Origin of the sequence: Burkholderia sp. BCC1640 (genome assembly GCF_902833125.1) — a bacterium.
Lineage (GTDB): Bacteria > Pseudomonadota > Gammaproteobacteria > Burkholderiales > Burkholderiaceae > Burkholderia > Burkholderia diffusa.
This window is the reverse complement of record NZ_CADFEF010000016.1, coordinates 112,757-170,427: the sequence shown is the minus strand read 5'-3', so window position 1 is coordinate 170,427 and position 57,671 is coordinate 112,757. Positions and strand designations below refer to the sequence as shown.

Annotated in this window: 46 protein-coding genes (1 of these 46 cut by a window edge); 27 read left to right on the top strand and 19 right to left on the bottom strand. The window is 67.6% G+C overall.

Annotated elements, in window-relative coordinates:
- The first annotated feature begins 264 nt into the window (after window positions 1–264).
- The 3 genes from HWX25_RS19035 (at window position 265) to HWX25_RS19025 (ending at window position 2,868) form a co-directional block, all read left to right on the top strand.
- Window positions 265–1,329 (top strand): glycosyltransferase family 4 protein, encoded by a 1,065-nt coding sequence (locus HWX25_RS19035; protein WP_175909692.1) that lies wholly within the window; start codon window positions 265–267, stop codon window positions 1,327–1,329.
- Window positions 1,330–1,565: 236 nt separating this feature from the next.
- A complete protein-coding gene (locus HWX25_RS19030; RefSeq protein WP_175909691.1) occupies window positions 1,566–2,366 on the top strand; it encodes a hypothetical protein in 801 nt (266 codons plus the stop codon).
- A 37-nt stretch (window positions 2,367–2,403) separates the two neighbouring features.
- The gene (locus tag HWX25_RS19025; protein ID WP_175909689.1) at window positions 2,404–2,868 is read left to right on the top strand and encodes a DUF2214 family protein; all 465 of its coding nucleotides are present in this window, start codon (window positions 2,404–2,406) and stop codon (window positions 2,866–2,868) included.
- Between the two features lie 69 nt (window positions 2,869–2,937).
- Here HWX25_RS19025 and gudD read toward each other — a convergent pair whose 3' ends face one another.
- A complete protein-coding gene (gene gudD, locus HWX25_RS19020) occupies window positions 2,938–4,290 on the bottom strand; it encodes a glucarate dehydratase (RefSeq protein ID WP_175909687.1) in 1,353 nt (450 codons plus the stop codon).
- Between the two features lie 425 nt (window positions 4,291–4,715).
- Here gudD and HWX25_RS19015 point away from each other — a divergent pair, with 425 nt between their 5' ends.
- On the top strand, window positions 4,716–5,477 hold the full coding sequence (locus tag HWX25_RS19015) for a FadR/GntR family transcriptional regulator (protein WP_059815973.1): 762 nt from the start codon (window positions 4,716–4,718) through the stop codon (window positions 5,475–5,477).
- 208 nt (window positions 5,478–5,685) lie between these two features.
- Here HWX25_RS19015 and HWX25_RS19010 read toward each other — a convergent pair whose 3' ends face one another.
- The 3 genes from HWX25_RS19010 to pdxY form a co-directional block, all read right to left on the bottom strand.
- The gene (locus tag HWX25_RS19010) at window positions 5,686–6,834 is read right to left on the bottom strand and encodes a branched-chain amino acid ABC transporter substrate-binding protein (RefSeq protein ID WP_175909685.1); all 1,149 of its coding nucleotides are present in this window, start codon (window positions 6,832–6,834) and stop codon (window positions 5,686–5,688) included.
- Between the two features lie 373 nt (window positions 6,835–7,207).
- Window positions 7,208–9,352: a phospholipase C, phosphocholine-specific gene (locus HWX25_RS19005; RefSeq protein WP_175909683.1), complete on the bottom strand. Its 2,145-nt coding sequence runs from the start codon at window positions 9,350–9,352 to the stop codon at window positions 7,208–7,210.
- A 372-nt stretch (window positions 9,353–9,724) separates the two neighbouring features.
- A complete protein-coding gene (gene pdxY, locus HWX25_RS19000; RefSeq protein WP_059523664.1) occupies window positions 9,725–10,585 on the bottom strand; it encodes a pyridoxal kinase PdxY in 861 nt (286 codons plus the stop codon).
- Between the two features lie 174 nt (window positions 10,586–10,759).
- Between pdxY and HWX25_RS18995 the strand changes: the two genes are divergently transcribed.
- Window positions 10,760–11,821, top strand: coding sequence for an alpha/beta hydrolase (locus HWX25_RS18995; protein ID WP_175909681.1), 1,062 nt, complete (start codon window positions 10,760–10,762; stop codon window positions 11,819–11,821).
- Between the two features lie 25 nt (window positions 11,822–11,846).
- On the opposite strand, the gene HWX25_RS18990 is transcribed toward HWX25_RS18995, so the two are convergent.
- The gene (locus HWX25_RS18990; RefSeq protein WP_175909679.1) at window positions 11,847–12,845 is read right to left on the bottom strand and encodes an LLM class flavin-dependent oxidoreductase; all 999 of its coding nucleotides are present in this window, start codon (window positions 12,843–12,845) and stop codon (window positions 11,847–11,849) included.
- Window positions 12,846–13,488: 643 nt separating this feature from the next.
- Here HWX25_RS18990 and hpnI point away from each other — a divergent pair.
- The 16 genes from hpnI (at window position 13,489) to HWX25_RS18910 (ending at window position 31,743) form a co-directional block, all read left to right on the top strand.
- Window positions 13,489–14,664: a bacteriohopanetetrol glucosamine biosynthesis glycosyltransferase HpnI gene (hpnI, locus tag HWX25_RS18985; RefSeq protein ID WP_175909676.1), complete on the top strand. Its 1,176-nt coding sequence runs from the start codon at window positions 13,489–13,491 to the stop codon at window positions 14,662–14,664.
- Window positions 14,665–14,830: 166 nt separating this feature from the next.
- Window positions 14,831–16,273, top strand: coding sequence for a hopanoid biosynthesis associated radical SAM protein HpnJ (gene hpnJ, locus HWX25_RS18980; RefSeq protein ID WP_306426965.1), 1,443 nt, complete (start codon window positions 14,831–14,833; stop codon window positions 16,271–16,273).
- Between the two features lie 3 nt (window positions 16,274–16,276).
- Window positions 16,277–17,161: a hopanoid biosynthesis-associated protein HpnK gene (gene hpnK / locus HWX25_RS18975; protein ID WP_175909674.1), complete on the top strand. Its 885-nt coding sequence runs from the start codon at window positions 16,277–16,279 to the stop codon at window positions 17,159–17,161.
- Window positions 17,158–18,198 carry a lysylphosphatidylglycerol synthase domain-containing protein gene (locus HWX25_RS18970; RefSeq protein ID WP_175909672.1) on the top strand — a complete coding sequence of 347 codons (1,041 nt, stop codon included), beginning with the start codon at window positions 17,158–17,160 and terminating at the stop codon, window positions 18,196–18,198. Before hpnK ends, HWX25_RS18970 begins: the two co-directional genes overlap by 4 nt.
- 87 nt (window positions 18,199–18,285) lie before the next feature.
- Window positions 18,286–18,843: a hypothetical protein gene (locus HWX25_RS18965; protein ID WP_059815955.1), complete on the top strand. Its 558-nt coding sequence runs from the start codon at window positions 18,286–18,288 to the stop codon at window positions 18,841–18,843.
- Window positions 18,844–19,108: 265 nt separating this feature from the next.
- Window positions 19,109–19,798, top strand: coding sequence for a histidine ABC transporter permease HisQ (gene hisQ, locus HWX25_RS18960; protein WP_059523652.1), 690 nt, complete (start codon window positions 19,109–19,111; stop codon window positions 19,796–19,798).
- Complete coding sequence (locus HWX25_RS18955; RefSeq protein WP_059447650.1) at window positions 19,795–20,508, top strand: ABC transporter permease; 714 nt, start codon at window positions 19,795–19,797, stop codon at window positions 20,506–20,508. The genes hisQ and HWX25_RS18955 overlap by 4 nt, the downstream gene beginning before the upstream one ends.
- A 21-nt stretch (window positions 20,509–20,529) precedes the next feature.
- Window positions 20,530–21,330: an ATP-binding cassette domain-containing protein gene (locus tag HWX25_RS18950; RefSeq protein WP_175909670.1), complete on the top strand. Its 801-nt coding sequence runs from the start codon at window positions 20,530–20,532 to the stop codon at window positions 21,328–21,330.
- A gap of 21 nt (window positions 21,331–21,351) precedes the next feature.
- Window positions 21,352–22,395, top strand: a complete 1,044-nt coding sequence (locus HWX25_RS18945) for a GlxA family transcriptional regulator (RefSeq protein ID WP_059815947.1) — start codon at window positions 21,352–21,354, stop codon at window positions 22,393–22,395.
- A 941-nt stretch (window positions 22,396–23,336) separates the two neighbouring features.
- On the top strand, window positions 23,337–24,569 hold the full coding sequence (locus HWX25_RS18940) for an aspartate aminotransferase family protein (protein WP_175909668.1): 1,233 nt from the start codon (window positions 23,337–23,339) through the stop codon (window positions 24,567–24,569).
- Between the two features lie 30 nt (window positions 24,570–24,599).
- Window positions 24,600–25,667: an arginine/ornithine succinyltransferase subunit alpha gene (aruF, locus tag HWX25_RS18935; RefSeq protein ID WP_175909666.1), complete on the top strand. Its 1,068-nt coding sequence runs from the start codon at window positions 24,600–24,602 to the stop codon at window positions 25,665–25,667.
- A complete protein-coding gene (gene astA, locus HWX25_RS18930; protein WP_175909664.1) occupies window positions 25,664–26,710 on the top strand; it encodes an arginine N-succinyltransferase in 1,047 nt (348 codons plus the stop codon). The genes aruF and astA overlap by 4 nt, the downstream gene beginning before the upstream one ends.
- A 7-nt stretch (window positions 26,711–26,717) precedes the next feature.
- Window positions 26,718–28,181 carry a succinylglutamate-semialdehyde dehydrogenase gene (astD, locus tag HWX25_RS18925; protein WP_175909662.1) on the top strand — a complete coding sequence of 488 codons (1,464 nt, stop codon included), beginning with the start codon at window positions 26,718–26,720 and terminating at the stop codon, window positions 28,179–28,181.
- A 14-nt stretch (window positions 28,182–28,195) separates the two neighbouring features.
- The gene (astB, locus tag HWX25_RS18920; protein ID WP_059815932.1) at window positions 28,196–29,536 is read left to right on the top strand and encodes an N-succinylarginine dihydrolase; all 1,341 of its coding nucleotides are present in this window, start codon (window positions 28,196–28,198) and stop codon (window positions 29,534–29,536) included.
- A 7-nt stretch (window positions 29,537–29,543) separates the two neighbouring features.
- Window positions 29,544–30,593: a succinylglutamate desuccinylase gene (astE, locus tag HWX25_RS18915; RefSeq protein WP_175909718.1), complete on the top strand. Its 1,050-nt coding sequence runs from the start codon at window positions 29,544–29,546 to the stop codon at window positions 30,591–30,593.
- Window positions 30,594–30,948: 355 nt separating this feature from the next.
- The gene (locus tag HWX25_RS18910; protein WP_059467138.1) at window positions 30,949–31,743 is read left to right on the top strand and encodes an ABC transporter substrate-binding protein; all 795 of its coding nucleotides are present in this window, start codon (window positions 30,949–30,951) and stop codon (window positions 31,741–31,743) included.
- Window positions 31,744–31,813: 70 nt separating this feature from the next.
- Here the strand turns inward: HWX25_RS18910 and HWX25_RS18905 are convergent, their stop codons facing one another.
- Both HWX25_RS18905 and cdpA read right to left on the bottom strand, forming a co-directional pair.
- Entirely contained in the window at window positions 31,814–33,325 is a 1,512-nt protein-coding gene (locus HWX25_RS18905; RefSeq protein WP_175909660.1) for an HDOD domain-containing protein, read from the bottom strand.
- A gap of 27 nt (window positions 33,326–33,352) precedes the next feature.
- A complete protein-coding gene (gene cdpA, locus HWX25_RS18900) occupies window positions 33,353–35,092 on the bottom strand; it encodes a sensor domain-containing phosphodiesterase (RefSeq protein WP_208456631.1) in 1,740 nt (579 codons plus the stop codon).
- A gap of 279 nt (window positions 35,093–35,371) precedes the next feature.
- Here cdpA and HWX25_RS18895 point away from each other — a divergent pair, with 279 nt between their 5' ends.
- Window positions 35,372–35,923: a peroxiredoxin gene (locus HWX25_RS18895; protein WP_059523629.1), complete on the top strand. Its 552-nt coding sequence runs from the start codon at window positions 35,372–35,374 to the stop codon at window positions 35,921–35,923.
- Between the two features lie 93 nt (window positions 35,924–36,016).
- Here the strand turns inward: HWX25_RS18895 and HWX25_RS18890 are convergent, their stop codons facing one another.
- Entirely contained in the window at window positions 36,017–36,646 is a 630-nt protein-coding gene (locus HWX25_RS18890; protein ID WP_059815920.1) for an SDR family oxidoreductase, read from the bottom strand.
- A gap of 254 nt (window positions 36,647–36,900) precedes the next feature.
- Here HWX25_RS18890 and HWX25_RS18885 point away from each other — a divergent pair, with 254 nt between their 5' ends.
- The gene (locus tag HWX25_RS18885; RefSeq protein WP_175909656.1) at window positions 36,901–38,373 is read left to right on the top strand and encodes an NYN domain-containing protein; all 1,473 of its coding nucleotides are present in this window, start codon (window positions 36,901–36,903) and stop codon (window positions 38,371–38,373) included.
- 84 nt (window positions 38,374–38,457) lie between these two features.
- Here the strand turns inward: HWX25_RS18885 and HWX25_RS18880 are convergent, their stop codons facing one another.
- The 8 genes from HWX25_RS18880 to HWX25_RS18845 form a co-directional block, all read right to left on the bottom strand.
- Window positions 38,458–38,841, bottom strand: a complete 384-nt coding sequence (locus HWX25_RS18880; RefSeq protein ID WP_347879256.1) for a VOC family protein — start codon at window positions 38,839–38,841, stop codon at window positions 38,458–38,460.
- Between the two features lie 114 nt (window positions 38,842–38,955).
- Window positions 38,956–42,264 carry an efflux RND transporter permease subunit gene (locus HWX25_RS18875; RefSeq protein ID WP_175909653.1) on the bottom strand — a complete coding sequence of 1,103 codons (3,309 nt, stop codon included), beginning with the start codon at window positions 42,262–42,264 and terminating at the stop codon, window positions 38,956–38,958.
- 3 nt (window positions 42,265–42,267) lie between these two features.
- Window positions 42,268–45,387, bottom strand: a complete 3,120-nt coding sequence (locus tag HWX25_RS18870; protein WP_175909651.1) for an MdtB/MuxB family multidrug efflux RND transporter permease subunit — start codon at window positions 45,385–45,387, stop codon at window positions 42,268–42,270.
- A gap of 15 nt (window positions 45,388–45,402) precedes the next feature.
- A complete protein-coding gene (locus HWX25_RS18865) occupies window positions 45,403–46,776 on the bottom strand; it encodes an MdtA/MuxA family multidrug efflux RND transporter periplasmic adaptor subunit (RefSeq protein WP_175909649.1) in 1,374 nt (457 codons plus the stop codon).
- A 250-nt stretch (window positions 46,777–47,026) separates the two neighbouring features.
- A complete protein-coding gene (locus tag HWX25_RS18860; protein ID WP_059691123.1) occupies window positions 47,027–47,851 on the bottom strand; it encodes an IclR family transcriptional regulator in 825 nt (274 codons plus the stop codon).
- 563 nt (window positions 47,852–48,414) lie between these two features.
- Entirely contained in the window at window positions 48,415–50,373 is a 1,959-nt protein-coding gene (locus HWX25_RS18855) for an alkaline phosphatase PhoX (RefSeq protein ID WP_175909647.1), read from the bottom strand.
- 193 nt (window positions 50,374–50,566) lie between these two features.
- Window positions 50,567–51,760: an ammonium transporter gene (locus HWX25_RS18850; RefSeq protein ID WP_059815895.1), complete on the bottom strand. Its 1,194-nt coding sequence runs from the start codon at window positions 51,758–51,760 to the stop codon at window positions 50,567–50,569.
- A 243-nt stretch (window positions 51,761–52,003) separates the two neighbouring features.
- Window positions 52,004–52,339 (bottom strand): hypothetical protein, encoded by a 336-nt coding sequence (locus HWX25_RS18845; RefSeq protein ID WP_059815892.1) that lies wholly within the window; start codon window positions 52,337–52,339, stop codon window positions 52,004–52,006.
- A gap of 193 nt (window positions 52,340–52,532) precedes the next feature.
- On the opposite strand from HWX25_RS18845, the gene HWX25_RS18840 reads away from it, so the two are divergent.
- The 4 genes from HWX25_RS18840 to HWX25_RS18825 all read left to right on the top strand — a co-directional run bounded on the left by HWX25_RS18840 (window position 52,533) and on the right by HWX25_RS18825 (window position 55,045).
- On the top strand, window positions 52,533–52,961 hold the full coding sequence (locus HWX25_RS18840) for a hypothetical protein (protein ID WP_059523609.1): 429 nt from the start codon (window positions 52,533–52,535) through the stop codon (window positions 52,959–52,961).
- Between the two features lie 91 nt (window positions 52,962–53,052).
- Window positions 53,053–53,508 (top strand): Rrf2 family transcriptional regulator, encoded by a 456-nt coding sequence (locus HWX25_RS18835; RefSeq protein WP_175909645.1) that lies wholly within the window; start codon window positions 53,053–53,055, stop codon window positions 53,506–53,508.
- 139 nt (window positions 53,509–53,647) lie between these two features.
- The gene (locus HWX25_RS18830; RefSeq protein ID WP_175909643.1) at window positions 53,648–54,289 is read left to right on the top strand and encodes an NAD(P)H-binding protein; all 642 of its coding nucleotides are present in this window, start codon (window positions 53,648–53,650) and stop codon (window positions 54,287–54,289) included.
- A gap of 285 nt (window positions 54,290–54,574) precedes the next feature.
- Window positions 54,575–55,045 (top strand): Lrp/AsnC family transcriptional regulator, encoded by a 471-nt coding sequence (locus tag HWX25_RS18825; protein WP_006754321.1) that lies wholly within the window; start codon window positions 54,575–54,577, stop codon window positions 55,043–55,045.
- 80 nt (window positions 55,046–55,125) lie between these two features.
- On the opposite strand, the gene HWX25_RS18820 is transcribed toward HWX25_RS18825, so the two are convergent.
- The 3 genes in view from HWX25_RS18820 to HWX25_RS18810 are tightly spaced (at most 4 nt apart) and all read right to left on the bottom strand, a layout consistent with a single transcriptional unit that may run on beyond the window.
- On the bottom strand, window positions 55,126–55,899 hold the full coding sequence (locus HWX25_RS18820) for an ABC transporter ATP-binding protein (RefSeq protein ID WP_059691128.1): 774 nt from the start codon (window positions 55,897–55,899) through the stop codon (window positions 55,126–55,128).
- 4 nt (window positions 55,900–55,903) lie between these two features.
- Window positions 55,904–57,580, bottom strand: coding sequence for an iron ABC transporter permease (locus tag HWX25_RS18815; protein WP_175909641.1), 1,677 nt, complete (start codon window positions 57,578–57,580; stop codon window positions 55,904–55,906).
- Window positions 57,570–57,671: the 3' end of a Fe(3+) ABC transporter substrate-binding protein gene (locus HWX25_RS18810; protein WP_175909639.1), read on the bottom strand. 942 nt of this gene lie beyond the right edge of the window; the window shows 102 of its 1,044 coding nt (coding positions 943–1,044); the start codon falls outside the window, past its right edge; the stop codon is at window positions 57,570–57,572. Before HWX25_RS18810 ends, HWX25_RS18815 begins: the two co-directional genes overlap by 11 nt.

The window sequence follows — 57,671 nt, the reverse complement described above, 5'->3', positions numbered from 1 at the left end:
TGTTTGAAATGTTGTGCGCCGTATCGGGATTAACCCTAGATAATCGGCTCCGGGTTCGATTCCAGGTTTTTACGAACCCCTGTCAACGGGTCTTCGTTTCAAACGTTCTATGCCTGTCGCGTCGCCGACGCTCCTTGAGCAGCGCGGGTTCGACGCCCCCGGCAGGCTGATTCGTCCGACTTTCGGACGACATGCATCCAGCCCGGACCGCCGGCAGGTTGCCGACCCATACCTGGTTTTTAGCCGATTTTTTAGGAGTTACGCATGCGAATCGCCCAAATCGCTCCGTTGCACGAAGCGGTGCCCCCGAAACTGTACGGTGGTACCGAGCGAGTGGTGTCCTACCTCACCGAAGCTCTCGTCGAGATGGGGCATGACGTCACGCTCTTCGCGAGCGGCGATTCGCAAACGTCGGCGAAGCTCGAAGCGTGCTGGCCGCAGGCGCTGCGCCTCGACCCGACGATCCGCGACGTGATGGCTCCGCACATGCTGCTCCTCGAGCAGGTGCGCCGCCGTGCGGAAGAGTTCGACGTCCTGCACTGCCACATCGACTACTACCCGTTCTCGCTGTTCTCGCGCCAGCCGGTCCCGCATCTGACGACGATGCACGGCCGTCTCGACCTGCCGGAACTGCAGCCGATCTTCAACGCGTTCAGCGACGTGCCGGTCGTGTCGATCTCCGACAACCAGCGCATCCCGCTGCCGCAGGCGAACTGGCTGTCGACCGTGTACCACGGCCTGCCGGAAAACCTGCTGACGCCGATCCCGAACGTGAAGCCGAGCTACCTCGCGTTCCTCGGCCGCATCTCGCCGGAGAAGCGCGTCGACACCGCGATTCGCATCGCCGAGCAGGCCGGCCTGCCGATCAAGATCGCCGCGAAGCTCGACAAGGCCGACCGCGCGTACTACGAAGAGAAGATCAAGCCGCTGTTCGCGCTGCCGCACGTCGAATACATCGGCGAAATCAGCGAGTCGGAAAAGACCGAATTCCTGGGCAACGCGCACGCGCTGCTGTTCCCGATCGACTGGCCGGAGCCGTTCGGCCTGGTGATGATCGAGGCGATGGCCTGCGGCACCCCGGTGATCGCGTTCAAGCGCGGTTCGGTGCCGGAAGTGATCGAAAACGGCGTGTCGGGCTTCGTCGTCGAAGACGAGCTGTCGGCCGTCGCGGCGCTCAAGCGCCTCGATACGCTGCCGCGCGAGAAGGTGCGCGCCGCGTTCGAAGCACGTTTCTCCTCGAAGGTGATGGCGCAGAACTATGTGAAGGGCTACGAGGAACTGCTGCGCCAGAAGCACCGCACGGTGCTGCGCGAAGTCAACGCAAGCTGATGCCGGAGCGCCGGCCGCACTGCGGCTGAGGCCGTCATCGACGCCCCGTCCGGGTCACCGGCGGGGCGTTGTCACATCTGCGGCGCCGATCTGTTGTATTCTCGCCGCGCCCGGCGCCGCGAACGGCCCCGGAAGCGGTCCGGCACGCCATCCGGCCGTCTGTCCAGACGGTAATGTCCCTATAATGGCCGTGCCGCGAAATCCGGCCCCGCACGAACATCGAGAGGAGAGCAGTCTTGGCGAGATCGAAAACCACGCGCGCAGCGCCGGCCCCCGGCGCCGGCGTGATCTTCGCGTTGCGCGCGATCGGTCTCGTGCTGCTCGCGCGCTGGCTGTTCTCGATGTCCCAGATGGGCTATCGCGCGTCGCTGTCGGCGATGGTGTCGTCGCCATGGGCGTTCGTCTATCTCGTGCTGATCTTCCTGCTGCTCGCGCTGCCGGGCGCCGTCGCGCGCGCCGAGCGGCCGTTCCATCCGCTGCCGCAGTGGCTGCGACAGGCGCTGCGGGTCTTCGCGCTGATCGGTTTCCTGTTTGCCGTGTGGTCGATCGGCGCGTTCGCGTGGGCGGCCGGCTGGCGCCGTGCGCTGCACGCGGTGACGGCGACCAACGGCTGGCTCATCGCCGCGCCGGCGCTGTATGCGGCGATCGTGTGGATGTGCCGCCCGCGGCCGCTGTGGCGCACCAACGTGGCCGCGCGCCGCTTCGCGGTCGGCCGCTACGCGATCTCGCTCGACACGCTCACGCGTACCGCGATCGTCTGGATGGAGAGCCGCAAGGTCGGCCAGTACGACGCGCGCGAACTGTCGGTCCGCTGGCCCGGCCGGAGCGCGGCCGCCGAAGCCGAGCAGGGTGCGCAGGCGGCCGCCGTGCCGCCGCGTCGCGGCAGCCTGTTTCGGCGGCCGAAGGTGGAGCTGCTGTGGGATTCGCCGGCGGCCGTCGGTCATAACCGGCAGATCGTGATGCGCGCGCCGCTCGCGACCGAGGGCGACCGCGTCGCGGTGCTCGCGCTCGACGCCGCGCTCAAGCAGATCGTCTGACAAGGCCTGCGCGGCGCGCGGGCGACAAGGAGGCGCAATGATCGTTCGCTGGTTGCTGGCAGCCGTTCACCTGATGGCGTTCGGCGTCGCGTTCGCCGCGATCGCGGGGCGCAACCGCGCGCTGCGCCGGCTCATCGCGTCGGCGCAGGCCGCCGACCTGCCCGGCGTGTTCAAGGCCGACGCGGCCTGGGGATTGTCCGCGCTGGTGCTGATCGCGACGGGACTCACGCGCGCGTTCGGCGGCTTCGAGAAGGGCGCCGCGTATTACCTTCACGAGCCGCTCTTTCACCTCAAGATGACCGCGCTCGTGCTGATCCTGCTGCTCGAGATCGTGCCGATGCTCGGGCTGATCCGCTGGCGCATCGCCGCGCGGCAGCAGCAGATGCCCGATCTGGGTCGCGCACGCACCTACGTGCGGATCGGCCACTGGCAGGCCGTGCTCGTCATGGTCATCGTGCTCGCCGCGTCGGGAATGGCGCGGGGGATCGGGGCGGCCGGCTAGGCCTGGCCGGGCAGGTGCGGCCGGCTAGTCTTTCGACCGGGCGGACCCGCCGCCCGGCTCGTCCCGTGCTCAGCGCACGAGGCAGGGGCGCTTGTTGTTGAACGTCCAACCCGGAATCAGATACTGCATCGCGGCTGCATCGTCGCGCGCGCCGAGCCCGTGCTGCTTGTACAGCTCGTGCGCGACCGCGACCGCATCCATGTCGACGTCGATGCCGAGACCCGGACGCTTCGGCACTTCCACGAGCCCGTTCTCGATCTTCAGCGGCTCGCGCGTCAGCCGTTCCCCGTCCTGCCAGATCCAGTGCGTGTCGATCGCGGTGACCTGACCGGGCGCGGCTGCCGCGACGTGCGTGAACATCGCGAGCGATACGTCGAAGTGGTTGTTCGAATGCGAGCCCCACGTGAGGCCCCAGTCGCGGCACATCTGCGCGACGCGCACCGAGCCCTGCATCGTCCAGAAGTGCGGGTCGGCGAGCGGGATGTCGACCGCCTGCAACTGCACCGCATGGCCCATCTGCCGCCAGTCGGTCGCGATCATGTTGGTCGCCGTCGGCAGCCCGGTCGAGCGGCGGAATTCGGCCATTACCTCGCGGCCGGAGTAGCCGTTTTCCGCACCGCACGGATCTTCCGCATACGCGAGCACGTGATGCAGGTCGCGGCACAGCCGCACGGCCTCGTCGAGCGACCACGCGCCGTTCGGATCGAGCGTCACGCGCGCTTCGGGGAAGCGCTCGGCGAGCGCCGTCACGGCTTCGACCTCGCGTGCGCCTTCGAACACGCCGCCCTTCAGCTTGAAGTCGTTGAACCCGTAGCGCGCATGCGCGGCTTCGGCGAGGCGCACAACCGCCTCGGGCGTCAGCGCGGCCTCGTCGCGTACGCGCGTCCAGTCGTCGGTCGCGCCGCGGCCATCGCGGTAGGGCAGCGCGGTTTGCGTGCGGTCGCCGACGTAGAACAGGTAGCCGAGCATCTCGACGCGCTCGCGCTGCTGTCCCTCGCCGAGCAGGGCGGCCACGGGCACGCCGAGGTGCTGGCCGAGCAGGTCGAGCAGCGCGGCCTCGAGCGCGGTGACCGCGTGGATCGTGGTGCGCAGGTCGAAAGTCTGCAGGCCGCGGCCGCTCGCGTCGCGGTCGGCAAAGGTGCGCCGCACGTCGTTGAGCACCGCATGGTAGTTGCCGACCGGCTGACCGACGACGAGCGCGCGCGCATCCTCGAGCGTGCGGCGGATGCTTTCACCGCCCGGCACCTCGCCGACGCCGGTGCGGCCCGCGCTGTCCTTCAGGATTACGAGATTGCGGGTGAAGAACGGGCCGTGCGCACCGCTCAGGTTGAGCAGCATGCTGTCGTGGCCGGCGACCGGAATGGCTTGCAGGTCGACGATGCGCGGCGTGTCGTGGGAAGGCGAGGCAGTGACGGCGTTCATGGCGGCGATGGCGAAAGAGTGGGCAATGCCGTGCGGCAAAAGCTTTGCCGCGCGCGGCGGGAGGTGCGATCATTCGACAACCGACGTGCGCGGCGCGCAAGCCCCGCATGTCGACAGCAACCCGAAAGGGTGGGGGCGACCCGCTCGATGCCGGTGTCGCGGCAGACCGGAACAAACGCGGATGCGCGCTTCGGTCGACCGTGAAACCGGGCGCCGGCAGCCGCGCAGAAGCGCGAATGTCGGCCGATCGCGAACCACGGGACCTGGCAGGTGCTTGTACGCCGGCCTCGGTCGACAGGAGATCCGTGGCTCGATCATCAGTCGTCGGATGACTTGTGACGCAGTATAATGAATCATCGGCGTTCGCTCAAACCCCGCGTAAACCCTCGGCTCACATTACGATCATTCAAAAAGGAACCGGCCTCATGTCCGTGCCCACGCTTCCCGCAGCGCCGCGCCGTCGCGCACGCAGCCTCGCACAAGATGTCGTCGACGCGCTGACCGCGCAGATCGAAAACGGCACGCTGCGTCCCGGCGACAAGCTGCCGACCGAAACTGAAGTCATGGCGGCGCAGGGCGTCAGCCGCACGGTCGTGCGCGAAGCGATCTCGCGGATGCAGGCGAGCGGCCTCGTCGAGACGCGCCACGGCATCGGCAGCTTCGTGCTCGAACCGACGCGCCGCCAGACGCTCGGCATCGATCCCGCGACGATCACGACGCTGCGCGACGTGCTTGCCGTGCTCGAGCTGCGCATCAGTCTCGAAAGCGAATGCGCGAGCCTCGCGGCGCAGCGCGCGAACGATACCGACCTCGCCGCGCTGCGGCGTGCGCTCGACGCGATCGCGTCGGGGGCGGGCGGCGGCCGCGACACGGCCCAGCTCGATTTCCAGTTCCACCTGCAGATCGCGCAGTCCACCGGCAACCGCTACTTCGTCGACATCATGACGCAGCTCGGCGCGTCGATCATTCCGCGCACGCGCGTGAATTCGGCGCGCTTCGCCGGTGACGACCTCGAGCGCTATGTCGGCCGGCTCAATCACGAGCATGAAGACATTTACGAGGCAATCGCGCGTCACGACCCGGAAGCCGCGCGTGCCGCGATGCGCACGCACCTGACCAACAGCCGCGAGCGGCTGCGCCGTGCGCACGAGGCGGCCGAGGCGGAACGCGATACGCAGGCCAGCTGACGAGACGGCCCGCGCATTGCCGCGGGCGACGGCGAATATCACCACATTAACATCAGTCATCGTATAAGATCGGCGCGATTGCGCCGATCGTTTTATTGCCGGCTACCCATCCGTCGGTATCCGCATCGCGCGTGTGAAGGCGGGGCGGCGTTCCCGCCACCGCCCGCGCCCCGGCTACCTGGCTGTCCAGGCCGCCCATCCCGCTCGATCAGCCTCCCTTCGTCACGATGGTCTTCCACGCACCGCTCTTCACCTGATACAGCGTCGACATCCCGCTCTTCAGCGAGCCGTCGCTCGCGAACGAGATGCGGCCGGTGACACCTTCGAAGTCGACTTTCTTCAACGCCGGGCGATAGACCTTCGGATCGGTCGAGTTGACCGCCTGCATCGCCTTGATCGCCGCCCACGCCGCGTCGTAGCCGAACTGCGCATACGACAGCACGTCGACACCGAAGCGCTTCTTGAACCGCTGCTCGAAATCCTTGCCTTGCGGCAGCTCGTCGAGCGGCCGACCGTATTCCCACGCCATCGCGCCTTCGGCGGCCGGGCCGGCGATCTTGATGAACTCGTTGTCCTTCACGCCGCCGCCGCCGACGAACTGCGCGTTCAGCCCGAGCTGGCGCATCTGCTTGATGAAGTTCGCGGCGAGCGAGTCGAGACCGCCGAAGAAGATCAGGTCGGGATTCTTGCCCTTCAGGCTCGTGATCTGCGCGCGGAAGTCGACCGCCTGGTTGCTGGTGAACTCGCGGCCGATGATGTTGCCGCCGGCCGCCTTCACGGCCTTCTCGAACTCGTCGGCCTCGCCCTGGCCGAACGCGGTGCGGTCGTCGATGATCGCGATGCGCTTCGCCTTGGTCACGTCCACGGCGTACTTGCCCGCGTTGCCGGCGTTCTGGCCGTCGGTCGCGATCACCATGAACATGTTCGCGAGCCCGCGCGACGTGAGCGTCGGATTGGTCGCGGCCGGGTCGATCACCGGGATGCCGGCCTTGTCGTAGACCACCGACGCCGGAATCGTCGTGCCCGAGTTGAAGTGGCCGACCACCACCGACACGTTCTGGTCGACGAGCGCCTGGGCCGCCTGCACGCCGATGCGCGGGTCGGCCTGATCGTCCTGCACGACGAGATTGAAGTGCGCGGGCTTGCCGGCAATCTGGATCTTCTGCGCGGCCGCATCGTCGAGCGCGAGCTGCACGCCGTTCTGGAGATCCTTGCCGTAACCGGCGTTCACGCCGGTGAGCGGCGCGGCGAAGCCGACCTTCACGTCGGTCGAGTCGGCCGCCTGAGCGGCCTGTTGCGAGAGGATAGCTACCGCGGATACGACCGATACCGACAACAGGGAATGACGCAATTTCATGTTCGTTCCTCTTGTTCTTACACCAGCGGGTGGATACCGCACGCAGCCGGCGGGCCGGGCGCGTGCGACGGGCGGGCGGTTCGACCGCTTCTCGGAATCGGGCGGGGAGGTCGGCATGCTGATGCTTCCCGGAAGAATCTCCCGTCAGGCTCTGCGAGGAGCCCCGATCGCCTCGATATATAGGTCGCCGATATGTGCGGGTCTTGGCAATTTGCCGCGCATTCGGTGCGGATTTGCGCATAGCTTCCACGCGAGCGCGGACGGCCGGTATCGGGAGTTTCCCGTCGCGAGCACGACGGGCGGGGAGGCGGGCGGCGGAGCGGAGTTCGAACGCGGCGCGGCCCGCCGGGGCCGCGCCGCGTCATGAGAGCCGTCAGTCGGACAGCGCGTCCGATGCGGCTTCGGCGTCGTCGTGCGCCGCGGTCGTGCGGATGGCCGGGTCGCTGGTGCTCGGGCGGCCGGTCTCGACGTGACCCGCGAAGCGGCGCTGGAAGCCGAGCGGCTTGCCGTCGCTGACGGTCAGGTCGTACCAGCCGTTGCTGCCGCGCAGGTCCCAGTAGTCGTCGACGTGCGTGCCCGGCTTGAGGTCGAACTCACGCGCATGGCCGTGGCCGTATGCGTTCGTCACCTTGAGTCGCACGGTTTTGTGGCCGCGGTTCATCAGGCGCAGCGTGATGTTGCCGTTCGCGACGTCGTAGCCGTAGATGACCTCGGGGTTGACGCTCGCGGGGCCGACCGCCAACGCGGCGGGGCTGCGGAAATGGCAATAGAAGCCGTTCGGGCCGTACACGTCGAGGTCGTACAGGCCGAGCGACGGCGCCGGGCTCCACGTGTCGGAAAGCCGCTTGCCGGCGTCGACCGTGTAGGTCCACGGGCCGTCGACGCGATTGCGCGCCTGGACCTGGAACGCCGCGCCCGCGGTACCGGTGTTCGCGAAGGTCAGCCGGAACTGGCCGCTCGCGTTGTCGATCCGGCCGTGCACGAACAGCTCGTACGGCAGCGCGCGCGCCGGACGCAGTCCGGCCTCCTGCTTCGGCAGATGCTGGACGACCGGCGGCACCGGGATGTAGTCGGGGTGACGGTTGCGGTCGGGCGGCGCGTAGCCGCTCGTGTCCGGGAGCTGCGGCCAGCTTGCGTCAGGCGTCGCGAAGTCGAACGCGGACGTCAGGTTGCCGCACACCGTGCGGCGCCACGGCGACACGTTCGCCGCGGTGACCGCGTACTGCGCGCCGAAGCGTGCTTCGATGAATTGCAGCAGCGACGTGTGATCGAAGGTCTGCGAACAGACCCAGCCACCCTTGGTCCACGGCGACACCACCAGCATCGGCACGCGCGGCCCGAGCCCGTACGGGCCGGCCATGTGCGACGCGTCGCCGGCGAACACCTCGTTGGTCGTCGCGACCGTCGACAGCCCGTTGTCGCGCGACTGCGGCGCGAACGGCGGCTGCACATGGTCGAAGAAGCCGTCGTTTTCGTCATACGTGATGAAGAGCGCGGTCTTGCTCCACACGTCCGGATTCGACACGAGCGCCTTCAGCACCTGCTCGATGTACCACGCGCCGTAGTTGGCCGGCCAGTTCGGGTGCTCCGAGTAGGCTTCCGGCGCGCAGATCCACGACACCTGCGGCAGCGTGCCGTTCTTCACGTCCTGCTGCAGCACGTCGAACAGCGTGCCGCCGGCGCTGATGTTGGTGCCGGTGCGCGCCTTGTCGTACAGCGGCGTGCCGGGCAGCGCGCTGCGGTACTGGTTGAAGTAGAGCAGCGCGTTGTCGCCGTAGTTGCCGATGTACGGGTTCTGCGTCCAGCCCCACGAGCCGTTCGCGTCGAGCCCCGTGCCGACGTCCTGGTAGATCTTCCACGACACGCCGGCCTGTTCGAGCACTTCCGGATAAGTCGTCCAGCCGTAGCCCTTTTCCTCGTTGCCGAGCACCGGGCCGCCGCCCGTGCCGTCGTTGCCGACGTAGCCGGTCCACATGTAATAGCGGTTCGGGTCGGTCGAGCTCGGGATCGCGCAGTGGTACGCGTCGCAGATCGTGAACGCATCGGCGAGCTGATAGTGGAACGGGATGTCGTCGCGCTTCAGGTACGCCATCGTCGTGGTGCCCTTGTTCGGCACCCACTGGTCGTAGCGGCCCTTGTTCCACGCGGCGTGCATGTCCTGCCAGCCGTGCGGCAGGTCCTGCAGGAACTGCAGGCCGAGCTTGTCGGCGCCCGGGTGGAACGGCAGCAGCTCGGCCGGACCGACCGGCTGGTGGAACACCGACTTGCCGTTCGCGAGGCGCAGCGGGCGCGGGTCGCCGAAGCCGCGGACACCGCGCATCGTGCCGAAGTAATGGTCGAACGAGCGATTCTCCTGCATCAGGATCACGATGTGTTCGATGTCTCGGATCGTGCCGGTACGGCGGTTCGCGGGAATGGCGAGCGCATCGCGGATCACGGGCGGGAACAGGTTCAGCGCGGCGGCGCCGGCAGTGCCGGCGGCGACGCGCAGGAAATCACGACGGTTCGATCGGGTCATGGTCGTTATCGTGCGTTAAAGGGGGGAGCCGGTTGGCGGGACATGCGGGAAATAACGGGCGCGTCCGCGGCGCAGGATGCGGCTGCGCCAGTCGTGCCGCCGGGAGCATAGCGAGTATTCGGTGTCATTCATGTGAAGTCCGGAAACGTTTGCACGCGCGGCATTGAACGGACAACGGCCGACGGTCGTGATGCAAGGGAAGCGGGGATGCGGACAGCGGGAAAGCGGATAGCAGAACAGCAGAACAGCAGAACAGCAGAACAGCAGAACAGCAGAACAGCAGAACAGCAGAACAGCAGAACAGCAGAACAGCAGGGCAACAGGACAACAGAAAAGCAGATGGCGCGCGCCGGCGACGCGGATGCGGCGGCGTCAGGCGTCCGTCACCCACGCGCCGAACCATTCGCTCGGGCGCGCGATTTCATCCTGCGCGGCGACGAGTTCGAGCTCGTAGCGGCGCGCGTCGTAGGTCGCCTTCACGACCGCGTGCACGGCCGCGAGCGTGTGCTCGAACGCGGCGCGCACCGAGTCGCCGCGCAGCCGGCGAGCGACGAAGATGGCGCTGGTGAGGTCGCCGACGCCGACCGGATGGCGCGGAAACGCATACAGCGGGCGCTGGCCGATCCACGCTTCGGTCTCGGTGACGGCGAGCATGTTGAAGCGGTCGGCCGGGCTGTTGCGGTCGTGCAGGTGCTTGACGAGGATGATCTTCGGGCCGCGGCGGATCAGCGCGCGGCAGGCGTCGACGGCTTCGGCGACGGTCTCGATGCGTCGCCCGGCGAGCTTCTGCAGCTCGGTGTGGTTCGGCGACATGCCGTCCGCGAGCGCCGGCATCTCCTGGACGATGAATTCCTCGACGCCGGGTTCGGGCCGGATGCCGCCCGTCTGGCCCAGCGCCGGATCGCAGAAGTACCACGCGTTCGGGTTCATCGCCTTAACCGTGCGCACGATCTCGACCGTCGCGCGCGCCTGCGCCGGCGAGCCGACGAAGCCGGACAGCACCGCGTCGCAGCGCTTGAGCGCGCCGATCGCGGCAACGCCGTCGACGAGCTGCTCCATCTTCGCGGCGTCGATCGCGCTGCCGGCCCAGTGGCCGTACTGCATGTGATTCGACAGCTGGACGGTGTTGAGCGGCCAGACGTTGACGCCGAGGCGCTGCATCGGGAACACGGCCGCGCTGTTGCCGGCGTGTCCGTAGATGACGTGCGACTGAATGCTGAGGACGTTTTTCATGAGCGTTCGCCTGCAGGCGTTTCAGGGTCACGTCACACGATACCCGAGATCGTCGCGTGCGCGGAAGTCGCGCGGTCATCGAGTGTTGCGCGCCGTCGTCAGCCCGACCGCGTAGAATCGCGGGGCGCGCAGCCGCCTGGCTGCCCGCCAGCATTTCCCATTACCGTGATCGCCATGCCTTCGATTTGCAAGATGTTGTCCCTCGCGCGCGCCGCCGTGCTCGGCGCGGGTGTCGCTGCCGCATGCGCGACGCCAGCCGCGGCCGCCGTCCCGGCGCCGGCCGGTAACGACGGGCCCGTGTACGGCCCCCGCCTGGAAGGCTTCGCCTATCCGGAGCCGGTGCACCGCTACGCGTTCGTGTCCCAGCGCGAAACCCTCGAGATGATGTACATGGACGTGCAGCCGGCGCACCCGAACGGCCGCACCGTCGTGCTGCTGCACGGGAAGAACTTCTGCGCGGCGACGTGGGAGGACACGATCGGCGTGCTGAGCCGCGCCGGCTATCGCGTGATCGCGCCGGACCAGATCGGCTTCTGCAAATCGTCGAAGCCCGAGCGCTACCAGTTCAGCTTCCAGCAGCTCGCGCGCAACACGCATGCGCTGCTCGAGTCGATCGGCGTGAAGTCGGCGACGATCGTCGGCCATTCGACGGGCGGGATGCTCGCGATGCGCTACGCGCTGATGTACCCGAAGGCGACCGAGCAGCTCGTGCTGGTGAACCCGATCGGCCTCGAGGACTGGAAGGCGCTCGGCGTGCCGTCGCTGTCGGTCGACTACTGGTATGCGCGCGAGCAGAAGACGACGGCGGACGGCATTCGCCGCTACGAGCAGGCGACCTACTACGCGGGCAAGTGGGCGCCGTCCTACGAGCGCTGGGTGCAGATGCTCGCCGGCATGTATCGCGGCCCGGGCCGCGACGCGGTCGCGTGGAACTCCGCGCTGATCTACGACATGATCCTCACGCAGCCGGTGGTCTACGAACTCGGCGCGATCCGCGTGCCGACGCTGCTGCTGATCGGCGACAAGGACACGACCGCGATCGGCAAGGACGTGGCGCCGCCCGACGTGCACGCGAAGCTCGGTCGTTACCCGGAGCTCGCAAAACGCACGCAGGCGGCGATTCCCGGCGCGCAGCTCGTCGAATTCCCGGCGCTCGGGCACGCGCCGCAGATCCAGGACCCGGACGCGTTCCACAAGGCGCTGCTCGAAGGCATGGAGGCGGTGCACCCGCAGTGACGCCTGCACGGGCGCACCCGCCCGGTCAGCGGGTTTCGTTCGCGAGTTCGTCGCGGATCTGTGTCGCCAGTTCGAACGAGCGCACCCGCGCGGCGTGATCGTAGATCTGCGCGGTGATGATGACCTCGTCCGCGCCCGTTTGCGCGATCCGGTCGCGCAGCTTGTCGCGCACTGTGTCGCGCGAGCCGACGGCCGCGAACGACAGCGCGTGTGCGACGTTCGCGAGTTCGAACTCGCTCGCCTCGAGCGTGTCGACGGGCGGCGGCAGCTTGCCCGGCGTGCCGCGGCGCAGGTTGATGAACTGCTGCTGCAGCGATGTGAAGAGGCGCCGCGCCTCGTCGTCGGTATCGGCCGCGAACACGTTGACCCCGACCATCGCATGCGGTTTCGGCCACGCGGCCGACGGCCGGTACTGCGCGCGATAAAGCTCGAGCGCGCGCATCAGATAGTCCGGCGCGAAGTGCGACGCGAATGCGAACGGCAGCCCGAGCATCGCGGCGAGCTGCGCGCTGAAGAGGCTCGAACCCAGCAGCCACACGGGCACGTCCAGCCCCGCGCCGGGCACCGCGCGCACGCGCTGGCCGGGCACCGGTTCCGCGAAGTAGCGCTGCAGCTCGGCGACGTCGTCCGGAAACGCGTCGGCGCTGCCGATCAGGTCGCGGCGCAGCGCGCGCGACGTGGTCTGGTCGGTGCCAGGCGCGCGGCCGAGCCCGAGGTCGATGCGCCCCGGATACAGCGACGCGAGCGTGCCGAACTGCTCGGCGATCACGAGCGGCGCGTGGTTCGGCAGCATGATCCCGCCCGAGCCGACGCGGATCGTCTTCGTCGCGCCCGCCACGTGACCGATCACGACGGCGGTCGCCGCGCTCGCGATGCCCGGCATGTTGTGATGTTCGGCGAGCCAGTAGCGCCGGTAACCGAGACGCTCCGCGTGCTGCGCGAGATCGACGGTGTTGCGGAACGCCTGGGCGGCGTCGGCGCCGGCGGGAATGGGGGCGAGATCGAGTACGGAAAACGGAATCATGGGGTGGCCTTCGAAGGGGGAGGGGCGCGGTGATGCGCATGCGCAACAGATGCCGACGATTTTGCCAAAGGGTTCCGGAACGCGCTGGCGACGCGCGGATACCCATGAGCCTTTCAGGGGTGCAAGGTACGGTCTGGGGATTGTTGCAGAAATCAACCCAATCTCAGAATAATTACCAATCTTTACGGCGATTGGGCATGTCTTCGCATCGACGCACAAATTTCCACGAAACGTTTGATTTTCAAGACTGCAATATGCCTGCAAAGCGCTTACGCTAACGTGAACGAGGTGGTATCAGAATGGTTCGTCGGCCGCACAGCTTTGCCGAAATTGCACCAGTCCGTTTCGCGAGGCGTCCGAGCGCGGGGCGGCGCGGGCTGATAAAATCCGGCGCCTGCCCATGTTGTGCCGATGGCAGCCATTCGAATCTTCCCGCATCCCGTCCCGGGCATCGCGCGAGGATATGCCACGCGAAGCCGGGCATGGCCGCCTTCGGGGACCGGGCCGTGCCTCCCCATTACACAGACGCTGCTGGAACAAGGAGTCGGGTCGTGCCCGCGTTCGTTGCTGTCGGAATATCCAATCACGTTCAACCCGGTTCGATCGATCGGCAGGGCGCGCGCGTTGCCGGAGAGCGTCGCGCATGACGCCGGCCGTCACGTTGCTGGACTGGCTCCTGACGGTGTTTACGCTGGCCGCGGCCGGCTATGCGCTCGTCGCCGCGTTCGCGCCGCGTCCGCGCACGCCGCGCACTGCCGCGCGCGACGGCTTCGAGCCCGTCAGCGTGCTCAAGCCGCTGTGCGGCGCGGAGCCGCACCTGTACGAGAACCTCGCGACGTTCTGCGAGCAGCGCCACCCGCGCCATGAAGTGCTGTTCGGGGTCGCGTCGGCGGCCGATCCGGCCATCGCCGTGGTCGAGCGGCTGCGCGCCGATTATCCGGAATGCGACATCACGCTCGTGGTCGACGCGCGCGTGCACGGCAAGAACCTGAAGGTCAGCAACCTGATCAATCTGGCGGAGCGCGCGAAGTACGGACGCATCGTGATCGCGGACAGCGACATCGCGGTGCAGCCGGATTATCTGGAGCGCGTGACGGCGCCGCTCGCCGACGCGTCGGTCGGGGTCGTCACGTGCCTGTATCATGCGCGCAGCGTCGGCGGGTTCTGGACGCGGATCGGCGCGCAGTTCGTCGATGCCTGGTTCGCGCCGTCGGTACGGATCACGCACCTCGGCCGCTCGAGCCGCTTCGGCTTCGGCGCGACGCTCGCGCTGACGCGGGACACGCTCGACCGGATCGGCGGCTTCATCGCGCTGAAGGACGAACTGGCCGACGATTTCTGGCTCGCCGAGCTGCCGCGCCGCCTCGGGCGGCGCACCGTGCTGTCCGAGGTCGAGGTCGCGACCGACGTGATCGAGCCGTCGTTCGGGCCGCTCTGGCACCGCGAGACGCGCTGGCTGCGCACGATCCGTTCGCTGAATCCGGCCGGCTTCGCGTTCCTGTTCATCACGTTTACCGTACCGTGGCTCGCGATCGGCGCTGCACTGGCACTGCGTCTCGACGGCACCGTCGCCGGCACGCTGGCGGGTGGCGCGGCCGTCGTGGGCGCGTTCGGGCGGCTCGTGCTGCACGCGCGCGGCGAGGACGGCTGGCGCGCGTTCTGGCGCGATCTGCCGCTCGTCGCGGTGCGCGACACGCTGCTCGCGCTCGAATGGCTCGCGGCCGCGTTCGGCACGCACGTCGTGTGGCGTGGCGCGAGGATGACGGTCGTCGGCGGCGAACGCGCGACGGCGGCAGTGGAAGGCGGGGACGGCCGCTGAGGTGTGTTCCCCGAGGGAGCCGGCCATGCGCCCGGCCCCGATCGAATCCGGCCCGAAGGCCGAGACGCGCCGCGCGGCAACGCCGCGCGACGCGACATGACAGAGAGGCGGGCGCCGGCAGGGCGGCCCGCGGTTGATTGACTGAATCGTTGAAACGAATCGAACTATGCAGGCTACCGGAGCATTCATGAAAACGCTGTTCTTGCAGGCCCCTTCGTATGACGGCTTCGACGGCGGAGCCGGCTCGCGCTACCAGGCGAAGCGCGAAATCCGTTCCTTCTGGTACCCGACGTGGCTCGCGCAGCCGGCCGCGCTCGTGCCGGGCAGCCGCGTCGTCGACGCGCCGGCCGACGGCCTGTCGGTCGAAGAGACGCTGAAGATCGCCAATGACTACGACCTCGTGATCATCCACACGAGCACGCCGTCGTTCCCGACCGACGCGATGTTCGCGCAGGATCTCAAGAAGATGAAGCCGTCGATGCTGGTCGGCATGGTGGGCGCGAAGGTGATGGTCGATCCGCACAACTCGCTCACGGCGAGCGAGGCGATCGACTTCGTGTGCCGCGAGGAATTCGACTACACCTGCAAGGAAATCGCCGAAGGCAAGCCGTTCCCCGAGATCAAGGGCTTGAGCTGGCGCGCGAAGGACGGCTCGATCGAGCACAACGAAGCGCGTCCGATCCTCGAGAACATGGACGAACTGCCGTTCGTCGCGCCCGTCTACAAGCGCGACCTGAAGATCGACAACTACTTCATCGGCTATCTGAATTACCCGTACGTCTCGATCTATACGGGCCGCGGCTGCAAGTCGCGCTGCACGTTCTGCCTGTGGCCGCAGACGGTCAGCGGCCATCGCTACCGCACGCGCTCGGTCGAGAACGTGCTCGCCGAAGCGAAGTGGATCCGCGACAACATGCCGGAAGTGAAGGAACTGATGTTCGATGACGACACCTTCACCGACGACCTGCCGCGCGCCGAAGCCATCGCCATCGGTCTGGGCAAGCTCGGCATGACGTGGTCGTGCAACGCGAAGGCGAACGTGCCGTACAAGACGCTGAAGGTCATGAAGGAAAACGGCCTGCGCCTGCTGCTGGTCGGCTTCGAATCCGGCGACGACCAGATCCTCGTGAACATCAAGAAGGGCGTGCGCACCGATTTCGCGCGCCGCTTCAGCGCGGACTGCAAGAAGCTCGGCATCAAGATCCATGGCACCTTCATTCTCGGCCTGCCGGGCGAGACGCAGGAAACCATCAAGAAGACGATCGAGTACGCGAAGGAAATCAATCCGCATACGATCCAGGTGTCGCTCGCCGCGCCGTATCCGGGCACGACGCTCTACAAGCAGGCCGTGGAAAACGGCTGGATGGAAGAGAACAAGACCATCAACCTGGTGAGCAAGGAAGGCGTGCAGCTGGCGGCGATCGGCTATGCGCACCTGTCGCGCGACGAGATCTATCACCACCTCGAGCAGTTCTATCGCCAGTTCTACTTCCGTCCGTCGAAGATCTGGGAGATCGTCCGCGAGATGCTGACGAGCTGGGACATGATGAAGCGCCGTCTGCGCGAAGGCGTCGAGTTCTTCCGCTTCCTGCGCGCGCACGAGGCCTGATTCGTGACGACGCAGCGGGCGGCGCGGGCGCTGATCTTCACCGCGGACGACTTCGGGCTGCACCCGCGCGTCAACGCGGCGGTCGAGCGCGCGCATCGCGACGGCGTGCTGAACGCCGCGAGCCTGATGGTCGGTGCGCCCGCGGCGCAGGATGCGATCGAACGCGCGCGGCGGCTGCCGTCGCTCGCGGTTGGCCTGCACCTCGTTCTCGCGGACGGGCCGGCCACGCTGCCCGCGCATGAAATTCCCTCGCTCGTCGGCCCCGACGGGCGGTTCGGCGATGCGATGGCGAAGGACGGCTGCCGCTTCTTCTTCCTGCCGCACGTGCGTGCGCAGCTGCGCCGCGAGATCCGCGCGCAGTTCGATGCGTTCGCGGCGAGCGGCCTGCCGCTCGACCACGTGAACGCGCACAAGCATTTCCACCTGCATCCGACCGTGCTGTCGATGATCATCGAGATCGGCCGCGACTACGGGCTGCGCGCGGTGCGGCTGCCGTACGAAACGCGCGCGCCCGCGCTGCTCAAGCCGTGGATCGCGCTGGTGCGCGCGCGGCTCGACCGCGCGGGGCTCGCGCATAACGACTATGTGGTCGGGATCGAGCATACGGGCGCGATGGACGAGGCCGTGCTGCTCGACGCGCTCGCGGCGCTGCCGCCCGGCGTCGGCGAGATCTACTGTCATCCGGCGGAAGCGGGCGACGGCCCGATCACGCCGACGATGGCCGATTACCGCCCGGTCGACGAACTGGACGCGCTGCTGTCGCCGCGCGTGGCGGCCGCGCTGAAGGCCGCGGGCGTCGCGACCGGCGGTTTTGCCGACGTGTTCGGCCAGCCGGCGGCGCGGTGCGGCACGCGAGCGTCGCGCGAAGCGGGGGCGCAGCCGTCATGACCAGGTGGATCAAATGGCTCGGCTGGCCGATCGGCATCGGGATCCTGCTCGCGCTCGGTTTGCACGAAGGTATCGGCGACGTGACGCAGATGCTCGAGCGTGCCGGTTTCGCGCTGCTGTGGCTCGTGCCGTTCCACGCGCTGCCGTTGCTGCTCGACGCGTACGCGTGGCACCAGCTGCTCGACCGGCGCGCGTCGCTGTCGTTCCTGTGGTGGGTCGCGACCGTGCGCGAAGCCGTGAACCGGCTGCTGCCGGTGGTCGGGATCGGCGGCGAGCTGGTCGGGATCCGGATGGCCCGCTGGCAGGTGCCCGACGCGAGCCGCGTGACCGCGTCGGTGATCGTCGAGGTGCTGGTGACGATCGTCGTCCAGTATGCATTCGCCGCGCTCGGCCTCGTGCTGCTGCTCGCGACGACGCACGACATGGGCGGCGGCACGATCGGCCTCGCGCTGCTGCTGACGCTGCCGCTGCCGGTGCTCGGCGTCGTGCTGATGCGTCGCGGTGGGATCTTCCATGCGATCGAGCGGTTCGCGGGGCGTCTGCTCGGCGATTCGCACCGGTTGCTGCAGGGCGTCGACGGCCGCCGTCTCGATGGCGACATCGACGCGCTGATGTCGCGCACGGCGCTGCTGTTCAGCGCGTTCTTCTGGCAGTTGTCCGGCTACGTGCTCGGCGCGCTCGAAATCTACTGGGCGCTCGCACTGCTCGGCCATCCGGTATCGATCGGCGGCGCGATCGCGATCGAGGCGATGACGCAGGCCGTGCGGCATGCGGCGTTCATGGTGCCGGGCGGCCTCGGCGTGCAGGAGGCGACCGTCGTGCTGCTCGCGCAGATGTTCGGCGTCGATCGCGAGACGGCGCTGTCGCTCGCGCTGGTCAAGCGCGGCCGCGAGGTGCTGTTCGGCTGCCTGGCGCTCGGTTCGTGGCAGCTGGCCGAACTGGTGCGCACGCGCCGCCGGATCAAGGCGACGCCAGCCGGGGCGCGCACCCCGCAGGCACGCCGCGAGGCCGAGGTGCAAACCGAAACGATGCAGTGAACACGAGACGGGCCGCGCGCCCGTCTCGCGCTTTTGGCGTTGCACGGGTATCCTTGCCGCGTGTTTTCTCGACGCGCATTCCTTCCGATGATTTTCCGTTTCCGGCTGCTTCCCGTGACGATGCTGGCCGCCGCGCTGGCGTTGACCGGCTGCGACGACAAGCAAGGCAATCTCGACGTGCAACGTATCAGGGACTTTTTCAACGCGATCAAGCCGGCGCCGCTGCTGCTCAAGGGGTTGAAGGCCGGCGTATCGACCGAAGCCGACGTGCGCGCCACGATGGGCAAGCCCGAGACCGAGCGCGCGTTCACCGACGGCTCGAAGCGTCTCGAATATCCGCGCGGCCCGATGGGCAACCAGACCTGGTTCGTCGACCTCGACGCGAGCGGGCACTACACGGGCGCGACGCAGGTGCTGACCGCCGAGAACTTCGCGAAGGTGCGTCCGGGGATGACCGAGGACGAGGTGCGGCGCCTGCTCGGCAAGCCGGGCGACATCGCGCAGTACCCGCTGAAGCCCGAGATCGTGTGGAGCTGGCGGTGGCTCGAGGACGGCGTAAACACCGACGCATTCTTCAACGTTCATTTCGGCCCGGACGGGCTTGTCTATACGACTTCGCGCTCCGACATCCTGAAGGGGCGGTGAGACCACCCGCGGCGCTATATCGAAAAAGCGACCGGAAAATTGCAAAAAGTCCGCTTCCCTGCATGTCATCCGACTGTCAGGAAGCGGCTTTTTTCCTTTTGAAACAGTGGCGTAGGCCTTGCCTGCAAATGGTGCGACGAATTGCTGCGACGCAGCAATCGCATGCACGGTGATTTGAGGCAATCAATTTCGCTTGCGACTATCCGCGTCAGCCCGGCGCGGGAAGGTATGCGTGCCGGTGTTCATATCAACACTGGAGACGCGCGTGTTCCTTTACGGCTTTGGTCCTGTCCTCTGGGCCGGCACCGTGCAGACCATCGAGCTGTCGGTGCTGTCGCTCGCCGCTGCGGTGGCGCTGGGGCTGATCGGCGCGGTGGCGAAGCTGTCGCACAACCGGGTGCTTCGAGCGATCGCGACCGGTTATACGACGCTGATCCGCTCGGTGCCCGATCTCGTCCTGATGCTGCTGCTGTTCTACAGCATCCAGATCTGGCTGAACCAGTTCACCGACCTCGTCGGCTGGGACCAGATCGACATCGACCCGTTCGTCGCCGGCGTGCTGACGCTCGGCTTCATCTACGGCGCGTACTTCACCGAGACGTTCCGCGGGGCGTTCCTGTCGGTGCCGCGCGGCCAGCTCGAGGCCGGCGCGGCGTACGGGATGAGCGGGATGCGCGTGTTCGTGCGGATCATGTTTCCGCAGATGATGCGTTTCGCGCTGCCCGGCATCGGCAACAACTGGCAGGTGCTCGTGAAGGCGACCGCGCTGGTGTCGATCATCGGTCTCGCGGACGTCGTGAAGGCCGCGCAGGACGCCGGCAAGAGCACGTTCAACATGTTCTTCTTCATCCTCGTCGCGGCGCTGATCTACCTCGCGATCACGACCGTTTCCAACCTCGTGCTGATCCAGCTCGAGAAGCGTTATTCCATGGGCGTGCGGCACGCAGAACTATGATCGAGATCCTCCAGGAATTCGGCCAGGCGTTCCTTTACTGGGACGGCCAGCGCCTCTCCGGCCTTGCGGTGACGCTGTGGCTGCTCGTCGCGTCGATTTCGCTCGGCTTCGTGTGCGCGGTGCCGCTCGCGGTCGCGCGCGTGTCGAAGAAGAAATGGCTGTCGATGCCGGTGCGGTTCTACACGTACGTGTTCCGCGGCACGCCGCTCTACGTGCAGCTGCTGCTGATGTACACGGGCATGTACAGCCTCGAGTTCGTGCGGTCGCACTCGCTGCTCGACGCGTTTTTCCGCAGCGGCTTCAATTGCGCGATTCTCGCGTTCGCGCTGAACACCTGCGCGTACACGACCGAGATCTTCGCCGGCGCGATTCGCGCGATTCCGCACGGCGAGGTCGAGGCGGCACGTGCGTACGGAATGTCGCCGTTCACGATGTACCGCCGGGTGATCCTGCCGTCGGCGCTGCGCCGCGCGCTGCCGCTGTACAGCAACGAGGTGATCCTGATGCTGCATGCGACCACCGTCGCGTTCACGGCGACCGTGCCCGACATCCTGAAGGTCGCGCGCGACGCCAATTCCGCGACCTACATGGCGTTCCAGTCGTTCGGAATCGCCGCGCTGATCTATCTTGCGGTATCGTTCGCACTCGTCGCGGCATTTCGCCGGGCGGAGCGCCACTGGCTCGCGTATCTCGCGGCCGGCCGTCATTGATTTCACTTCGAGGAGAGCCAGTTGGCCGAGATCACTCAAACGAGCGCGTCCGCTTCCGTCAAGCTTGCCGCCGTCGACATTCACAAGCGCTACGGCGATAACGAGGTGCTCAAGGGCGTGTCGCTGAACGCGAAGGCGGGCGACGTCATCAGCATCATCGGCGCGAGCGGTTCGGGCAAGAGCACGTTCCTGCGCTGCATCAATTTTCTCGAGCGGCCGAATGCGGGGCAGATCGTCGTCGACGGCGAGGCCGTGCGCACGAAGACCGACCGCTCTGGCGCGCTCGAGGTTGCCGATCACAAGCAGTTGCAGCGCATCCGCACGAAGCTCGCGATGGTGTTCCAGCACTTCAATCTGTGGGCGCACATGAACGTGCTCGAGAACGTGATGGAAGCGCCGCTGCACGTGCTCGGCATTTCGAAGAAGGAAGCCGAGGAGCGTGCGCGCGAGTACCTGGAGAAGGTCGGTTTGCCGCCGCGCGTCGAGAAGCAGTATCCGTCGCATCTGTCGGGCGGGCAGCAGCAGCGTGTCGCGATCGCGCGCGCGCTGGCGATGCATCCGGACGTCATGCTGTTCGACGAGCCGACCTCGGCGCTCGACCCGGAACTGGTCGGCGAAGTGCTGAAGGTGATGCAGAAGCTGGCCGAGGAAGGCCGCACGATGATCGTCGTCACGCACGAGATGGGTTTCGCGCGCAACGTGTCGAACCACGTGATGTTCCTGCATCAGGGGCGGACCGAGGAAGAGGGCGATCCGAAGGAGGTGCTGGTGCGTCCGCAGAGCGAGCGCCTGAAGCAGTTCCTGTCGGGCAGTCTCAAGTAACGCGAAAGGCGGGTTTCATACGTGGTACCGGTGTCTCGTCCCGCAGGCGCCACCCGCACGACGCAGGTGGCGATCGTTGCATTGCCGCCCGTGTCGATGTCGGGTGTGGGTCCGATCGTCGATGCGTTGCATCTCGCGAACGAGATCGACGGGCGCTTGCTGTATCGCTGGCAGGTGTGTTCGTGGGACGGGCGGCCGGTGCCGCTCGCCGGCGGTGCGCAGTGGCATGCCGATGCGGCGTTCAACGATGCGATTGCTTGCGACTGGCTGATCGTCGTGTCGGAGCGGTTTCAGCAGTTTGCGGACTATCGGTTGTTTCTCGCGAGTCTCGCGCGGGTCGGGCAGCGCACGCCGGTTGTGACCGGGATTCACCACGGCGTGTGGTGGCTCGCGATGGCCGGGCAGCTTTCCGGATATCGCGTGAGCGTGAACTGGGAGACGTATCAGCAGTTCGCCGAGCAGTTCGAGCGGTCGATCGTCACGCAGCAGATCTTCGAGATCGATCGCGATCGGGCGACGTGTGCGGGCGGGCAGGCGACCGTCGATTTCATGCTGGCCATGATCGGCCGGGAACACGGGGCGGATCTGGGTGAGCGCATTGCCGATGCGCTCGGGGCCGGCACGCTGCGCAGCGGCGAGGAGCGGCAGCGGATTCCTTTCGTGACCGCGCCGGGCGAGCGGCATCCTCGGCTGAACGATGCGTTGCTGTTGATGGAAGCCAATGTCGAGGATCCCTTGACGACCGATGAGATCGCTGGGCTCGTGGGCGTTTCCCGGCGGCAGCTCGAAAGGCTTTTTCGCCAGTATCTCGGGGCGATGCCCTCGAAGTATTACCTCAATCTCCGGTTGCTCAAGGCCAGGACCCAGTTGCAGCGGACCAGCAAGTCGGTGGTTCAGGTCAGTCTCGCTTGCGGGTTTTCTTCGGCTGCGCATTTTTCCAACGCTTATCGCGAGCGGTTTGGTGTGACGCCTCGGGAAGATCGGCGAGCGTGGCTCGAGAAGCAGACCGGCGGGGGCAGTGAGCCTCGTGGGGGGGCGCTGGTCGAGCGTGGTGCCAAGGATTGAGGTTTTTGCGGTGCGCGGTTTGTTGGTGTGAAGCACCTGGGATCGTGTCGGTCTATTAGCGTCGCCCCTGCGCGGGGCGGCGGTTACTTTTCTTTGTCTTGCCAAAGAAAAGTAACCAAAAGAAAGGCGCTCGGATAACGCATGACCTCCCGGTGCCATAGCCATCAAAGTGGCCCTCGCCTAAGCGTCCGCGCCAGGCGGGAACCCGGAGTGGTTCGAGCAATGGGTCTGACATCACTCGCCATCCCCACGGAGCGGTATACCGCCCGCTGGCTCCGTCCTCGCTTCGCTCGGCCGACAGGTCCACCCATCGCCTTTTCAACGCGGTTGGACGAATGTTTTCCAGAATCGTGGTGGGTAGCACATCGATCCAATAAATCGAATTTGTCGTCGCTATGCAGCGGAGCCTCACTGATTCGGCGAACTGATCAGTGGGCGTTCCTGATGACGCGCGCGCTCATGAATTGCGGCTGAAGAACCTTGCAGCCGAGCGAAGCGAGGATGGAGCCAGCGGGCGGTATACCGCTCCGTGGGGTGGCGAGTGATGTCAGACCCATTGCTCGAACCACTCCGGGTTCCCGCCTGGCGCGGACACTTAGGCGAGGGCCACTTGGATGGCCACGGCACCGGGAAGTCATGCGTTATCCGAGCGCCTTTCTTTTGGTTACTTTTCTTTGGCAAGACAAAGAAAAGTAACCGCCGCCCCGCGCAGGGGCGACGCTAATAGACCGACACGACCTCAGGTGCTTCACGCCAACAAACCGCGCACCACCAAACGACCCCAAATAAAGCCCACAAAAAAAACCACCCCCGCCGAAAGGGCAAAATACGGCGAACCATCCGCTTCCGATAGAACCCGTCGCAAATCCGCAAGACGCTTGCGCCACCCTTACCTAAACTTGATCCTGTTGAACCCTCTTACGAAACCGAAAGGAACGACCATGACGACCTCGACCGTGACCCGCCAGACATTCGACGAAGTGATGGTGCCGGTATTCTCCCCCGCGCCGTTCGTGCCGGACCGTGCAGAGGGCTCGCGTGTGTGGGACACGGCCGGCCGCGAATACGTGGATTTCGCCTGCGGCATCGCGGTGACGTCGCTGGGCCACGGCCACCCGGAACTGCTGAAGGTTCTGGACGAACAAGGCCGCAAGCTCTGGCACATCGGCAACGGTTACACGAACGAGCCGGTGCTGCGCCTCGCGAAGCGCCTCGAATCGCTGACCTTCGCCGACCGCGCGTTCTTCGCGAACTCGGGCGCCGAAGCGAACGAAGCCGCCCTGAAGCTCGCACGCCGCGTCGCATTCGACCGCCACGGCGCCGACAAATACGAAATCGTGTCGTTCGTCCAGTCGTTCCACGGCCGCACGTTCTTCACGGTCAGCGTCGGCGGCCAGCCGAAATACTCGGAAGGCTTCGGCCCGGTGCCTGAAGGCATCAAGCACCTGCCGTTCAACGACATCGAAGCCGCCAAGGCCGCGATCGGCCCGCAAACCTGCGCGGTGATCGTCGAGCCGGTGCAGGGCGAAGGCGGCGTGATCCCGGCCGATCCGGCCTTCCTGAAGGCACTGCGCGAAGCCTGCGACGCCAACGACGCACTGCTGATCTTCGACGAAGTGCAAACGGGCGTCGGCCGCACGGGCCAGTTCTACGCGTACATGGACACGGGCGTCACGCCGGACATCCTCACGACCGCGAAGGCGCTCGGCAACGGGTTCCCGATCGGCGCGATGCTGACGACAAACGAACTGGCCGCGCACTTCAAGGTCGGCGTGCACGGCACGACGTACGGCGGCAACCCGCTCGCGTCGGCGATCGCGGACAAGGTCGTCGAACTGATCGGCGACCCGGCACTCCTCGAAGGCGTGCGCGAACGCAGCGTGCGACTGAAGGGCGCGCTGGAACGCATCAACGCACGCTTCGGCATCTTCAAGGACATCCGCGGCAAGGGCCTGCTGGTCGGCGCGGAACTCACCGCCGCATTCGACGGCCGCGCGAAGGACTTCGTCACCGCCGCCGCCGAGAACGGCCTGATCATGCTGATCGCCGGCCCGAACGTGCTGCGCTTCGTCCCGTCGCTCGTGATCCCGTTCGACCTGCTCGACGAAGGCGTGAAGCGCTTCGAGAAGGCGGTCGAGCAGGTGCTCGCGGCCCAGGAAGCCACCGCGCGCTGATCGGCGCACCCATCGCAGACAGGAACGACGATGCTATTTGTTCGCCCCGGCAAACTCACGGATCTCGATGCGCTCACGCACATGGCGCGCACCGCGCAGCCGGTCCTGCACTCGCTGCCGCACGATCGCGCGGCGCTCGAAGCGCGCGTGGCGCTCTCCGAGGATTCGTTTCGCGCGGACGTCGATTTCGCCGGCGAGGAGTTCTACCTCTTCGTGCTCGAGGATTCGTCGACGGGCAAGCTGCTCGGCACGGCGAGCATCGTGGCCGCGGCCGGCTACTCGGAACCGTTCTACGCGTTCCGCAACGACGCACTGATCCACGCGTCGCGCGAGCTGCACGTGAACCGCAAGATCCACGCGCTCACGATGTCGCACGAGCTGACCGGCAAGAGCCGGCTGGCCGGCTTCTACGTCGATCCGTCGCTGCGCGGCGACGCGGCCGCGCACCTGATCTCGCGCGCGCGGATGATGTACATCGCCGCGAACCGCCGCCGCTTCACGCCGGAAGTATTCACGCTGCTGCTCGGCGTGAGCGACGGCACGGGCGCATCGCCGTTCTGGGAAGCGGTGGGCCGCAAGTTCTTCGGCCGCAACTTCACCGACGTCGACATCGCGTCGGGCGGCCGCAGCCGCACGTTCATCGCGGAAGTGATGCCGGCGTATCCGCTTTACGTGCCGCTGCTGCCGGAAGCCGCGCAGCGCGTGCTCGGCGAGCCGAACGAATCGGCGCTGCTCGCGTATGACATCCATCTCGAGGAAGGCTTCGAGCCGGACCGCTTCGTCGACATCTTCGACGCGGGCCCGGTGTTGACCGCGCAGGTCGACCGCACCGCGTGCGTGAAGCATGGTGCGGAGCGCGTCGTGCGCGAGGCCGCGCACCAGCAGGGCGACGTCGCATACATGGTGTCGACCGGCAGCGGCGACTCGTTCCGCTGCGTGCTGGCCGACCTGCCGGGCGACACGGCCGACGCGCGGGGCGCCGATGCGCCGCTGGCCGGCGACGTGCGCGCGGCGCTCGATGTGAAGGAGGGTGACGTCGTGCGTTGCGTGCCGCTGCACCGCCGCGACGATGAAGACATGAAGGGAGACGCAGCATGATCGTCGTTCGGGTCGTACAAACGGGCGACGTCGACGCGCTCGTATCGCTCGCGAAGGAAACCGGGCCGGGCCTGACCACGTTCAAGCCCGATCGCGACGCGCTCGCCGCGCGCATCGAACGCACGCGCCGCACGCTCGACGGCGAGGCGGCGCCGGGCGAAGCCGGCTACTTCTTCGTGATGGAAGAATCGAAGACGGGCGACATCGCCGGCGTGTGCGGAATCGAGTCGCAGGTCGGCCTCGAGCAGCCGTTCTACAACTATCGCGTGAGCACGGTCGTGCATGCGAGCCAGGAGCTCGGCGTGTGGACGCGGATGCACGCGCTGAACATCTCGCACGACCTGACGGGCTATGCGGAAGTGTGCTCGCTGTTCCTGAGCCCGCGCTATCGCACGGGCGGCGTCGGCGGCCTGCTGTCGCGCTCGCGCTTCATGTTCATCGCGCAGTTCCGCGACCGCTTTCCGGAACGCATCTGCGCGGAGCTTCGCGGCCACTTCGACGACGACGGCACGTCGCCGTTCTGGCGCGCGGTCGGTTCGCACTTCTACCAGATCGATTTCAATGCGGCCGACTACCTCAGCTCGCACGGCCGCAAGTCGTTCCTCGCGGAACTGATGCCGCGCTATCCGGTGTACGTCGACCTGCTGCCGCAGGACGCGCAGGACGCGGTCGGCCTCACGCACCGCGACACGCTGCCGGCCCGCAAGATGCTCGAGGCGGAAGGGCTGCGCTACCAGAATCACGTCGACATCTTCGACGCGGGCCCGGTGCTCGAATGCCACGTCAACGACCTGCGCACGGTGCGCGAAAGCGTCGTCGTGCCGGTCGCGATCGGCGAGCCGGACGTCGGAGCCGATGCGCCGGGCGGCCATTCGCCGAAGTCGCTCGTGTCGAATACGTCGCTCGGCGATTTCCGCGTCGGCGTCGCGCCGGGCGTGGTCGCGAATGGCGCGTTCGTGCTGTCGGCCGACGATGCCGCCGCGCTCGACGTGAAGGCCGGCGATCCGGTTCGCGTGCTGCCGCTCAAAGTCAAACAGGGATAAACGAATCATGACGGAACTCTTCATCGACGGCGCCTGGGTCGCAGGCTCGGGCCCCGTCTTCGCTTCGCGCAACCCGGGCACCGATGCGATCGCATGGCAGGGCGGCAGCGCATCGGCGGCCGACGTCGACCGTGCGGTCGCGAGCGCGCGTCGCGCATTCGCCGGCTGGTCGGCACTCGATTTCGAATCGCGCTGCGCGATCGTCAAGCGCTTCGCGGCGCTGCTCACCGAGCACAAGGAAGCGATCGCCACCGCGATCGGCCGCGAGACGGGCAAGCCGCTGTGGGAAGCGCGCACCGAAGTCGCGGCGATGGCCGCGAAGGTCGGCATCTCGATCCAGGCCTATCAGGAACGCACCGGCGAGAAGCGCCAGGACATGGCCGACGGCGTCGCAGTGCTGCGCCATCGTCCGCATGGCGTCGTTGCGGTGTTCGGCCCGTACAACTTCCCCGGCCACTTGCCGAATGGCCATATCGTGCCGGCGCTGATCGCGGGCAACACGGTCGTGTTCAAGCCGTCGGAGCTCGCGCCGGGCGTCGCGCGCGCGACGGTCGAGGTGTGGCAGGAAGCCGGGCTGCCGGCTGGCGTGCTGAACCTCGTGCAGGGCGAGAAGGACACGGGCATCGCGCTCGCGAATCATCGGCAGATCGACGGGCTGTTCTTCACCGGCAGCTCGGACACCGGCACGCTGCTGCACAAGCAGTTCGGCGGCCGTCCGGAAATCGTGCTCGCGCTCGAGATGGGCGGCAACAACCCGCTCGTGATCGGCGAAGTCGAGGACATCGACGCGGCCGTGCATCACACGATCCAGTCGGCGTTCCTGTCGGCCGGCCAGCGCTGCACGTGCGCACGCCGCATCTTCGTGCCGCAGGGCGCGTTCGGCGACCGCTTCCTCGCACGTTTCGCCGACGTCACGTCGAAGATCACGGCCGACGTGTTCGACGCCGATCCGCAGCCGTTCATGGGCGCGGTGATCTCGGCCCGCGCGGCCGCGAAGCTCGTCGACGCGCAGTCGCGGCTGGTCGAGCAGGGCGCGAAGCCGATCATCGCGATGACGCAGCGCGATCCGCGCCTGGGTTTCGTGAACGCGTCGATCATCGACGTGACCGGCGTGGCGCACCTGCCCGATGAAGAGCACTTCGGCCCGCTCGCGCAGATCGTTCGCTACGCGACGTTCGACGAAGCGATCGAGCGCGCGAACGACACGGCGTTCGGCCTGTCCGCCGGCCTGCTGGCCGACGACGCGCACGCATGGGACCACTTCCGCCGCACGATCCGTGCGGGGATCGTCAACTGGAACCGCCCGACCAACGGCGCATCGTCGGCCGCGCCGTTCGGCGGCACGGGCCGCTCGGGCAACCATCGGCCGAGCGCGTACTACGCGGCCGACTATTGCGCGTATCCGATGGCGTCGGTGGAAAGCACCGAATTGACCTTGCCCGCGAGCCTGTCGCCGGGCCTGCATTTCTGATCGAGGGAACGACGATGAACGCACAAGAAGCCAATTTCGACGGACTCGTCGGCCCGACCCACAACTACGCCGGGCTGTCGTTCGGCAACGTGGCGTCGCTCAACAACGAGAAGTCGGCCGCGAACCCGAAGGCCGCCGCGAAGCAGGGGCTGCGCAAGATGAAGCAGCTCGCGGATCTCGGTTTCGCGCAAGGCGTGCTGCCGCCGCAGGAGCGTCCGTCGCTGCGCCTGTTGCGCGAGCTCGGCTTCTCCGGCAAGGACGCGGACGTGATCGCGAAGGCCGCGAAGCAGGCGCCCGAATTGCTCGCCGCGGCGAGCTCGGCGTCGGCGATGTGGACCGCGAATGCGGCGACCGTCAGCCCGTCGGCCGACACGAGCGACGGCCGCGTGCACTTCACGCCGGCCAACCTGTGCAGCAAGCTGCATCGCGCGATCGAGCACGAGGCGACGCGCCGCACGCTGTCGACGCTGTTCGCCGATCCCGCGCACTTCGCGGTGCACGAGGCGCTGACGGGCACGCCGGCACTCGGTGACGAGGGAGCCGCGAACCATACGCGCTTTTGCGCGGAATACGGCCAGCCGGGCGTCGAGTTCTTCGTGTACGGCCGCGCGGAATACCGCCGCGGCCCGGAGCCGAAGCGCTTCCCGGCTCGCCAGACCTTCGAGGCGAGCCGCGCGGTCGCGCATCGCCACGGTCTCGCCGAAACGGCGACGGTCTATGCGCAGCAGGATCCGGACGTGATCGATGCAGGCGTGTTCCACAACGACGTGATCTCGGTGGGCAACCGCGACACGCTGTTCACGCACGAGCGTGCGTTCGTCAACAAGCAGGCGATCTACGACACGCTGACGGCCACGCTCGACGCGCGCGGCGCGCGGCTGAACGTGATCGAGGTGCCCGAAGCGGCCGTGAGCGTGAACGACGCGGTGACGTCGTATCTGTTCAACAGCCAGCTGCTGTCGCGCGCGGACGGCTCGCAGGTGCTCGTCGTGCCGCAGGAATGCCGCGAGAACGCGAACGTCGCCGCCTATCTGGATCAGCTTGCGGCCGGCAACGGCCCGATCCGCGACGTGCTGGTGTTCGACCTGCGCGAAAGCATGAAGAACGGCGGCGGCCCCGCGTGCCTGCGCCTGCGCGTCGTGCTGAACGAAGCCGAGCGTGCGGCCGTCACGTCAAACGTGTGGATCAACGACACGCTGTTCGCATCGCTCGACGCGTGGATCGAAAAGCATTACCGCGATCGTCTCGCCCCGGAAGACCTCGCCGATCCGACGCTGCTCGACGAATCGCGCACGGCGCTCGACGAGCTCACGCAGATCCTGCGTGTCGGGTCGCTGTATGACTTCCAGCGCTGAGTCCCGCATGCCGGCCGCCGCGCTGCTCGACGACTTCCTCGCGTTCACGCTCGCGGGCGACGCGCCGGCCGTGAAGGACGGCACGTGCGCGGACAGTGCGGTGCGCTGGCAATGGCTCGGCGACGGGCTGCTCCAGCTCGAGCCGGCGTTGGCCGACGGGGCCGGCGACGCGGCGAGCGTGCTCGTGTCGGCCGGCGTGCATGGCGACGAGACCGCGCCGATCGAGCTGCTGTCGATGCTCGTGCGCGATCTCGCGGCGGCCACGCTGCCGCTCGCGTGCCGATTGCTCGTCGTGCTCGGCAACGTGCCGGCGATGCGCGCGGGCGAACGCTATCTCGACGACGACCTGAACCGCCTGTTCAGCGGCCGCCACACGCAAGTGCCCGCGAGTCGCGAAGCGCCGCGCGCGGCGCAGCTTGAAGCGGCGGCCGCCGCGTTCTTCGCGGCCGCGCCGGCGGGCGGCGCGCGCTGGCACGTCGACATGCACACGGCGATCCGCGCATCGGTGTTCGAGCAGTTCGCGCTGCTGCCGCACACGGGCACGCCGCCGACCCGCGCGATGATCGAATGGCTCGGCGATGCGCGCATCGCGGCCGTGCTGCTGCATACCGCGAAGGGCAATACGTATTCGCATTACACGGCCGAGCATTGCGGCACGCTCGCATGCACGCTCGAACTCGGCAAGGTGCGGCCGTTCGGCCAGAACGATCTGTCGCGCTTCGCGCCGGCGGACCGCGCGGTGCGCAAGCTCGTCTCGGGCGCGTGGGGCGGCCATCCGTCGCGCGACGTCGACCATCCGCCGTTGCCGCGCGTGTTCACCGTGATCGACCAGATCACGAAGCAGAGCGACGCGCTCGAATTGTTCGTCGCGGCCGACGTCGCGAACTTCACCGCGTTCGCGCGCGGCACCGTGCTCGCGCAGGACGGCGACTATCGCTACACGGTGCAGCACGACGAGGAGCGCATCGTGTTTCCGAATCCGACCGTGAAGCCGGGTTTGCGCGCGGGCCTGCTCGTCGTCGACACGACGCGCGAGACGCTCGCCGCACTCGTCTGACAAAAAAACGGTTGCGCGCGGTTACGGTGATCCGTCGCCCGCGCATCGTCCCGCAGCATCCCCGAATTGCGTCGACGCACGCATGCCGCGCAGACGGCCCGCGCGTCGCGCCTTGCGTATTTGCGACATCGTCTTGCAAGTTCGACGGCGCATCCGGCCGTCATCGCGCATGCAGTGCAGCATCGTGTGCCGGCGGCCGCTTTGCCGTATCAGGCCGCGCGGATTGGTACAATCGCGGCCTTGCGGCTGTTGCGCCGCATCAAGGTACGGCATCGGCATTGTCGTTGTCATCCGACCCTGCAATGATGCATGTGCCCGTAGTTCCGGAACATTCGAGTATCGAGGAGAACACCTGATGAAGTTGGATTGGCGTAAAGTGGCCGCGCACGCGGTAGTGGCGGCATCGGCCGTGGCGGCAGGCAGCGCGATGGCTGCGGATCTGAAGGAGATCCGGTTCGGCGTCGAGGCCTCGTACGCGCCGTTCGAATACAAGACGCCCGACGGCAAGCTGACCGGCTTCGACATCGACATCGGCAACGCGGTGTGCGCGAAGCTGAAGACGAAGTGCGTGTGGGTCGAGAACGACTTCGACGGCCTGATCCCCGCGCTGCAGGCGCGCAAGTTCGATGCGATCAACTCGGACATGACGATCACCGACCAGCGCAAGCACGCGATCGCGTTCACCGATCCGATCTACACGATTCCGAACCAGCTGATCGCGAAGCAGGGCAGCGGCCTGCTGCCGACCCCGCAAGCGCTGAAGGGCAAGCGCGTCGGCGTGCTGCAGGGCACGATCCAGGAAGCGTACGCGAAGAAGAAGTGGGCGCCGGCCGGCGTCGATGTCGTGCCGTACCAGACGCAAGACCTGGCCTACGCCGACCTGAAGTCGGGCCGTCTCGACGCGACGTTCCAGGATTCGGAAGCGGGCTCGAAGGGCTTCCTGTCGAAGCCGCAAGGCCAGGGCTTCGGCTTCGCCGGCGGCACGGTCAGCGATGCGGAGATCCTCGGCTCGGGCGTCGGTTTCGGCCTGCGCAAGAACGACGCGGCGCTGAAGACGGCGCTCGATCAGGCGCTGAAGGAACTGAAGGCCGACGGCACGATCGACAACCTCGCGAAGAAGTACTTCAGCGTGCCGGTCACGCTCAAGTAAGCGCTTCGATCCGTCGCACCATGCAGCCGGCCGCTTTCGCGGCCGGTTTGCTTTTGGGGCGCCGCTTGCGTTACGCGGGGAAGAACCGCCCCAGTTCGCGCGCGAGCTCGTTGAGCACGCTCATCTCCTGCTGCGTGATCTTGCGCGCCGGCTGCGCACCGGCCCAGTCGCCGTACAGCAGGCCGACGGTCTTCGTGCCGACGCGCACCGGCAGCAGCACGAACGCGCGCGTGTCGGGAAGCGCATCGAGATACCACGCGGGCAGGCGCTTCACCATCTTCGGGTCCTGCGCTTGCTCGATGAAGATGCCGACCGAGTTCGTGATCGCGAGATGGAACACGTCCGGCTCGAAGCGCTCGTCGAAGCACAGGCGGTCGAGCGCCGCGTCGACGTCCGGGCCGAAGCCGAGCCGCGCGGCGAACGCGCCGTCTTCACGGCGCACGAACATCACGGTGCGCGTGAACGCGAGGCCCGCCAGCAGGCTTTCCGACGCGAGCGCGAGCACCGGCGTCAACACATGCTCGGACGGCAGCGCGCGCAGGTCAGCGAGACCGGCTTCGAGGCATGCCTCGGGCTCGGGCTGCGCCCGCGCGATCGCGTCGGCGTTCGCGCGCAGCTCGACGATCTCGCGCATCACGGTGTCGCTCGCTTCCTCGCGTGCGAGTCGGTCGGCGATTTCCACCAGCGCGCCGGCGTCGATGTCCAGTTCCTGCTCGTAGTGCTGCGCGAGCACTGCGATATGCGCATCGCGCTGCGGGCCCGCGGGCATCGCGAGCGCACCGGCGACGTCGGTCGAGCAGCGGCTCACCGCGCGCAGCCAGCGCACGCGCTCGGGGCTGTCGTCGGCGCAGGCGTCGCGGGGCCGCTGGCGGTCTTCGTCGATGTCGTCCTCGTCGGCGCTGGCCGCGTGTGCGCTGCCGCCGTCGCCGTCGGCCATGCCCGCGCGGATCACGTCGGGCAGCCGCCAGCTCGCGGCGGCCTCGAGACCGATTTCGTCGAAGCCGACGCCCAGCACGTCGACGCACGCGGCCGCTTCGTCGCCGTTCAGCTCGGCGGCACGACGCCGGATCCGGTCCCATTCGCTGTCGAGATAGCAGACCACCAGCAGCTTGCCGACCTGACGCATCAGCGTGCAGACGACGGCTTCCTCGCCGCCGCGCAACTCGGCATGCTCGGTCAGCTTGCGGGCGACGCAGCCGGACAGCAGCGCGCGGTTCAGCTCGAGCTTCGCGTCGATGCGGCGCGGGGTGCTGTGGTGGAAATGGTCGACCAGCTTGAGTCCGACGACGAGATGGCCGACGGTGTCCATGCCGAGCACCATCAGCGCCCGCGTGACGGTCGTGATGTTGCCGCCGAACGCCATGTACATCGCGGAATTGGCGAGCCGCAGGACTTTCTGCGTGAGCGCGAAATCCGACAGCACGACGCGCACGAGCGCGGTGAAGTCGAGATCGTCGTTCTTCATCGCGGCCATCGTCGCGCGCAGCGACTCCGACAGCAGCGGGAAGTCGCCCCGTTCGTTCATCCGGGCCCACAGCTTGTCGAGCAGCGCCGTGCGGGGCAGGTGTGCGGTGATTGACATACGGATCTATCCGGTTCGCCGCGCGCGTCAGGCGGCGTGCAGGCGCAACTGCTGCGCCTCGAAGCGCCGCGCGAGCTCCTCGGACGGCAGCGCCTGACAGACGAGCCAGCCCTGGATGTGGTTGCAGCCCATCTCGGTCAGCAGCTCGCGCTGTGCCTCGGTCTCGACGCCTTCCGCGACGAGCTCGAGATCGAGCGTTTGCGCGAGGCCGACCACCGCCGACACGATCGCGCGATCGTTGCGCGACGTCAGCAGGTTCTCGACGAAACTGCGGTCGATCTTCAGCTTCGCGAGCGGGAAGCGCTGCAGATACGCAAGGCTCGAATAGCCGGTACCGAAATCGTCGATCGCGAAGCGGATGCCGAGCGCGGTCAGCTCCTCCAGCAGCCCCTTCGCCTGCACGGGGTCGTGCATCAGCAGGCTTTCGGTGATTTCCAGCACGATGCGGCGCGGGTCGATGCCCGTCAGCGCGATCGCCTCGCGCACGCTTTGCGTGAAGCGCGGGTCGCGGAACTGCTGCGGCGACACGTTGACCGCCACGTACTGCAGCGCGAGCCCCTGGCGATCCCAGGCGACGAGCTGCATGCACGCGGCCTTGAGCACCCAGTTGCCGAGATAGTTGATGAGGCCGATCGATTCGGCGAGCGGAATGAAGGTCGCCGGGGGCACGAGGCCGTGCACCGGATGGCGCCAGCGGATCAGCGCCTCCACGCCGTCCACCGTCCCCGACTGGCTGCGCGTGATCGGCTGGAAGTGCAGCGAAAACTCGCCGTTGCGCACGCCGTCGTACAGGTCGGCCTCGAGCTTCAGCCGTTCCGCGTCGGCCGGATCGTCGACCGGTTCATGGAACGCGAGCGCATTGCCGCCGGACGCCTTTGCCTGCGCGAGCGCATGGTCGGCGCGGCGCAGCAGCGGGCTGTGATGCTGGGCGCGATGGGGCGCGGCGCGCTCGTCCGGGTACAGCGCGATGCCGATGCTCGCGGACAAGTGGACGGTCTGCCCCTGATACGCGTAAGGTTCGCGCACCGCGGCCTGCAGCCGGCGCGCGAGCGCGTCGGCGGCATTGCTCGCGCGCGTGCGGTCCGGCGCGGTGAACACGATCGCGAACTTGTCGCTCGCGACGCGCGCGAGCTGTTCGCCGGGTGCGACGAGCGCCTGCAGCCGCTGCGCGGTGTCGCGCAGCAGCGTGTCGCCGGCGTCGTAGCCGAGCGCGCGGTTGATGCGCTGGTAGTCGTCGAGGTCGAGCAGCAGCAGCGCCGCGCAGGTGCCGCTTTCGTCGGCGGCCTGCTGCGCGCGCATCAGCGCGGGCACGAGCGCGGACAGATTGTCGAGCCCCGTCATCGGATCGTGGTGCATCTCGTACGTCAGGCGCGCCTCGAGCGCGCGCCAGGCCGACACGTCGAAGGCCGCGATCGCGAAGCCGTCGACGCCGTGGTGGCGGCTTTTGAACGCGCGGATCTCGACGTCGAGCGGGTAGGTGAGCGACTTGACGATGCACATCGTCGCCTTCTCGACCTGGCCGGAACGCGCGGCGCGCGCAAGCAGGCCTTCGAGCACCGCGGTATCCTGTTCCGCGATCAGGTCGCGCAGCGTCAGCGTGTGCAGGTAGTCGCGGTGATAACCGATGAAGCGCAGGCTCGCGTCGGACACGTACAGAAAGCGCAGCTCGCGATCGACATGGGCGAGGAAATCCACCGTGCCGACCGTCTGTTCCAGCCAGTTGCGCACGGTGTCGTCGCGGCGCGGCGCACCGGCGCGCGCAGGCATCAGCGCGCCGCCCGACCAGGCGAAGCGGCGCAGCGTATGCAAGGCATTGCGCCAGGAGCCCTTGCGTGGCGTCTGTTTCCTGTTGGCTTCCATGTATCTCGCTGACGTGAAGGGCTGGAACCGGCTGTCCGGAAGGAATAACGGCAGACTGCGCGGAATCTTTAACCGGCCGGCCGCGGCTGGCGCTGCCGCCGGGCCGGGTCGTGCACACCGGCGTTCGACAGGCGAACGCCGGTATGGCCTACATCGAGGCTGACTTTATAAGAAATGAGGACGCAGATGAAGCGAAAACTGTTGGTGGGCGGCGCGGCGGCGCTGCTGGTGGCCGGCCATGCGCTGGTCGCGCAGGCGCAACTGAAGCCGGGCGACGCGGCGCCCGACTTCACGACGCAGGCGTCGCTGGGCGGCAAGACTTACACGTACTCGCTGGCCGATGCGTTGAAGCACGGGCCGGTCGTGCTGTACTTCTACCCGGCCGCGTTCACGAAGGGTTGCACCATCGAGGCGCATGCGTTCGCGGATGCCGTCGATCGTTACAAGGCTTACGGCGCGACGGTGATCGGCGTATCCGCGGACAACATCGACACGCTGACGAAGTTCTCGGTGAGCGAGTGCCGCAGCAAGTTCCCGGTCGCGGCCGATCCTGACGCGAAGATCATCCGCGAATACGACGCGAAGCTGCCCGCGCTCGATCGTGCGAACCGCGTGTCCTACGTGATTTCGCCGGAGGGGAAGGTGCTGTACGAATACACGAGCCTGTCGCCCGACAAGCACGTCGAGAACACCCTCGGCGCGGTGAAGGCGTGGGCTGACGCGCATCCGAAGCAGTAAGCGGCAGTCAGCAAGCGCACAGTAAAGCGGCCCGCATCGCGGGCCGCCGGCACGACGAAAACGCGCCGCCCGGGCGGGCGGCGCAGGCGTGCGTTACGCGCGCAATGCCTGTTCGATCGGCACGCTGCCGCCGACGAAGCCGATGACCTTGCGCGAAATGCCGAGCTTGATCGCCTCGATCGCGGCCCATGCGACATCCTGGCGTGACACCGGCGGCGCAGGGTCGAGCGGCTCCTCGGTCAGCGCGATCTTGCCGACGCCCGGGCCGTCCGCGAGCGGGCCGGGGCGCAGGATCACGTAGTCGATGCCCGATGCGATCACGCGGTCGTCGCCTTCGCGCTTCATCCGCGAATAGTGGCGCAGCGCGTCGCCGCTGCGCTCCGGCCAGTACGCGCTCAGCGAACTGATCACGACCAGCTTCTGCACGTTGTAGGCGAGCGCATGCTCGGCCGTGCGCGCGACCGCGTCGCGGTCGATCTGCTCCTCTTCGGCGGCGCCTTCCGATTCCGCCGAGCCGGCCGCGTAGATCACGTGCGTGATGCCCTGGAACGCGTGCGAGAAATCGCCCGTCAGATCGGCCTCGACGACCTTCGCGCCCGGCAGCGCATAGCCGTGCCGGCGCACCAGCGCAGTCACCTCGAATTCCGGCTGCTCGAGCAGCAGATCCGCGCAGGCTCGACCCGTGCGGCCGGTCGCGCCAATCAGCAATACCTTCGTCGTCATGAAACCGCTCCTTGCGCGATGCGTCATCCTCCCAGATAGGGACGGACGACCGATACTCAAGTGTATGTCGATTTGGGGAGGCGGCGCGCGGGTAATTGGGGCTGTACCGCTCCGTAACGGCCGGCGCGGCACCCCGTTATCCGCGCGGTCGCGCGCATGGATGGCGGAATCGACCCGCCGACCGGCTATCATGTGCGCGATGCATTTTTCGCCGCTACGCAATACAACGCGGCGACCAACCGGTTGGAGTACACATGGCATTACCCCTGGACAACGTCAGCATGGCCGTGTTCTGCGACTTCGAGAACGTCGCGCTCGGCGTGCGCGACGCGAAGTACGAGAAATTCGACATCAAGCCCGTGCTGGAGCGGCTGCTGCTGAAAGGCAGCATCGTCGTGAAGAAGGCGTATTGCGACTGGGAGCGCTACAAGGGCTTCAAGGCGTCGATGCACGAGGCGAGCTTCGAACTGATCGAGATTCCGCACGTGCGCCAGTCCGGCAAGAATTCGGCCGACATCCGGCTCGTCGTGGACGCGCTCGACCTCTGCTACACGAAGTCGCACGTCGATACGTTCGTGATCATCAGCGGCGACTCGGATTTCTCGCCGCTCGTGTCGAAGCTGCGCGAGAACGCGAAGAAGGTGATCGGCGTCGGCGTGAAGAAGTCGACCTCGGACCTGCTGGTCGCGAACTGCGACGAATTCATTTTCTACGACGACCTGGTGCGCGAGCAGCAGCGCGCGCTGGCGAAGCGCGAACAGCAGCGCACGGGCAACGGCGGCGCGAAGCGCGCCGACGAGCCGTCGCGCAAGCCGGAGCTGGAAGTGCGCCGGAGCGAGGCGATCGCGCTCGCGGTCGAGACGTTCGACGCGCTGGCATCGGAGCGCGACGACGTCGGCAAGATCTGGGCGTCGGTGCTCAAGAGCGCGATCAAGCGCCGCAAGCCGGATTTCAACGAGTCGTATTACGGCTTCCGTGCGTTCGGCAACCTGCTCGACGAAGCGCAGGCGCGCGGCCTGCTCGAGGTGGGGCGCGACGACAAGTCGGGCGCGTTCGTGTCGCGGCCGCGCCAGTCCGCCACGGCGGCCGAGCCGATGGCGGCGCGTGAAACGGGTGGCGCGCAGCACGGTCACGGCGGGCGCCACGGCGAGGCTGCAACGGCCGAGCGTGAGCCGCGGCATCGCGGGCAGCGTGCGGAAGCGGCCGTTCACGAAAGCGTGCAGGTCGATGCCGAAGAGGCGGACCTCGTCGACGTCGTGAGCGACGCGGCGCACGTGCCGGCCGCGACGGCTGAAGCGAATGAAGCAGCCGAGGCGCACGGCGACGCGAAGGACGGCCGCAAGCGCGCGCGCAAGAGCGCGGCGAAGAAGACCGGCGCGAAGAAGGGTGGCGAAGCGAAGGGCGCCGGCCGTCACGCGGCGGCTAAGCCGGACGAGGCTGCGCACGGCGGCGCCAAGCACGGCAGCGAGAAACATGCCGAAGCGCCTCATCGCGACGCGGAGCACGGTGAGGATCGCCACGTCGCGGCGCAGCATGCGGCGCCGACGGCCGGCGAGCACGGTGCCTCGACGGCGGCCGCGCAGCCGCAACACGAAGCAGCACCGGCTGCCGAATCGACCGGTGAAGCGGCTGTCGAAGCGGCACCCGGCGCCAAGCCGAAGAAGCCGGCCCGCAAGACGGCGACCCGCGCGCGTCGCCCGCGCAAGACGGCAGCCGCCGCCGAGTAACGGCGTCACGGCGGGGCGGCGTCCGATCGGGGGCGCCGCCCGCGTCGCCGCGTCGGCCGGTGCAATGCCGGCCGACGCGTTCCGCTATCTGTTCAGCACGTATGGCTGCGTCATCACTTCGAGGAAGTGACCGTCCGGATCGTCGAAGTACACACCGCGCCCGCCGTTGTGGCGGTAGATGTCGCCGGGATGCCGTTTCGCAGGATCGGCCCAGTGCGGTAGCCCGCGCTCGCGAATGCGCGCGAACACGCGATCGAAGCCGGCCTCGTCGGTCAGGAAAGCGTAATGCTGGGCCGTGATGTCTCCCTCTTTTTCGTAGAAGTCGAGCGACACGCCGTTGTCGAGCTGGACGACCAGCATCGCGCCGAACGGCGTCGGCGCCGGGAGTTCCAGAAGCTCGGTGAGGAAGCGGCTCGACGCGTGCTTGTCGCGGCACCAGACGATCGTATGGTTCAGCTGGACGTTCATGGCGGGTCCCCGGGAAGGGGCGCGAGGGTGGGCATGGACACACGATAGCCGATCGCGGCCGGCGTGCAAGCCCGTCAAGCGGCCGCCCGATGCGGCCGCGTGCCCGTTACCCGCTTACTCGCCCGCCACCGCTGGTCCGCCCGGGTTGCTCCGGCGGTTGCGGCGCTTTTCGCCCCACACGCGGAACCGGTCCATGTATAGATAGACGACCGGCGTCGTGTATAGCGTCAGCACCTGCGACATGATCAGGCCGCCGGCGATCGCGATCCCGAGCGGCGCACGCAGCTCGGCGCCGTCACCGCTGCCGAACGCGAGCGGCAGCGCGCCGAGGAGCGCCGCCATCGTCGTCATCATGATCGGCCGGAAGCGCAGCAGGCACGCCTCGTGGATCGCATCGAACGACGACTTGTTGCCGTTGCGCGTCTGGTCGATCGCGAAGTCGACCATCATGATCGCGTTCTTCTTCACGATACCGATCAGCAGGATCACGCCGATCAGCGCGATGATGCTGAACTCGGTCTTGAACAGCAGCAGCGCGAGCAGGGCGCCGACGCCGGCCGACGGCAGCGTCGACAGGATGGTGATCGGGTGGATGTAGCTCTCGTACAGGATCCCGAGCACGATGTAGACCGCCAGGAGTGCCGCGAGGATCAGGATCGGCTGGTTGTTCAGCGACTGCTGGAACGCCTGCGCGGTGCCCTGGAAGCTGCCGACGATCGTCGGCGGCACGCCGATCTGCGCCATCGTCTGGTAGATCACCTGGGTCGCCTCCGACAGCGACACGCCCGGCGGCAGGTTGAACGAGATCGTCGTCGCGACGAACAGCCCCTGGTGGTTGACCGACAGCGGCGTCGTGCTCGGGCCGAAGGTCGCGATCGCGGACAGCGGGATCATCGTCGACTTCGACGTCGACACCGCCGCGCCCGACGACGCGCTCGACTTGCCGCTCGACGCGATCGAGTTCAGCGCCTGGTTGCGCGCCGAATCGGACGCGATCGCCGCGGCGCTGGTGGCGGCCGTCCCGGCGCTCGACGTGCCGGCCGAGGTCGCGACGAAGGTGCCGGCCGCGGCGTTGGTCGTCTGCGAGCCGTTCGCGCTGCCGCCCGACGTGCTGATCCACACCTGGTTCAGCATCTCCGGGCTCTGCCAGTATTTCGGCGCGACTTCCATCACGACGTGGTACTGGTTCAGCGGGTTGTAGATCGTCGAGACCTGGCGCTGGCCGAACGCGTCGTACAGCGTGTTGTCGATCTGTGCGGGCTTGATGCCGAGCCGCGCGGCGGTCGCACGGTCGATCGTCACCATCGCCTCGAGGCCGCCTTGCTGCTGGTCGGAGTTCACGTCGGTCAGCTCGGCGCGCTTTTGCAGCGCCTCGGTCAGCAGCGGGCCCCACTTGTACAGCTCGGCGCTCGAATCGCCGAGCAGCGTGAACTGGTACTGCGCATTGCTCTGCCGGCCGCCGACGCGGATGTCCTGCGCGGCCTGCAGGAACGTGCGCGCACCCGCGACGTCCGCGAGCGGCTTGCGCAGCTGCTGGATCACCTGATCGGCCGACAGCTTGCGCTCGGTGCGGTCCTTCAGCGTGACGAACATGAAGCCGGAGTTGGTCTGCGTGCCGCCGGTGAAGCCCGCGACGCTCTTCACGTTCGGGTTGGCCTGCACGATCCGCATCATTTCGGAGAACTTCAGCTTCATCGCCTGGAACGACGTCGACTGGTCGGCCTGGATGCCGCCGATCATCAACCCGGTGTCCTGCTGCGGGAAGAAGCCCTTCGGCACGATGATGTACAGGTAGACGTTCAGGCCGATCGTCGCGAACAGGATCAGCAGGACCAGCAGCGGACGGCGCAGCGCCCACGACAGCGTGCGCTCGTAGCCGCGCTGCATCCGCGTGAAGAAGCGCTCGAGGAACCGGCCGAGGCGGCCTTCCTCCTGCACCTCGTGCGACTCGCGCAGCAGCCGCGCGCACATCATCGGCGTGACGGTCAGCGAGACGGCGAGCGACACGCCGATCGCGAGCGACAGCGTCAACGCGAATTCGCGGAACAGGCGCCCGACGATGCCGCCCATCAGCAGGATCGGCAGGAACACCGCGACGAGCGATATGCTCATCGACAGCACGGTGAAGCCGACCTCGCGCGCGCCGTCGAACGCAGCCTGCAGCCGCGGCTTGCCGTTCTCGATGTGGCGCGTGATGTTCTCGAGCACGACGATCGCATCGTCGACGACGAAGCCGGTCGCGACGATCAGCGCCATCAGCGACAGGTTGTCGATCGAGAAGCCCAGCAGGTACATCGCGCCGAACGTGCCGATGATCGAGATCGGCACCGCGACGCTCGGAATCAGCGTCGCGCGCCAGTTGCGCAGGAACAGGAACACGACCATCACGACCAGGCTCACCGCGATCAGCAGCGTGTGCTCGGTGTCCTTCAGCGACGCGCGGATCGTCGTCGAACGGTCGAGCACCGGCGTCACCGTGATGTCGGCCGGCAGCGACGCCGTGAGTTGCGGCAGCGCCGCGCGCACGCGGTCGATCGTCTCGATGATGTTCGCGCCGGGCGAGCGGTAGAGGATCACGAGCACCGCGCGCTTGCCGTTCGACAGGCCCAGGTTGCGCAGATCCTCGACGCCGTCGACGACCTCGGACAGGTCGGACAGCCGCACGGCCGCGCCGTTGCGGTAGGCGACGACCAGGTCGCTGTACTGCGACGCCTGCGAGGCCTGGTCGTTCGTATAGAGCTGGTAGTGCTTCGGGCCGAATTCGATCGCACCCTTCGGGCTGTTCGCGTTCGCGGACGCGAGCGCGGCCCGCACGTCCTCGAGGCCGATTCCGTAGTGGAACAGCGCGTGAGGCTCGAGCTCGACGCGCACGGCCGGGTTCGCGGAACCGCTCACCGACACCTGGCCGACGCCGTCGATCTGCGACAGCGACTGCTGCAGCACCGTCGACGCGGCGTCGTACAGCTTCGCGGGCGACGACGTTTCCGATGTGAGCGACACGACCATGATCGGCGAATCGGCCGGGTTGACCTTGCGGTACGTCGGGTTGCTCTTCAGCGACGCGGGCAGGTCGGCGCGCGCCGCGTTGATCGCGGCCTGCACGTCGCGCGCGGCGCCGTCGATGTCGCGGTTCAGCCCGAACTGCAGGATGATCCGCGCGTTGCCGACGGTGCTGGTCGACGTCATTTCGCTGACGTCGGCGATCGAGCCGAGGTGCCGCTCAAGTGGGCTCGTCACGCTGGTCGCGACCGTCTCGGGGCTCGCGCCGGGCAGCGACGCCTGCACCGAGATGGTCGGGAAGTCGACCTGGGGCAGCGGCGACACCGGCAGCTTGATGAACGCGAACAGGCCCGCGAGCGCGACGCCGAGCGCGAGCAGCGTCGTCGCGACGGGGCGGGTGATGAAGGGGCGCGACAGGTTCATCGCTTACGCGCCCGTCTGCTTGCCGGCGTCGCGGCCGGGGCCGTGCCGTTCGAACCAGCCGCGCACGCGGCGCGCGAGGCTGTCGAAGCCGAGGTAGATCACCGGCGTCGTGAACAGCGTCAGCACCTGCGACACGATCAGGCCGCCCGCGATCGCGATCCCGAGCGGCTGGCGCAGCTCGGAGCCCGCGCCGGCGCCGAAGATCAGCGGCACCGCGCCGAGCAGCGCGGCGAGCGTCGTCATCAGGATCGGCCGGAAGCGCAGCAGACACGCCTGGTAGATCGCCTCGCGCGGTGGCTTGCCTTCGACGCGTTCGGCTTCGAGCGCGAAGTCGATCATCATGATCGCGTTCTTCTTCACGATGCCGATCAGCAGCACGATCCCGATGATCCCGATGATGTCGAGATCGTGCCCGGTGATCATCAGCGCGAGCAGCGCGCCGACGCCGGCCGACGGCAGCGTCGACAGGATCGTGATCGGATGGATGTAGCTTTCGTACAGCACGCCGAGCACGATGTACATCGTGACGACCGCCGCGAGGATCAGGAACAGCTGATTCGACAGCGATGCCTGGAACGCGAGCGCCGCGCCCTGGAAGCGCGTCTGGAACGAGCCGGGCAGGCCGATGTCCTTCTCGGCGGCGTCGATCGCCTTCACGGCCTCGCCGAGCGACGCGCCCGGTGCGAGGTTGAACGAGACCGTCGTCGACGGGAATTGCGACAGGTGCGCGACGAGCAGCGGCGACGGCCGTTCGTGGAACGATGCGATCGACGACAGCGGCACCTGGCCGCCGCCCGCGGACGGCAGGTAGATGTCGTTCAGCGATTCGGCGTAGTGCTGGTCCTTCGGCTCCGACTCGAGAATCACGCGGTACTGGTTCGACTGCGTGAAGATGGTCGACACGATGCGCTGGCCGAACGCGTCGTACAGCGCGTTGTCGACGGTCGCCGGCGTGATGCCGAAGCGCGCGGCGCTTGCGCGGTCGATCTCGATGTAGACCGACTGGCCGTTGCTCTGCAGGTCGGTCGCGACGTCGGCGAGCGACGGCTCCTTCTGCAGCCGCGTGACGAGCTTCGGCACCCAGGTCGCGAACTCGTCGGGGTTCGGGCTCGTCAGCATGAACTGGTACTGCGTCGGGCTCACGGTCGAGTCGATCGTCAGGTCCTGCACCGACTGCATGAACAGCGTGATGCCGGTCACGTTCGCGACGCGCTGCTGCAGGTCGCGGATGATCTGCGCGGCCGACTCGGCGCGCTCGTCGCGCGCCTTCAGGTTGATCAGCATCCGGCCGCTGTTCAGCGTGATGTTGCTGCCGTCGACGCCGATGAACGACGTGAGGCTTTCGACGTTCGGATCCTTCAGGATCTCGGCCGCGAGCGCCTGCTGGCGTTCGGCCATCGCGCCGTACGAGATCGATTGCGGCGCCTGCGTGATCGCCTGGATCACGCCGGTATCCTGCGCGGGGAAGAAGCCCTTCGGCACGTACACGTAGAGCAGGGCGGTGAGCCCGAGCGTCAGCAGCGCGACGACGAGCGTCGAGCGCTGGCGGTTCAGCACCCATTCGAGCGCGACCGCGTAGCGCGCGATCACCCAGTCGATCGCGCGGTGCACGCGCGCCTCGAAGCGGTGGCTTTCGGGCGGCGGCGAGTGGCGCAGCAGCTTCGCGCACATCATCGGCACGAGCGTGAGCGACACGATCGCCGAGATCACGATCGTCACCGCGAGCGTGATCGCGAACTCGTGGAACAGCCGGCCGACCACGTCGCCCATGAACAGCAGCGGAATCAGCACCGCGATCAGCGACACCGTCAGCGAGATGATCGTGAAGCCGATCTGCCGCGAGCCCTTCAGCGCGGCCTCGAACCCCGAATCGCCTTCCTCGACGTAGCGCGCGATGTTCTCGATCATCACGATCGCGTCGTCGACGACGAAGCCGGTCGCGATCGTGAGCGCCATCAGCGACAGGTTGTTCAGCGAGAAGCCGGCCATGTACATCACCGCGAGCGTGCCGATCAGCGACAGTGGCACCGACAGGCTCGGGATGATGGTCGCGTAGATGTTCGCGAGGAACAGGTACATCACGAGCACGACCAGCGCGACCGCGAGCAGCAACTCGAACTGCACGTCGCGCACGGCGGCGCGGATCATCGTCGTGCGGTCGGTGACGATCTGCACGTCGAGCGCGGCGGGCAGCGTCTCCTGCAGCTTCGGCAGCTGCGCCTTGATCGCGTCGACGGTCGCGATCACGTTCGCGCCCGGCTGGCGCTGCACGTTCAGGATGATCGCGGGCTCGGTGTTCACCCATGCGCCGAGCTTGGTGTTCTCCGAGCCGGCGACGACCTTCGCGACGTCGGTCAGCATCACCGGGCGGCCGCTCTTGTAGGCGACGACCGCGTCGTTGTATTGATCGGCGCTGGTGAGCTGGTCGTTCGCGTTGATCGTGTACGCGCGCGTCGGGCCGTCGAAGTTGCCCTTCGGCGTGTTCACGTTCAGGTTCGAGATCGTCGTGCGCAGATCGTCGAGGTTCATCCCGTACTTCGCGAGCGCGGTCGGGTTGGCCTGGATCCGCACGGCCGGCCGGTTGCCGCCCGACAGGCTGACGAGGCCGACACCCGCGATCTGCGAGATCTTCATCGCGAGGCGCGTGTCGGTCAGGTCCTGTACCTGCGTGAGCGGCAAGGTCTTCGACGTGATGGCCAGCGTCAGCACCGGCGCGTCGGCCGGGTTGACCTTCGCGTAGATCGGCGGGGCGGGCAGGTCGGACGGCAGCAGGTTGCCGGCCGCGTTGATCGCGGCCTGCACTTCCTGTTCGGCGATGTCGAGCGGCAGGTCGAGCGAGAACTGCAGCGTGATCACCGACGCGCCGGCCGAGCTTTGCGACGACATCTGGTTCAGCGACGGCATCTGGCCGAACTGCCGCTCCAGCGGCGCAGTGACCGACGACGTCATCACCTCCGGGCTCGCGCCCGGATAGAAGGTCTGGACCTGGATCGTCGGGTAGTCGACTTCGGGCAGCGCGGCGAGCGGCAGGAAGCGCAGCGCGACGAGACCGGCCAGCATGATCGCCGCCATCAGGAGGGCGGTGCCGACCGGCCGGAGAATGAAGAGGCGGGATGGATTCATCGAGCGGCCCGCGCGTTACTGGGCCGCGGGGGCCGCTGCCTGCGACGCGCCGTGCTTCTGCCCGCCGCGGTGGGCGGCCGCACCCGATGCACCCGACGCCGCGCCGGCGCCGTGCGCGCCCGACGCGCCTTTCGGCTTGTCGGCCGGGATCGTGATCTTCGCGCCTTCGCGCAGCCGGTCGGAGCCGTCGGTGACCACGCGCTCGCCGATCGCGACGCCGCTGACGATGCTCGTGCGCTCGCCGTCGACCGGGCCGACCTTGACCTTGCGCACCGTCACCGTGTTGTCGGGTTTCACGATGTACACGAACTGGCCGATCGAGCCCGTCAGCACGGCGGCCGTCGGCACGATCGTCGCATCGCGCATCACGTCGACCAGCAGCCGCGTGTTCACGAACTGATTCGGAAACAGCAGGCCTTCCTTGTTGTCGAAGGTCGCGCGCAGCTTGACCGTGCCGGTGCTCGTGTCGATCTGGTTGTCGAGCGTCTGGAGCGAACCCGTCTCGAGCGGCACCGTGTTGTTGCGGTTGTACGCGGTGACCGACAGTTTCCGGCCCGCGTTCACCTGCTTGACGATCTGCGGCAGGTTGTCCTCCGAGGTCGTGAAGATCACGCTCATCGGCTGCAATTGCGTGATCACGACGATCCCGTTCGTGTCGCCCGGCGTCACGTAGTTGCCGGGGTCGACCTGGCGCAGGCCGACGCGGCCCGACACCGGCGCCGTGATGCGCGCGTACGTGAGGTTGAGCTTCGCGGAGTCGATCGCCGCCTGGTCGGTCTTCACCGTTCCTTCGTATTGCTTGACGAGCGACGCCTGGGTGTCGACCGTCTGCGACGCGATCGAGTCCTGCGACAGCAGCGTCTGGTAGCGCTTCAGGTCGATGCGGGCCGTCGCGAGCAGCGCCGAGTCGCGCGCGTGCGTGCCTTCGGCATTCTCGAGCGCGACCTGATACGGGCGCGGGTCGACCTGCGCGAGCAGGTCGCCTTTCTTGACGATCTGGCCTTCCTGGAACGCGACGGACTGCAGATAACCCGACAACTGCGTCTTGACCGTCACGTTCGCGAGCGGCGTCACGGTGCCGAGCGCGGACAGCACGATCGGCATCTCGCCCTGCGTCGCGGTCGCGACCGATACGGGTTGCGGAACGTTCGCCATGGCGGCGGGGCCGCCGCGGCCGCGATGGCCGCCACCGCCTCCGGCGCTCGCGCCGGAGGCCGCGCTGCCCGCTGCCGACGCGTCCGCCTGCGTACGGTTCCACGGGTGCCACCACAGCAAGCCGCCGATGACGACGACCGCGAGCGTCCCGATCACCAGCGTGCGGCGCGGGCGGCGCACGGCGGGGGAGGCAGGATCCTTCGAAGGGGGCGTGGGCTTTTGTTGGTTGTCCATCGTGTTCTGTCAGGAAGACGGCGCGGCGGGCCGGGAGACGGGCCCGGGGCGGCGCGTGGGCTTGCGGTGCCGGAGGGCCGGCTCGATCCGGGCCCTTCCGGCCCGCGCGGGAAAAGAAAAGAGCGGTGCGCGCCGCGAATGCGGCGCGACGATGGGCATGATGCTACGTCCCGTCCCCGTTACAGTCCAGTCGTCTATCTTTCAACGGGTTACGGTCGTTACAGAAGGCGACGGGACGATGACGGATCGATTACACGGCGCTGCGCCGGGCGGGTGCGCCGCCGATCTCGCGGGTGATTTTCGCGATGCATTCGTGCAGCGCGGGCACCACGTGTTCCTGCAGCCATTCGGGCGGGCACTGACTGGATGCGCCGCCGCAGTTCACCGAATAGCGCTGGCCCGACGGGCCGACGAAACCGGCCGCGACCGCGTTCAGCCCTTCGCGCCATTCGCCGATCGCGATCGCATGGCCCGTGCGCATCGCATCCTCGACGCCGGGGTTCAGGCGCGCCGATACGTGCGGCCAGTCGTCGCCGGCCGTCGCGCGCAGCGCGTCGAGCAGCACGCGGCGCTCGTCGTCCTCCAGTGCCGCGAGATACGCGCGGCCGACCGCGGTGCGCGCGATGTCCATCCGCGAGCCGATCTCGAGACGCGTGACGAGCACGGCCGAGCGCGGCCGGATCACGTCGATCGCGACCATGTCGAGCCGGTCGCGCACCGCGAGGTGCACCGACAGCGACGTGCGCTCGGCGAGTTCGATCATGAACGGCCGTGAGCGCGCGCGGATGTCGAAGTTGCGCAGGAAGCCGTGGCTCAGTTCCAGCACCGACGCGGTCAGCACGAAGCGCTCGCTGTCGGGCAACTGGAACAGGAAGCCGGCGCTGACGAGCGTCGCGGTGATGCGCGACACCGTCGGCTTCGGGATGCCCGTCAATTCGGTGAGTTCGCGGTTGCTGACCGGGGCATCGGCGGCCGCGATGCGCCGCAGCACGGCGAGGCCGCGCGCGAGCGCGGTGATCTCGTCCGGCGACGATTCGCGGTCGCGGGGCGCGGGAGGCGTTACAGGTGTCGACACGAGGGATTCTCTCTATTTCCGAAACTCGATTTCAATTTTGTTGGTATTGTAGGATGATTGTCAAAAGATGCGTGTTCCATGGGTGAATCGTTCATCGGATGAGATTTTACGGGTTCACCCTTGGTTTATTAGGAAAGCGCTCAAATGTGCATTACCGGGAAGTGAACAAACCGGTGCAAATACCGCTTGACTTGTCGGGCGGAAACGGAAAGAATGTCTCACGTTTTCGAAACATCGTTTCACGAGTTTAACCGGCAACGGTGTTTCGCGCAGTCTCTCAGGTTCTAGCACGGCCCTCGGAATGGCTAGAACTTTTTTAGCGCCACGGTCTCCGTGGCGCTTTTTTTTTGCCCGTCCGCCGGACGCATCAGGTCCGTATTATCCCCCGATCGCTGAAATCGCCCGTTCGACCGTGCTCGTGCGCGCCTGCGTGCGTGCGGCGCGCGCAAAAAAAAAGCGCGATGCCCGCAATGGGCATCGCGCGTAAACCGGCGTGGAGCGCCGACGAATGAAACGTGAAGAAGAAAGCGTGACAGGGGCACGCGGCCCCACGGTGCAGAGGGTCAGCCCTTCGCGAGCTTGATGCTGGTCGGCTCGGCGGTCAGGTAGCCGACGCTGGCGCCGAAGCGGTCCTTGAAGTTCGCGCGCACGAGCGGATCGAGCGTCGGCTTGACCTTGTCGTGCAGCGGCGTCTCCCAGTCGCCCGCGTGCTGGAAGTTGCTCATGATGTAGGTCCAGCCGTTGATCTCGTCGACCGCGTGCAGGCCCGTCGATTCGGCGCCGGCCGGGCACGACAGCACGCGCACGAGCGACTTCGTGTCGACGTTGTACGCCCACAGGAAGTTGTTCACGTGCATGCCCGAGTCTTCGCCGATGAAGAGCGTGCGCAGCTTCTCGGAGAACTTCAGGTTGTCGGGGTTCGCGATCTTGTCCGGGTTCGCGAGGTTGCCGAGCGCATCGGCCGCGGCGAGGTCCTCGCCGACGAGCGCGGCCGGCGCGCCCATGTCGACCGGCACCCACTCGCTGTCGATCGCGCCGCCCGACGTGTCGCGCTGGCCGGCCTTCAGGTTCAGCGCGTAGACGGCGCCTGCTGCGATCTTCTTGTCCACCGCGACGTCGCGCGACACCGCATTGCCCTGGACCATCGACGTCTCGATCCGCGACATCGCCGTGTAGACGATCTTGTCCTTCGCGTTGACCGTCGTGCCTTCTAGCTTCGTGAACGCCATGCTGCCGCCGATCAGCGCCGCGTAGCGATGCGTCTCGAGGAACGCGGCCGCCTTTTCCATCCCGGGCTTCACGCGCATCCAGTTGAACTTGCCGCCGAAGTGGATCTTCGTGAAGCTCGCGTCGTTCGGCTCGGTCGTCGTCAGGTCCATGATGTCCGACGCCTTCAGCGTGTTCGCGAGCGTCTCGATCTCGCTGCTGGTCGCGTGACCGATCCTGATCCACGTGAGCGTCGCGCTGCCGGCGCCGGCGGACGACGTCTGCGTCCACTTCGCGACGTACAGCGTGCCGGCCGACAGGTCGGCCGCCTTATCGGCGACGAACATGAACAGGCCGCCGTTGGTGGCGTCGTCGCCCATCATTACCGTGCGCTGGTCCGGCATCACCTGGATCAGCTCGTGCGAGATGCGGCCGAGGCAGTAGTGCTTCTTCACCGAGCCGGTGCCGTCCGGGTTCACCGTGATCTCGGGCAGGTGGCCGTAGTGATAGGGATTCGCCTTCGTCTCGTCGCCGAACGTGTTCCGGCTGAATGCCTTGAACTGCGCGTCGGTCGCGGCCTTCGTCGCGTCCGGCTCGTATTCCTCGCTTGACAGGTGCGTGCCCCACGGCGACAGGCTCGCGCCGCACGTGATCCACAGGCCGTGCGCCTTCGACGTGTCGACGTTGTGATACTTGACCACCTTCAGCGCGCCGCTGGACGGATCCTGGTCGAGCGTGATCACCGCGATCGGCGACGGCAGCTGGCCGTACTGCGATGCGCTCGCCTGGTCGCGCGTCGTGTATTCGAACTGCACGACCGCGAACACCGTGTTGCCCTTCACGCCGGCCACGTTCGCATTCTTCAGCGTCAGCAGCGAGCTGCCGTCCGGGCAGTCCGAATAGAACTGGCGCTCCTTGCCCGCCACCGAGCGGTCGATGATCGGCTGGTTGTTGATGTCGTAGTAGCCGCCCGCGAGCGTCGTGCCGCCCTTGCCGTCCGGCACCATGTCGCCCGTCACGAAGAACGGCCGGTACGCGAGCTTGAAGTTGCGCGACGAGCCGTCCGAGAACGACACCGACAGCGTCGAGCCGACCGTCGTCGTGGCCATCGCGGCCGCGTTGTCGAGCGTGGGCGCGGCCATCGCCGAGAATGCCGCCGACGTGTACGCGGCGGCGGCCGGCGTTGCCGCCGGATTGTCGTCGCCGCCGCAGCCCGTCAGCAGGGCCGGCAGCGCGAGGCCGGAGAGGGGCAGCATGGGCGCGCCGGCGAGGATCTTCAGGGCCTGACGACGGGAAGCATTGGGCAACGCGGGCATGTGGAGTCCAGTTTCGAATGTTGGAAGAATGGCCTTTCGCGAAGCAGGCGATCAGCAAGCAATGCGAAGGCGAGTTGAAAACTGGACCGAAGTTTAGGGACGCTCGATGAAAGTTTTTTGAATTGAAAACGTAATGATGCGTCGGGCGTCCGTCAGGCGCGCCGCCGGACGCCGGTTGGGCGCGTATTCGCGCTCAGTCGCGCTCGGGCGTCGCCGAGATGCGGTGGATCGACAGGTCGGCGCCGTCGAATTCGGCTTCGCGCTCGAGGCGCAGGCCGACGGTCGCCTTCAGCGCGCCGTACACGAGCGTGCCGCCGGCGGTGGCGATCGCGATGCCGCCGAGCGTGCCGATGAGCTGCGACACGAACGACACGCCGCCGAGGCCGCCGAACGCGGGTTGCCCGAACACGCCGGCCGCGATGCCGCCGAGCGCGCCGCACATCCCGTGCAGCGGCCACACGCCGAGCACGTCGTCGATGCGCCACTTGTTCTGCACGCAGGTGAACATCGCGACGAACAACGCGCCGGCTGCCGCGCCGGTGACGAGTGCACCGATCGGGTGCATCACGTCGGAGCCCGCGCAGACCGCGACGAGGCCCGCGAGCGGCCCGTTGTACGTGAAGCCCGGATCGTTGCGGCCGGCCATCCACGCGGCGAGCGTGCCGCCGACCATCGCCATCAGCGAGTTCACGGCGACCAGGCCGCTGATCTTGTCGAGCGTTTGCGCGCTCATCACGTTGAAGCCGAACCAGCCGACCGCGAGCACCCATGCGCCGAGTGCGAGGAACGGAATGTTCGACGGCGGGTGCGCGGCGATCCGGCCGTCCTTCGCATAGCGGCCATGACGTGCGCCGAGCAACAGCACGGCCGGCAGCGCGACCCAGCCGCCGAATGCATGCACGACGACCGAGCCTGCGAAATCGTGGAACGGCGCGCCGAACGCATGCGTGAGCCAGCCCTGCACGCCGAAGCGTTCATTCCATGCGATTCCTTCGAAGAACGGATAGATGAAGCCGACGATGATTAGCGTCGCGACGAGCTGAGGGTTGAATTTCGCGCGTTCGGCGATGCCGCCGGACACGATCGCGGGAATGGCCGCCGCGAACGTCAGCAGGAAGAAGAAGCGCACGAGCGCGTAGCCGCTGTGCTGCGACAGCGTGCCGATGTCGTCGAAGAACTCGACGCCGTACGCGATCGTGTAGCCGATGAAGAAATACGCGAGCGTCGACACCGAGAAGTCGACCAGGATCTTCACGAGCGCGTTGACCTGGTTCTTCTTGCGGACCGTGCCGAGCTCCAGAAATGCGAAGCCCGCGTGCATCGCGAGCACCATGACGGCGCCGATCAACAGGAACAGTGTGTCGACGCCGGATTTCAGACCATCCATGCTGTGGCTTCCTTGCGCAAAAAACGGGCAAGGAACGCAAATATCGAGCCAACTTGGTGAACGTGTGAGTGTAAGTGGTGCGAGCGGCCGTGCGATTCGGCACGCGGGCGATGCGTGCACGGGAGAGGGGCAGGCCGCGGGTGGGGCCGGAGGGGCAGCGAATGCACGCGCGTGGTGCGATGCGAGCGCAACTGGTGCGTGCGATGCGCGGCGTGGTGCGCAGCGATGCACCGGTCTGGCGCGTCAGCGGCGGGCGAACAGCACGCGTGAGCGCCGCAGCCGCAGTGCGCAGGCACACCAATAGGCGGCAACGGTGGTGAGCCCGAGTGCGGCAAACGCGAGCGCCGCGAAGCCCGCGTGCGACTGGCCGTCGCCGTCGGGGCCAAGGATGCCTTGCGCGACGATCAGCGCGGCCGTCCAGAAGCCGATCACCGCCTGGGCGAGCAGGCGAGCGCACGCCACGCGGCGCGGGCGCCCGGCAGCGCGCAGGCACGATGCGGACGGTGAGCGAAGGCACAGGAACAGGGTGGCGGCGAGCGCGGCGGCCAGCGCAATGAACCAGTCGATGAGGAAAGCCATGAAGAAACGGGCAGCAGACGGAGCGGATTGAGGCCCGCCCACTTTAGTCTCGGCACGCCTGCGATTGAATCAGACAAATCCGAAATTGAAAGGCATTTTTAATCACCAGTCGTCATTGGCCCTGTTCCACAGGCGGTATCATCGACGCTGGTCCAACCATTCAGGCCGTGCGGCGCACGGCCGGAGATCGCTGATGAAGATGAAGACTTGGCTGGCGCGTCGCGTGCCCGGGTCCGTGCTGGCGGCCGCGGCCGTTGGTGCGGCGCTGTTGCTCGCAGGCTGCGAGAAGTCCGGCACGCCGGCCACGCAACCCGATACGGCCGCCAGCGCGGCCGCCGATGCCGCGAACAACGCGGCCAAGGCGCTCGACCAGGTGGCGAGCACCGTCAACCAGCAGATCAATGCCGCGAAGGCCGGCATCGCGAGCGCGGCCTCGGCCGTGCCGCCGCTGTCCGCGAGCGGCCTCGCGTCCGCCGCGCAGGCGCAGATCGATGCGGCCGCGTCCGCCGTCGTCGCACACGCGGCATCGGAAGCGGGCGCGAAGATGGCGGAGGCCGGCAAGAAGCTCCAGCAGTGGAGTCAGCAGAACGCATCGGGTGCGAAGCCGGCCAGCGGCGAGTAAGCGCCCCTTGCGGAATTCGTGAAATGTAACTATAGTGCGTACACATTGCCGCCGGCTGCCGTTCGGGCCGGCGTCACCGAGTGAGTGAGGAATGAATACCAGCAGCCGGTTCGCGTTTGCCGTTCATGTGCTTGCCTTGCTGTCGATGCAGGAAGGTGCGCCGCTGTCGTCCGACATCATCGCGGGTAGCGTGAACACGAATCCGGCGCTGATTCGCCGTCTGCTGTCGATGCTGGCGGCCGCGGGGCTGACCACGTCGCAGCTCGGCGCGGGCGGCGGCGCGCTGCTGGCGCGCGAGCCCGGCGAGATCACGCTGCTCGACGTGTATCGCGCGGTCGACGATGCGCAGCTGTTCGCGCTGCATCGCGAGGCGCCGAATCCCGCATGTCTCGTCGGGCGGCACATTCAGGGCGTGCTGATCGACTATATCGGCGACGCGCAGCGCGCGATGGAAGCATCGCTTGCCACGCGTACGCTTGCGGACGTCACGGCCGACGTGCTCGAATCGGAGCAGCGCAGCCGGCCGACGGGAAGCACCGGCGGATAAATCGCAGGCAGCGGCTGATGCAGGGCAGGAGGCCGGGTGACGCGCACGCGCGGCGACCGGCACGACGGAGTGTTGCTCCGTTTTTTTTTCGATCTTATATGTAATCAATGCAGTTACTTTTTGCTTCTGGAGAATCGACATGACGCAACGTACCTTGAACATCGCACTGTTCGGCGCCACCGGGATGATCGGCTCGCGCATCGCCGCGGAAGCCGTGCGCCGCGGCCATCGCGTGACTGCGCTGTCACGCCATCCGGGCGCGGCCGGCGACGGCATCACCGCGAAGGCGGCCGACCTGTTCGATGCGGCCAGCATCGCGGCCGCGCTGCCGGGCCACGACGTCGTCGCGAGCGCGTATAGCCAGAAGCAGGACGAACCCGCGAAGATCGCCGCCGCGGCGAAGGCGCTGGTGGAAAGCACGCGCCAGGCGGGCCTGAAGCGGCTCGTGGTGGTGGGGGGCGCCGGTTCGCTCGAGGTCGCGCCGGGCAAGCAACTGGTCGACACCGAAGGTTTCCCGGACGCGTACAAGGCAGTCGCGCTCGCGCATCGCGATGCGCTCGATTATCTGAAAACGGTCGGCGATATCGACTGGACGTTCTTCGCGCCGGCGGCCCTGATCGCGCCGGGCGAGCGCACGGGCACGTTCCGCACGGGCACGGGCAAGCTGATCGTGGACGCAGAGGGCAACAGCAGGATCTCGGCGGAAGACTACGCGGTCGCGTTCGTCGATGCGCTCGAGCAACACAGCTTTGTGCGCGAGATCGCAACGGTCGCGTATTGAGCGATCCCACGGCAAGGCGGCGCGCAGGTGCCGCATTCGCCGTGAGCGGCCAGCAGGCTGCGCAGCCGCAATGACTTCAGGCGATTCCACCTCGACGGGTGGAATCGCCTGTTTCGTCTGGTGTGCCGATGATCGATGGGCCGCTGCGCGCGGGATCGCGCGTGACGCGGATGCTTCCCGGCCTGATTGGTATTTATCCCGGTCGACGCCGCGCGGCGGTTTCCATATTGTTCCCCGTCATGCAGGATGCATAGAAAAAATTTCTATCTACGAGGGACCGGGTAAATGGATGCCATCGATCGCAAACTGCTTGAGCTGTTGCAGGCAGATGCCACATTGCCGATCGCGGAACTCGCGCAGCGCGTGAATTTGTCGCAGACGCCCTGCTGGAAGCGCGTGCAGCGGCTCAAGGAAACCGGCGCGATCCGCGCGCAGGTCGCGCTGTGCGATCCGCGCAAGCTCGGTGTCGGCACGACGGTGTTCGTCGCGATCCGCACGAACCAGCACACCGAGGAGTGGGCGCAGCGCTTCACGCAGGCCGTGCGCGACATGCCGGAAGTCGTCGAGGTCTACCGGATGAGCGGCGAGACCGACTATCTGCTGCGGGTCGTGGTGGCCGGCATCGACGATTACGATCGCGTGTACAAGCAACTGATCCGCGCGGTGCCGCTGTTCGACGTGAGTTCGTCGTTCGCGATGGAGCAGATCAAGTATTCGACCGCGCTGCCGGTGCGCGATCTGTCCGAGCCGGCATAGCGCGCGGGGCGGCAACGGACCGCGTCGGTGCGCATGGGCGTTACGTGTGCGCGCCGCCGATACGTGCCGTTATCGCCCGGTCAGCGGCCGCGCGACAGCGCGCGTGCGCGTTCGTCCGCGAGCGCGTCGCGGCGCACGAACTCCGCGACGAACGGGCTGGCCGGATGGTGGTGCAGCGCGTACGGCGTATCCCATTGCGCGAGCCGGCCGTCCTTCATCACGCCGATCCGGTCGGCGATCGCGAACGCTTCCGCCTGGTTGTGCGTGACGAGGATCGCGGTGTGACCCGTGCGCTTCAGGATGTCGCGCAGCTCGAACGCGAGCCGCTCGCGCGTATCGACGTCGAGATTCGAGAACGGCTCGTCGAGCAGCAGCAGCTCGGGCGACGGCGCGAGCGCGCGGGCGAGGGCGACGCGCTGCTGCTGGCCGCCCGACAGTTCGTGCGGATACGCGCTGCCGGAAGCGGCGAGGCCGACGAGCTCGAGCATGTCCGCGACGCGCGCGCGCCGCTCGGCCTTCGGCATGCGCCGCAGGCCGAACGCGACGTTGTCGGCCGCACTCAGGTGCGGGAACAGCGCGTAGTCCTGGAACATCATCCCGATACGTCGCCGTTCGGGCGGTACGTCGAGCGACGGCGCCGCGACGGGCGTGCCGTCCAGCACGATGCGTCCCATGCGCACGGGCTCGAAGCCCGCGATCGCGCGCAGCACGGTGGTCTTGCCGCAGCCCGATGCGCCGAGCAGGCAGCCGATGTCGCCGCGCGGCAGCGCGAGGCTCAGCCCGTCGACCACCGTGCGGCGGCCGTGCGGCGTGTCGTAGGCGACGCAGAGGTCGTCGAGTTCGAGCAGGTTCACGGTGTCAGGCTCCGATCTTGTGACGGGTGCGCGCGAGCAGGATCACGGGCACGAGCCCGGCCAGCACGATCGCGAGCGCGGCGACCGCGCCTTCCTCATAGGTGCCGCGCGCGGCCTCCGCATACAGCCAGGTCGCGAGCGTGTCGAAATTCAGCGGGCGCAGCAGCAGCGTCGCCGGCAGCTCCTTCATCGCGTCGACGAAGACGAGCAGTGCGCTCGTCGTGAGCGCGGGCCGCAGCAGCGGCAGGTGCACGCGGCGCAGCGTGCCGCCGGCCGTCTCGCCGAGCGAGCGCGCGGCGTGTTCGAGCGACGGCGGTATGCGCGCGAGGCCGGCTTCGATGCTGCCGGCCGAGATCGCGAGAAAGCGTACGGTGTAGGCGATCACGAGCGCCGCCGCCGACCCCATCAGCAGCAGCCCGTCACGGCCGAGCGCCGCGCCGAGCAGCCGATCGGCCGCCGCGAACGGGATCAGCAGGCCGATCGCGAGCACGGTGCCCGGCACCGCGTAGCCGAGGCTCGCGATTCGCGCGCACACACGGGCCGGGCCCGCGCGCGCGCTGTCGCGCTGCGCGCGCGCCGCCCATGCGACGACGAGCCCGCATGCGAGCGTCGCGACGGTTGCGGCGGCGGCGATCGTCAGCGTGTTCGCGAGCCCGGTCATCAATTGCGCGGATACGCCGCCGACGAGATGCAGCCGCTTGCCGGTCTCGACCGCGAGGTACGCGGCCGGTGCGCCGAAGCCGAGCAGCACCGGCAGCCAGCCGAGCGCGGAGGCGCTCCACGCGGCCGCGCCCGTCAGCTTGCGCGGTGCGACCGGACGCATGCGCCGGCCGTGCGCGTAGCGCTGGCGGCGGCGCCCGTAGCGTTCGAGCGCGATCATGCCGACGACGATCGCGAGCATCGCGAGCGCGATCTGCGCGGCGCCGGCGAGATCGGAGCGCGTGATCCACGTCGTGTAGACCGACACGGTCAGCGTCTGCACGCCGAGGAATTCCGATGCGCCGATGTCGTTCAGCGTTTCGAGCAGCGCAAGGCTCACGCCGACCGCGATCGCCGGCCGCGCGAGCGGCACGACGACGTGCCAGAACGTCGCGATGCGTCCCGCGCCGAGCGTGCGCGCGGCTTCGAGCAGACTCGCGGACTGCGTGACGAACATCGCGCGCGTGCTCAGGTACACGTACGGATACAGCACGAAACCGAGCACGAAGATCGCACCGGGCAGCGAGCGCAGGTCGGGCAGACGGAACTGGCGCGGGCTGTCGAAGCCGAGCAGCCAGCGGATCGCGCCCTGCACGGGGCCGATCGGATGGAGCAGGTCGAGATAGGCGAACGCGACGATATAGGTGGGCACCGCGAGCGGCAGCAGCAGCGCCCAGGTCAGCATCCGGCGGCCGGGAAAGTCGTACGCGGTGACGAGCCACGCGCAGCCGGTGCCGACCACCGTGACGATCGCGCCGACGCCCGCGAGCAACAGCAGCGTGCTGACGAGCGCCTGCGGCAGCACGAATTCGGCGAGATGCTTCCAGTGCGCGAGATCGGCGCCGAACGCGGCGGCGACCAGCACCGCGAGCGGCGCCGCGACCGCCGCGGCGATCGCGACGGCCGCGCCCAGCCAGAGGGCGCCCGCGCGCGAACGGAGCGGCCGGCGGCGCGCGCGGACGAACGTTGTGTCAGTTGTCAAAGCCGACCTTGTCGACGAGCTGGCTGGCCGCCTTGCGGTGCTTCGCGATGTCGGTCAGCGGCAGCGGGTCGACCTTCAGCGTGCCGAAGCT

Coding starts and splice junctions, on each gene's coding strand:
- HWX25_RS18875 (WP_175909653.1), bottom strand. CDS start 42,264: ATGAACCTGTCGCGCCCCTTCATCACCCGCCCCGTCGCGACGACGCTG.
- aruF (WP_175909666.1), top strand. CDS start 24,600: ATGCTATTTGTTCGCCCCGGCAAACTCACGGATCTCGATGCGCTCACG.
- HWX25_RS18870 (WP_175909651.1), bottom strand. CDS start 45,387: ATGAATCCATCCCGCCTCTTCATTCTCCGGCCGGTCGGCACCGCCCTC.
- HWX25_RS18995 (WP_175909681.1), top strand. CDS start 10,760: ATGCCTTCGATTTGCAAGATGTTGTCCCTCGCGCGCGCCGCCGTGCTC.
- astA (WP_175909664.1), top strand. CDS start 25,664: ATGATCGTCGTTCGGGTCGTACAAACGGGCGACGTCGACGCGCTCGTA.
- HWX25_RS18845 (WP_059815892.1), bottom strand. CDS start 52,339: ATGGCTTTCCTCATCGACTGGTTCATTGCGCTGGCCGCCGCGCTCGCC.
- HWX25_RS19010 (WP_175909685.1), bottom strand. CDS start 6,834: ATGAAATTGCGTCATTCCCTGTTGTCGGTATCGGTCGTATCCGCGGTA.
- HWX25_RS18865 (WP_175909649.1), bottom strand. CDS start 46,776: ATGGACAACCAACAAAAGCCCACGCCCCCTTCGAAGGATCCTGCCTCC.
- HWX25_RS18855 (WP_175909647.1), bottom strand. CDS start 50,373: ATGCCCGCGTTGCCCAATGCTTCCCGTCGTCAGGCCCTGAAGATCCTC.
- HWX25_RS19025 (WP_175909689.1), top strand. CDS start 2,404: ATGATCGTTCGCTGGTTGCTGGCAGCCGTTCACCTGATGGCGTTCGGC.
- HWX25_RS18840 (WP_059523609.1), top strand. CDS start 52,533: ATGAAGATGAAGACTTGGCTGGCGCGTCGCGTGCCCGGGTCCGTGCTG.
- HWX25_RS18905 (WP_175909660.1), bottom strand. CDS start 33,325: ATGTCAATCACCGCACACCTGCCCCGCACGGCGCTGCTCGACAAGCTG.
- HWX25_RS18825 (WP_006754321.1), top strand. CDS start 54,575: ATGGATGCCATCGATCGCAAACTGCTTGAGCTGTTGCAGGCAGATGCC.
- HWX25_RS18890 (WP_059815920.1), bottom strand. CDS start 36,646: ATGACGACGAAGGTATTGCTGATTGGCGCGACCGGCCGCACGGGTCGA.
- cdpA (WP_208456631.1), bottom strand. CDS start 35,092: ATGCCTGCGCGCGCCGGTGCGCCGCGCCGCGACGACACCGTGCGCAAC.
- HWX25_RS19005 (WP_175909683.1), bottom strand. CDS start 9,352: ATGACCCGATCGAACCGTCGTGATTTCCTGCGCGTCGCCGCCGGCACT.
- HWX25_RS18850 (WP_059815895.1), bottom strand. CDS start 51,760: ATGGATGGTCTGAAATCCGGCGTCGACACACTGTTCCTGTTGATCGGC.
- HWX25_RS18885 (WP_175909656.1), top strand. CDS start 36,901: ATGGCATTACCCCTGGACAACGTCAGCATGGCCGTGTTCTGCGACTTC.
- HWX25_RS18895 (WP_059523629.1), top strand. CDS start 35,372: ATGAAGCGAAAACTGTTGGTGGGCGGCGCGGCGGCGCTGCTGGTGGCC.
- HWX25_RS18990 (WP_175909679.1), bottom strand. CDS start 12,845: ATGATTCCGTTTTCCGTACTCGATCTCGCCCCCATTCCCGCCGGCGCC.
- gudD (WP_175909687.1), bottom strand. CDS start 4,290: ATGAACGCCGTCACTGCCTCGCCTTCCCACGACACGCCGCGCATCGTC.
- HWX25_RS18880 (WP_347879256.1), bottom strand. CDS start 38,841: ATGAACGTCCAGCTGAACCATACGATCGTCTGGTGCCGCGACAAGCAC.
- HWX25_RS18965 (WP_059815955.1), top strand. CDS start 18,286: ATGATTTTCCGTTTCCGGCTGCTTCCCGTGACGATGCTGGCCGCCGCG.
- pdxY (WP_059523664.1), bottom strand. CDS start 10,585: ATGAAAAACGTCCTCAGCATTCAGTCGCACGTCATCTACGGACACGCC.
- HWX25_RS19015 (WP_059815973.1), top strand. CDS start 4,716: ATGTCCGTGCCCACGCTTCCCGCAGCGCCGCGCCGTCGCGCACGCAGC.
- HWX25_RS19035 (WP_175909692.1), top strand. CDS start 265: ATGCGAATCGCCCAAATCGCTCCGTTGCACGAAGCGGTGCCCCCGAAA.
- HWX25_RS18830 (WP_175909643.1), top strand. CDS start 53,648: ATGACGCAACGTACCTTGAACATCGCACTGTTCGGCGCCACCGGGATG.
- HWX25_RS18940 (WP_175909668.1), top strand. CDS start 23,337: ATGACGACCTCGACCGTGACCCGCCAGACATTCGACGAAGTGATGGTG.
- HWX25_RS18835 (WP_175909645.1), top strand. CDS start 53,053: ATGAATACCAGCAGCCGGTTCGCGTTTGCCGTTCATGTGCTTGCCTTG.
- HWX25_RS18955 (WP_059447650.1), top strand. CDS start 19,795: ATGATCGAGATCCTCCAGGAATTCGGCCAGGCGTTCCTTTACTGGGAC.
- HWX25_RS18970 (WP_175909672.1), top strand. CDS start 17,158: ATGACCAGGTGGATCAAATGGCTCGGCTGGCCGATCGGCATCGGGATC.
- astE (WP_175909718.1), top strand. CDS start 29,544: ATGCCGGCCGCCGCGCTGCTCGACGACTTCCTCGCGTTCACGCTCGCG.
- astB (WP_059815932.1), top strand. CDS start 28,196: ATGAACGCACAAGAAGCCAATTTCGACGGACTCGTCGGCCCGACCCAC.
- hpnI (WP_175909676.1), top strand. CDS start 13,489: ATGACGCCGGCCGTCACGTTGCTGGACTGGCTCCTGACGGTGTTTACG.
- hpnJ (WP_306426965.1), top strand. CDS start 14,831: ATGCAGGCTACCGGAGCATTCATGAAAACGCTGTTCTTGCAGGCCCCT.
- astD (WP_175909662.1), top strand. CDS start 26,718: ATGACGGAACTCTTCATCGACGGCGCCTGGGTCGCAGGCTCGGGCCCC.
- HWX25_RS18910 (WP_059467138.1), top strand. CDS start 30,949: ATGAAGTTGGATTGGCGTAAAGTGGCCGCGCACGCGGTAGTGGCGGCA.